The sequence below is a fragment of the Nocardia brevicatena NBRC 12119 genome (assembly GCF_000308495.1).
Lineage (GTDB): Bacteria > Actinomycetota > Actinomycetes > Mycobacteriales > Mycobacteriaceae > Nocardia > Nocardia brevicatena.
Genome location: NZ_BAFU01000076.1, coordinates 1 through 57,671, shown reverse-complemented (window position 1 = coordinate 57,671; position 57,671 = coordinate 1). Strand labels below are relative to the sequence as shown.

General features: G+C 67.8%; 51 protein-coding genes and 1 pseudogene (1 of these 52 running past the window's edge). 31 read left to right on the top strand and 21 right to left on the bottom strand.

The features are described from left to right. The 3 genes from ON20_RS22225 to ON20_RS22215 all read right to left on the bottom strand — a co-directional run. Nucleotides 1-264 carry the start of a glycoside hydrolase family 13 protein gene (locus tag ON20_RS22225; RefSeq protein ID WP_051163086.1) on the bottom strand. The gene continues 1,401 nt to the left of window position 1, outside the view, so the window shows 264 of its 1,665 coding nt (coding positions 1-264); it begins with the start codon at nt 262-264; its stop codon lies beyond the left edge, outside the window. A gap of 282 nt (nt 265-546) precedes the next feature. Next, nucleotides 547-1,161, bottom strand: a complete 615-nt coding sequence (locus tag ON20_RS33380) for a class I SAM-dependent methyltransferase (protein WP_051163084.1) — start codon at nt 1,159-1,161, stop codon at nt 547-549. Nucleotides 1,162-1,194: 33 nt separating this feature from the next. Next, nucleotides 1,195-2,280, bottom strand: coding sequence for an aldo/keto reductase (locus ON20_RS22215; RefSeq protein ID WP_040838256.1), 1,086 nt, complete (start codon nt 2,278-2,280; stop codon nt 1,195-1,197). Nucleotides 2,281-2,326: 46 nt separating this feature from the next. On the opposite strand from ON20_RS22215, the gene ON20_RS22210 reads away from it, so the two are divergent. The 9 genes from ON20_RS22210 (at nt 2,327) to ON20_RS22170 (ending at nt 20,879) form a co-directional block, all read left to right on the top strand. Next, entirely contained in the window at nt 2,327-6,271 is a 3,945-nt protein-coding gene (locus ON20_RS22210; RefSeq protein ID WP_086009049.1) for a non-ribosomal peptide synthetase, read from the top strand. After that, nucleotides 6,258-6,755: an OsmC family protein gene (locus ON20_RS22205; RefSeq protein ID WP_051163080.1), complete on the top strand. Its 498-nt coding sequence runs from the start codon at nt 6,258-6,260 to the stop codon at nt 6,753-6,755. The genes ON20_RS22210 and ON20_RS22205 overlap by 14 nt, the downstream gene beginning before the upstream one ends. After that, nucleotides 6,752-14,017: a type I polyketide synthase gene (locus ON20_RS33375; protein WP_051163078.1), complete on the top strand. Its 7,266-nt coding sequence runs from the start codon at nt 6,752-6,754 to the stop codon at nt 14,015-14,017. Before ON20_RS22205 ends, ON20_RS33375 begins: the two co-directional genes overlap by 4 nt. Further along, nucleotides 14,014-14,736, top strand: coding sequence for a class I SAM-dependent methyltransferase (locus ON20_RS22195; protein WP_051163075.1), 723 nt, complete (start codon nt 14,014-14,016; stop codon nt 14,734-14,736). Before ON20_RS33375 ends, ON20_RS22195 begins: the two co-directional genes overlap by 4 nt. Before the next feature lie 89 nt (nt 14,737-14,825). Further along, nucleotides 14,826-16,031: a 3-hydroxy-9,10-secoandrosta-1,3,5(10)-triene-9,17-dione monooxygenase oxygenase subunit gene (hsaA, locus tag ON20_RS22190; RefSeq protein WP_040838254.1), complete on the top strand. Its 1,206-nt coding sequence runs from the start codon at nt 14,826-14,828 to the stop codon at nt 16,029-16,031. Further along, nucleotides 16,028-17,371, top strand: a complete 1,344-nt coding sequence (locus ON20_RS22185; RefSeq protein WP_051163073.1) for a class I SAM-dependent methyltransferase — start codon at nt 16,028-16,030, stop codon at nt 17,369-17,371. The genes hsaA and ON20_RS22185 overlap by 4 nt, the downstream gene beginning before the upstream one ends. After that, nucleotides 17,368-18,759, top strand: a complete 1,392-nt coding sequence (locus tag ON20_RS22180; protein ID WP_040838252.1) for an FAD-binding oxidoreductase — start codon at nt 17,368-17,370, stop codon at nt 18,757-18,759. Before ON20_RS22185 ends, ON20_RS22180 begins: the two co-directional genes overlap by 4 nt. Beyond that, nucleotides 18,756-19,877: a class I SAM-dependent methyltransferase gene (locus tag ON20_RS22175; RefSeq protein ID WP_051163071.1), complete on the top strand. Its 1,122-nt coding sequence runs from the start codon at nt 18,756-18,758 to the stop codon at nt 19,875-19,877. Before ON20_RS22180 ends, ON20_RS22175 begins: the two co-directional genes overlap by 4 nt. A 15-nt stretch (nt 19,878-19,892) precedes the next feature. Beyond that, complete coding sequence (locus ON20_RS22170) at nt 19,893-20,879, top strand: fused (3R)-hydroxyacyl-ACP dehydratase subunits HadA/HadB (protein ID WP_040838250.1); 987 nt, start codon at nt 19,893-19,895, stop codon at nt 20,877-20,879. A 176-nt stretch (nt 20,880-21,055) separates the two neighbouring features. On the opposite strand, the pseudogene ON20_RS40645 reads toward ON20_RS22170, so the two are convergent. The 4 genes and pseudogenes from ON20_RS40645 to ON20_RS22160 all read right to left on the bottom strand — a co-directional run. Then, nucleotides 21,056-21,361: pseudogene (locus ON20_RS40645) on the bottom strand (hypothetical protein); the annotation flags it as partial. 402 nt (nt 21,362-21,763) lie between these two features. After that, complete coding sequence (locus tag ON20_RS39960; protein ID WP_308417392.1) at nt 21,764-21,961, bottom strand: nuclear transport factor 2 family protein; 198 nt, start codon at nt 21,959-21,961, stop codon at nt 21,764-21,766. A gap of 26 nt (nt 21,962-21,987) precedes the next feature. After that, nucleotides 21,988-22,188 carry a nuclear transport factor 2 family protein gene (locus tag ON20_RS39955; RefSeq protein WP_040838249.1) on the bottom strand — a complete coding sequence of 67 codons (201 nt, stop codon included), beginning with the start codon at nt 22,186-22,188 and terminating at the stop codon, nt 21,988-21,990. Further along, nucleotides 22,185-22,544 (bottom strand): antibiotic biosynthesis monooxygenase, encoded by a 360-nt coding sequence (locus tag ON20_RS22160; RefSeq protein ID WP_040838247.1) that lies wholly within the window; start codon nt 22,542-22,544, stop codon nt 22,185-22,187. The genes ON20_RS39955 and ON20_RS22160 overlap by 4 nt, the downstream gene beginning before the upstream one ends. A 221-nt stretch (nt 22,545-22,765) precedes the next feature. Between ON20_RS22160 and ON20_RS22155 the strand changes: the two genes are divergently transcribed. The 6 genes from ON20_RS22155 to ON20_RS22130 are packed head-to-tail and all read left to right on the top strand — an operon-like array spanning nt 22,766 to nt 28,555. Continuing rightward, complete coding sequence (locus tag ON20_RS22155; protein ID WP_040838245.1) at nt 22,766-24,055, top strand: cytochrome P450; 1,290 nt, start codon at nt 22,766-22,768, stop codon at nt 24,053-24,055. 26 nt (nt 24,056-24,081) lie between these two features. Continuing rightward, nucleotides 24,082-24,399 (top strand): 2Fe-2S iron-sulfur cluster-binding protein, encoded by a 318-nt coding sequence (locus tag ON20_RS22150; protein WP_040838244.1) that lies wholly within the window; start codon nt 24,082-24,084, stop codon nt 24,397-24,399. Continuing rightward, nucleotides 24,396-25,655, top strand: a complete 1,260-nt coding sequence (locus ON20_RS22145) for an NAD(P)/FAD-dependent oxidoreductase (protein WP_040838243.1) — start codon at nt 24,396-24,398, stop codon at nt 25,653-25,655. The genes ON20_RS22150 and ON20_RS22145 overlap by 4 nt, the downstream gene beginning before the upstream one ends. Nucleotides 25,656-25,664: 9 nt before the next feature. Further along, complete coding sequence (locus ON20_RS22140) at nt 25,665-27,215, top strand: aldehyde dehydrogenase (RefSeq protein WP_040838241.1); 1,551 nt, start codon at nt 25,665-25,667, stop codon at nt 27,213-27,215. Between the two features lie 46 nt (nt 27,216-27,261). After that, complete coding sequence (locus tag ON20_RS22135; protein WP_040838240.1) at nt 27,262-27,705, top strand: SRPBCC family protein; 444 nt, start codon at nt 27,262-27,264, stop codon at nt 27,703-27,705. Between the two features lie 55 nt (nt 27,706-27,760). Beyond that, entirely contained in the window at nt 27,761-28,555 is a 795-nt protein-coding gene (locus ON20_RS22130; protein ID WP_040838239.1) for an SDR family NAD(P)-dependent oxidoreductase, read from the top strand. 59 nt (nt 28,556-28,614) lie between these two features. Here the strand turns inward: ON20_RS22130 and ON20_RS22125 are convergent, their stop codons facing one another. After that, nucleotides 28,615-29,193, bottom strand: coding sequence for a YdcF family protein (locus ON20_RS22125; protein WP_040838290.1), 579 nt, complete (start codon nt 29,191-29,193; stop codon nt 28,615-28,617). 296 nt (nt 29,194-29,489) lie between these two features. Between ON20_RS22125 and ON20_RS22120 the strand changes: the two genes are divergently transcribed. Beyond that, a complete protein-coding gene (locus tag ON20_RS22120; RefSeq protein WP_083865128.1) occupies nt 29,490-30,956 on the top strand; it encodes an aminotransferase class V-fold PLP-dependent enzyme in 1,467 nt (488 codons plus the stop codon). 142 nt (nt 30,957-31,098) lie between these two features. Continuing rightward, complete coding sequence (locus ON20_RS22115; protein WP_040838238.1) at nt 31,099-31,392, top strand: hypothetical protein; 294 nt, start codon at nt 31,099-31,101, stop codon at nt 31,390-31,392. A 194-nt stretch (nt 31,393-31,586) separates the two neighbouring features. On the opposite strand, the gene ON20_RS22110 is transcribed toward ON20_RS22115, so the two are convergent. Continuing rightward, nucleotides 31,587-31,877, bottom strand: a complete 291-nt coding sequence (locus ON20_RS22110) for a hypothetical protein (RefSeq protein WP_040838237.1) — start codon at nt 31,875-31,877, stop codon at nt 31,587-31,589. Nucleotides 31,878-32,028: 151 nt separating this feature from the next. Next, nucleotides 32,029-32,901, bottom strand: coding sequence for a sterol desaturase family protein (locus ON20_RS22105; RefSeq protein ID WP_040838236.1), 873 nt, complete (start codon nt 32,899-32,901; stop codon nt 32,029-32,031). Nucleotides 32,902-32,979: 78 nt separating this feature from the next. Here ON20_RS22105 and ON20_RS22100 point away from each other — a divergent pair, with 78 nt between their 5' ends. Next, on the top strand, nt 32,980-33,603 hold the full coding sequence (locus ON20_RS22100; RefSeq protein WP_040838235.1) for a TetR/AcrR family transcriptional regulator: 624 nt from the start codon (nt 32,980-32,982) through the stop codon (nt 33,601-33,603). Between the two features lie 216 nt (nt 33,604-33,819). After that, entirely contained in the window at nt 33,820-34,917 is a 1,098-nt protein-coding gene (locus ON20_RS22095) for a glutamate--cysteine ligase 2 (protein ID WP_040838234.1), read from the top strand. Nucleotides 34,918-34,942: 25 nt separating this feature from the next. On the opposite strand, the gene ON20_RS22090 is transcribed toward ON20_RS22095, so the two are convergent. From ON20_RS22090 to ON20_RS22080, 3 genes are all read right to left on the bottom strand, one after another. Next, complete coding sequence (locus ON20_RS22090) at nt 34,943-35,965, bottom strand: magnesium and cobalt transport protein CorA (protein WP_040838232.1); 1,023 nt, start codon at nt 35,963-35,965, stop codon at nt 34,943-34,945. A 228-nt stretch (nt 35,966-36,193) separates the two neighbouring features. Next, nucleotides 36,194-36,733 (bottom strand): alkylhydroperoxidase, AhpD family, encoded by a 540-nt coding sequence (ahpD, locus tag ON20_RS22085; protein ID WP_040838230.1) that lies wholly within the window; start codon nt 36,731-36,733, stop codon nt 36,194-36,196. A gap of 17 nt (nt 36,734-36,750) precedes the next feature. Then, nucleotides 36,751-37,338, bottom strand: coding sequence for a peroxiredoxin (locus ON20_RS22080; protein ID WP_040838229.1), 588 nt, complete (start codon nt 37,336-37,338; stop codon nt 36,751-36,753). A gap of 130 nt (nt 37,339-37,468) precedes the next feature. On the opposite strand from ON20_RS22080, the gene ON20_RS22075 reads away from it, so the two are divergent. Continuing rightward, a complete protein-coding gene (locus ON20_RS22075; protein ID WP_040838228.1) occupies nt 37,469-38,377 on the top strand; it encodes a hydrogen peroxide-inducible genes activator in 909 nt (302 codons plus the stop codon). Nucleotides 38,378-38,388: 11 nt separating this feature from the next. Here ON20_RS22075 and ON20_RS22070 read toward each other — a convergent pair whose 3' ends face one another. Further along, nucleotides 38,389-39,810 (bottom strand): short-chain fatty acyl-CoA regulator family protein, encoded by a 1,422-nt coding sequence (locus ON20_RS22070; protein ID WP_040838226.1) that lies wholly within the window; start codon nt 39,808-39,810, stop codon nt 38,389-38,391. A 154-nt stretch (nt 39,811-39,964) separates the two neighbouring features. On the opposite strand from ON20_RS22070, the gene prpD reads away from it, so the two are divergent. From prpD to ON20_RS22050, 4 genes are read left to right on the top strand one after another with little or no spacing between them, the layout of a single operon-like run. After that, nucleotides 39,965-41,467, top strand: a complete 1,503-nt coding sequence (gene prpD, locus ON20_RS22065) for a 2-methylcitrate dehydratase PrpD (protein WP_040838224.1) — start codon at nt 39,965-39,967, stop codon at nt 41,465-41,467. Next, entirely contained in the window at nt 41,467-42,378 is a 912-nt protein-coding gene (gene prpB / locus ON20_RS22060) for a methylisocitrate lyase (protein ID WP_040838222.1), read from the top strand. Before prpD ends, prpB begins: the two co-directional genes overlap by 1 nt. Continuing rightward, a complete protein-coding gene (locus ON20_RS22055; RefSeq protein ID WP_040838220.1) occupies nt 42,378-43,502 on the top strand; it encodes a bifunctional 2-methylcitrate synthase/citrate synthase in 1,125 nt (374 codons plus the stop codon). The genes prpB and ON20_RS22055 overlap by 1 nt, the downstream gene beginning before the upstream one ends. A 60-nt stretch (nt 43,503-43,562) precedes the next feature. Continuing rightward, complete coding sequence (locus ON20_RS22050) at nt 43,563-44,534, top strand: ADP-ribosylglycohydrolase family protein (RefSeq protein ID WP_245547385.1); 972 nt, start codon at nt 43,563-43,565, stop codon at nt 44,532-44,534. A 37-nt stretch (nt 44,535-44,571) separates the two neighbouring features. Here ON20_RS22050 and ON20_RS22045 read toward each other — a convergent pair whose 3' ends face one another. Beyond that, entirely contained in the window at nt 44,572-44,841 is a 270-nt protein-coding gene (locus ON20_RS22045; protein WP_040838218.1) for a hypothetical protein, read from the bottom strand. 254 nt (nt 44,842-45,095) lie between these two features. After that, the gene (locus ON20_RS22040) at nt 45,096-45,983 is read right to left on the bottom strand and encodes an SDR family NAD(P)-dependent oxidoreductase (RefSeq protein WP_040838216.1); all 888 of its coding nucleotides are present in this window, start codon (nt 45,981-45,983) and stop codon (nt 45,096-45,098) included. A gap of 230 nt (nt 45,984-46,213) precedes the next feature. Between ON20_RS22040 and ON20_RS22035 the strand changes: the two genes are divergently transcribed. Then, entirely contained in the window at nt 46,214-46,738 is a 525-nt protein-coding gene (locus ON20_RS22035; protein WP_083865134.1) for an undecaprenyl-diphosphate phosphatase, read from the top strand. A gap of 162 nt (nt 46,739-46,900) precedes the next feature. Here ON20_RS22035 and ON20_RS22030 read toward each other — a convergent pair whose 3' ends face one another. The 4 genes from ON20_RS22030 to ON20_RS22015 all read right to left on the bottom strand — a co-directional run bounded on the left by ON20_RS22030 (nt 46,901) and on the right by ON20_RS22015 (nt 49,802). Continuing rightward, a complete protein-coding gene (locus tag ON20_RS22030; RefSeq protein ID WP_040838214.1) occupies nt 46,901-47,500 on the bottom strand; it encodes a recombinase family protein in 600 nt (199 codons plus the stop codon). Next, nucleotides 47,501-47,938, bottom strand: coding sequence for a hypothetical protein (locus ON20_RS22025; RefSeq protein WP_157228941.1), 438 nt, complete (start codon nt 47,936-47,938; stop codon nt 47,501-47,503). 332 nt (nt 47,939-48,270) lie between these two features. Continuing rightward, nucleotides 48,271-48,813: a TetR/AcrR family transcriptional regulator gene (locus tag ON20_RS22020; protein ID WP_040838210.1), complete on the bottom strand. Its 543-nt coding sequence runs from the start codon at nt 48,811-48,813 to the stop codon at nt 48,271-48,273. Next, a complete protein-coding gene (locus ON20_RS22015; protein WP_218002586.1) occupies nt 48,810-49,802 on the bottom strand; it encodes an NADP-dependent oxidoreductase in 993 nt (330 codons plus the stop codon). The genes ON20_RS22020 and ON20_RS22015 overlap by 4 nt, the downstream gene beginning before the upstream one ends. A gap of 309 nt (nt 49,803-50,111) precedes the next feature. On the opposite strand from ON20_RS22015, the gene ON20_RS22010 reads away from it, so the two are divergent. From ON20_RS22010 to ON20_RS21995, 4 genes are all read left to right on the top strand, one after another. Beyond that, nucleotides 50,112-50,669, top strand: a complete 558-nt coding sequence (locus ON20_RS22010; RefSeq protein ID WP_040838208.1) for a recombinase family protein — start codon at nt 50,112-50,114, stop codon at nt 50,667-50,669. A gap of 390 nt (nt 50,670-51,059) precedes the next feature. After that, on the top strand, nt 51,060-51,302 hold the full coding sequence (locus ON20_RS22005; RefSeq protein ID WP_040838206.1) for a hypothetical protein: 243 nt from the start codon (nt 51,060-51,062) through the stop codon (nt 51,300-51,302). After that, entirely contained in the window at nt 51,299-51,832 is a 534-nt protein-coding gene (locus tag ON20_RS22000; protein ID WP_040838205.1) for a hypothetical protein, read from the top strand. The genes ON20_RS22005 and ON20_RS22000 overlap by 4 nt, the downstream gene beginning before the upstream one ends. Nucleotides 51,833-51,943: 111 nt before the next feature. Then, nucleotides 51,944-54,865: a Tn3 family transposase gene (locus ON20_RS21995; protein ID WP_245547387.1), complete on the top strand. Its 2,922-nt coding sequence runs from the start codon at nt 51,944-51,946 to the stop codon at nt 54,863-54,865. Between the two features lie 73 nt (nt 54,866-54,938). Here ON20_RS21995 and ON20_RS35815 read toward each other — a convergent pair whose 3' ends face one another. Then, nucleotides 54,939-55,652: an SDR family oxidoreductase gene (locus tag ON20_RS35815; protein ID WP_040838201.1), complete on the bottom strand. Its 714-nt coding sequence runs from the start codon at nt 55,650-55,652 to the stop codon at nt 54,939-54,941. Between the two features lie 111 nt (nt 55,653-55,763). On the opposite strand from ON20_RS35815, the gene ON20_RS35810 reads away from it, so the two are divergent. Both ON20_RS35810 and ON20_RS21980 read left to right on the top strand, forming a co-directional pair. Next, entirely contained in the window at nt 55,764-56,591 is an 828-nt protein-coding gene (locus tag ON20_RS35810) for a helix-turn-helix domain-containing protein (protein WP_040838198.1), read from the top strand. Between the two features lie 177 nt (nt 56,592-56,768). Then, nucleotides 56,769-57,374: a recombinase family protein gene (locus tag ON20_RS21980; protein ID WP_051163063.1), complete on the top strand. Its 606-nt coding sequence runs from the start codon at nt 56,769-56,771 to the stop codon at nt 57,372-57,374. Nucleotides 57,375-57,671 lie beyond the last annotated feature (297 nt).

The window sequence follows — 57,671 nt, the reverse complement described above, 5'->3', positions numbered from 1 at the left end:
GATCAGCGCCTCCGCCTCGGCCAACGTACCGAAGCGCGGGTCGATATCGCGGTAGTCCGCCACGTCGTATCCGCCATCGGCCATAGGGGAGGGGTACCAGGGGGTTATCCACAGCGCGTCCACACCGAGTCCCCGTAGATACGGCAGCCGAGATCGGATTCCGCCGATATCGCCGATCCCGTCACCGTCGCCGTCGGCGAAACTGCGGATATAGATCTGATAGATCACCGCGTCGCGCCACCAGTGAGTATCGGCAGACACCATCCGCGTTCTCCTCTCGGACTCGCTCCATGGTGAATAGCCCGAACACCGCGGTCGTAATCGTCTCCGTGCCGCCGGACCGGCCGCATCGCGTCTGTCGCGGGGCGGTGCCGGGCGATCACCCGTCGCTCGGAAGCGCCCTCGGTACGGTGCGGCGGCGCCGAATCGCGGACATGGGGGGTTCTCGGTCCCGGAGACGGTCGCCCTCGCCCACGGGGAGGGACCGCTACGCCTCCGAGTGGGTACGCGCAGGCTGCGGCGCTATGGTTCCCGGTGGTGGTCCGGTCACACCGGACGGGACGCCGTTACGAGCTGGAAAGTGCCGCCCACACGCCGGGTGCCCGGTTCGTGGAAGCCCGCGGCCGCGAGCATCGAGACGAGTTCGGTGTCGGAATGGAAGCGCACCCGCTTGGCCACCGGCGGTGGCATGACCGCTCGTGGCGGTTCGGGCGCGACGGTGTGCAGGACCAGACGGCCGCCGGGAGCGAGGACGCGGTGCAGTTCGGCGAGCAGGGTGGGGACGTGGACGAAGAACAACACGTTCATCGCTGTCGCACAGGTGAAACGACCGTCCGGCAGCGGCAGCGATTCGGCGTCGGCCTCGAGCACCGCGAGCCGGCCTTCACGCACGGCGGTCTCGTTCGCCGACGTGGTGAGCGCCACCATATCGGCACTGTGGTCCACCGCGGTCATCCGGCAGCCGAGTTCGAGCGCCTGTGCGGCGAAGGTGCCTCCACCGCAGCCCACTTCGAGTAGATGGTCGTCGGCGGTGGGCCGCAGCTCCGCCAGTGTGTCGCGGAAGATGCCGTGGTGGGATTTCATGTCCCGCCACATCATCCGGGCCAGTGGGCCGCGCGGCCGGCGCAGCAGGCGGTCGGTGAACAGATCGAAAAGGGCCAAGGCTGTTTCCTGTCGTGGGTGTCGTTCTGCGGCTCAGTGGCGGGTGCGCGGTCGAATACGCATGTCTCCGAACATGCTTCGTCGCGCCAACGGACGTGTGAGCACGTTGTGCGGATATCCCGGGGTGATTGCGGAGACCTCCCGCAGGCGTTCGAGATGGTGTTCGTCGAAGTTCAGGGTCAGCGCGCCGAGGTTGTCCTCGAGCTGGGCGCGGGTGCGTGCGCCGAGGATCGGTGCGGTGACACCGGGTTGGCGCAGTGCCCAGGCGAGGGCGACCTGGGCCGGGGAACGGCCGAGCTGTTCGGCGACGCGACGCACGGTGTCGGCGATGGCCAGTGCCCGTTCGGTGAGTCCGTCGCCGGTGAGGATCAGGTCTTTCCGGGAGGTTCCCACCACCGGCCGCCGTGCATCCGACGGCAGGTCGGCACGGGTGTACTTGCCGGTGAGAACGCCGCCCGCCAGCGGTGACCAGCCGACGACCCCGAGCCCCAGTTCCCGTGCCATCGGCAGCATATCGTGCTCGGCGGTGCGCTCGACCAGGTTGTACTCGAGTTGGAGTGCGATCAGGGGTGTCCAACCGCGCAGGTCGGCCATGGTCTGCATCCGCGCGATCTGCCAGACGGGGGTGTTCGAAATGCCCGCGTACAGTATCTTGCCCGCGCGCACCAGATCGTCCATGCCGCGCAGGATCTCCTCGGGCGGGGTGTGATCGTCCCACATGTGCAGGTACAGCAGGTCGAGATGGTCGGTGCGCAGGCGGCGCAGGCTCGCCTCGACCGAGGCACGCATGTTCTTGCGGTGGTTGCCACCGGAATTCGGGTCGGTGAGCCGGCGCAGCACGGTGTACTTGGTTGCCAGTACCAGCGCGTCCCGATCGGCCGCGGCGAACTCGCCGAGCCATTCCTCGGCGGTGCCGTTGGTGTAGTTGCCGGCGGTGTCCAGGAAGTTGCCGCCGCGGGTGACGTAGGTGTCGAAGATGCGCCGAGCCTCTTGTTTGTCGGCCCCCCAGCCCCATGCGGTGCCAAAGGTCATGGTGCCCAAGGCCAGCGGTGATACCCGAAGGCCCGACCGTCCCAGCAGGCGGTAACAATCCAAAGCGTTGTTGAAAAGCGTTGTCATTATCGTTTACTGTAGGCCCGTTGAGTTTGCCGAGCAAGGGCTGGAGATGGCGACAATCGAAAAAGAAGTGCGAGGATGCGCCGCAACGGTTCTCGGAATCGATGCGGGCGAGATCGACGCCCGGCGTCCCTTGCAGGAACACGGGCTGGATTCCTTCCTCGCCGCCCGCCTGCACCTGCGGCTGGCCGAACGCACCGGGGTGCGCGTTCCCTTGGAGGCCTTCGTCGGAGCCACGCTCGACTCGTTGGTCGCCGAGGTCGGAAAACGTGCGATGGCCACCGAATCGACGCGCCCCGGCAACACCGCGCCCCCGGCATCCGTCGCCGCGCCCGAGGTTGTGGTCGAAGAGGAATTGACCCCCATCCAGGCGTCCTACTGGGTGGGTCGCGAGGCAGGGATGCCGCTCGGCGGGGTGGCCACCTTCTACTACTTCGAATTCGACCGCGATCCCGAACGGTTCGTGGCGGCCGACGCGCGGGCCGAGGTCGATGTGTTGGAAACGGCGTGGAACACGGTGGTCGCGCGCCACGACATGCTGCGGGCCGTGGTGACCGACGACGGCCGCCAACGGGTGCTGCCGCCGGGGCGTCGCTACCGCATCGGGATCACCGATCTGCGCGATCCCGCCGGCGATGCCGCCGCAGCCCTGGCCCGGCTACGGCACGAGAAGTCACATCAGGTGCTCGATACCGCGACCGGGCCGTTGTTCGACATCCACGTCGCGCTGCTGCCGTCCGGCGCGCTGCGGCTGTTCGTCGGGTTCGACATCATCGTGCTGGATATGACGAGCTGGATCCAGCTCATGCGGGAGTGGGGGCGGTGCGCCACCGATCCGGCCGCCGCCCTACCACCGCCGCCGCCGACGTCCTTCCTGAACATCCTGCGCGCCCGCCGTGCGGCCGAGACGGGCCGCCGGGACCGGGACCGGGCCTATTGGCAGGAGCGACTGGCCGGCCTGCCGTCCGGACCCCGGCTGCCGTACGCGGTCGCCCCCGAAACGGTTCGCACCGCCCGGTTCCGGCGCCACGAGGCACGGCTCGGGCCGGAGCATTGGACAGCCCTGGGTGCCCGCGCCGCGCGGCGCGGCCTCAGCCCCACCGCGGTGCTGCTGGCGGCCTTCGGACTCACCCTGTCCCGGTGGGGGGCCACCGATGCGTTCTGCCTCAATGCCACCCTGTTCGACCGGTCCGACGACAGCGGGGACAACGAGGGCGTGGTCGGGGACTTCAGTACCACAGCGCTGGTCGAGATGCCGGCCCCGAATCCCGGAGAGTGGCAGGGGTTCACCGAGTTCGCCCGCCGGGTCAATACGCGGTTCTGGGCCGACCTGGAACACCGTTCCTACAGCGGTGTCGAGGTGCAGCGCGAGCAGACCGCCGACCTCGCCCCCCGCTATCCGGTGGTGTTCACCAGCGGCGTCGGACTCGGACAGGCCGACGGTCCGGCCGCGGGCCTGCTGGGCGACGAGGTGTTCGGGGTATCGCAGACACCGCAGGTGACCCTCGACCACATCGTCTGGGACGAGGCGGGCGGCCTGCGACTGGCGTGGGATGCCGTCGAGGAGGTCTTCCCACCCGACTTCGTGGACCGGATGCTCACCGCCCACACTCGCCTGTTGCGACGGCTGGCCGAGGACGACAACACCTGGGACACCGCGGAACTGGGGTGGAACCCGTATTTCGAAACAGTGCAACCGCTGCCGGCCGGCCTCGGTGCCGGGCTGCTCACGGACCCGCAGCGCCATCGGAGGGCCGAGCGGCCGGAAGCCCCGGCCGTGCTCGCCATCCGGGGGTCGCTCACGCACGGCGAGGTGTCCGCGCGGGCGCGCAATATCGCCGGACGGCTGATCGCGGCCGGAGTCCGGCCGCGCGACCGGGTGGCGGTTTCCACTCCCAAATCGGCGGAACAGATCGTCGCCGTATACGGAGTGCTCTGGGCCGGAGCGACATTCGTGCCGATCGAGCCGGAATGGCCCGGCTCGCGCATCGCCTCGGTCTGTCGCCGCGCCGGGATCACCCACGCCCTCGCCGCACCTGGCGTCGAACTGCCCGAGAATGTCACCGCGCATCCGCTCGACGCCGCCGCCGGTGCCGTCACCGTCGACGCGCCGATCGCCACCGCCGACGATGAGTTGGCCTATGTCATCTTCACCTCGGGATCGACCGGCGAACCCAAGGGCGTGGCCGTCGAGCATCGCGCCGCCCGCACCACCATCGACGACATCAACGATCGCTTCGGCATCGGGCCGGACGATCGGGTGCTCGCACTGTCGGCGCTGAGTTTCGACCTGTCCGTGTACGACATCTTCGGCGTGCTCGGCGCGGGCGGGGCACTCGTGCTCCCGGACGCCGACCGGCTGCGCGATCCGGGCCACTGGTGCGAACTCGTCGCCGCCCACCGGGTGACGGTGTGGAACACGGCACCCGCGCTCGCGGAGATGCTCGTCGAATACGCCGAGGCCGACCCGGCGGCGGCCGCACGGCTGCGTTCGCTGCGCCTGCTGCTGCTGTCGGGTGACTGGATCCCGCTGTCGCTGCCCGACCGGCTGCGCGCGGTAATCGGCGAGCAGGTGCGGGTGATCGGCCTGGGCGGCGCGACCGAGGCCGCCATCTGGTCGATCTGCCATCCCGTCCGGCAGGTGCGGCCCGAGTGGACCAGCATCCCGTATGGCAGGGCGCTGCGCGAGCAGTTCTTCCTCGTGCTCGATGACGACGGCCTGCCCTGCCCGGTCGGCGTCCCGGGTGAGCTGCACATCGGAGGGGCCGGTCTGGCGCGCGGGTATGTCGGCGACGACGAGCAGACCGCCCACCGGTTCATCCGGCACGACCGGCTGGGGCAACGGCTGTACCGAACCGGTGACCTGGGCAAGTGGCGCCCCGACGGGACCATCGAATTCCTCGGCCGGGTCGACCGGCAGGTCAAGGTTCGCGGCCACCGCATCGAACTGGGGGAGATCGAGGCCGTACTCGACCGGCATCCGGCCGTACGCCGGTGTGTGGCGGCGGCGGTGCCGGGCGCGGACGACCGGCCACAACTCGTGGGCTATGTGGTGGCCGGCGAAACACCGGTGGCCACCGCGGAACTCGCCGACCACGCGGCACGTCACCTGCCGCGGTACATGGTGCCGTCCCGGTGGGTGTCGTTGGACACCCTGCCGCTGACCTCCAACGGCAAGGTCGATCATTCCCGGTTGCCGAACCCGTTCCGGCGCGACGGGAGCGGAACACAGACCGCACCGCCCGAATACGACCGGGTGGCCGGCGAGGCTCCGGCAGGAAGCGGCCGACCGACTCCCGGCCGGTCCGCCTCTCCGGCCGATTCCGCGGCCCCGGCCGGTGTCGCGGCGGTCGAGGATACGGTCGGAAGGCCCGCCGTCCTCGGTTATCTCGCCGACACACCGGCCCCGGCGGACGAGCCGGCGAGCACACCGGCCGACGACTGGCTGCTGCACGCGGCACGACAGGCCCAGGCGCTGGGACTGACGCTGACCCTACGCGCGCACCCTCTCGACGGCGCCGCCGCGGACAACGCCGACGCGTGGCTCGGCCGCCTACACACCGCGGCCACGACCCACGGGCTCATCGCCGAGGCGCGCTACGGCGCCGCGGCCGAACTCGTCCTCACCGTTGCGCCGCCGACCGCCACGGCGAACCGGGCGCGGATCGAGTCCGCGGTCGTCGGGGTCTTCACCGACCTACTCGGCCCCGAGATCGCGGCAACCACCCCGTTCCACGATCTCGGCGCGACCTCCCTGACCCTGGTCCGCGCCCATCGCAGGCTGCGCCACCTCACCCCGGCGCTCACCGTGCCGGATATCTTCCGGCTCGGCACCGCCCGGCGTCTGGCCGACTGGATCGTCGACCACACCGTCTCGGGACCGTCCACGGGCGAATCCGGCGCCATGTCGATCGATCTCACCGACGCCGTAGCGCGCGGCCGCCGCCGACGCGCTCACCGAACGAAAGCGAGGCTCGCCGATGTCGTTCGCTGACACCGTATTCCGGCTGCGCACCGCCTCGGGCCGCGCGGCCGACCGCAGACAGCGGTTCACCGTCCGTACCGAACACCAGGCGGGCACACCCACCGAGATGCGGGTGCATATCGGCCGGCACACCTTCGTGGTCGACGAACCCGTGGCCGCGGGCGGCGGTGACGCCGGTCCCGACCCGATCGGAATGGCATTGGCCTCGTTGGGGGCCTGCCAGGCGGTCACATACCGGTTCCACGCGGCACGGCTGGGCATCGGTATCCATTCACTGTCGGTGGATGTCGACGCCGACGTGGATCTCGGGCCCGTCTTCGGGCTCACCGGCCCGACGCAACCGGGCCGTATCCGGGTCCGGGCCCGGGTGGGCGGTCCGGACGAACCGGACCGGTATCGCGAACTGCATCGGCTCGTGGAGGCGTCGTGTCCGGTGCTGGCCATGATGCGCGGCGGGCTGACGGTGGACTCGGAATTGGAGATCGAAGCGTGAACGACGACAATGCCGTCGCCATCGTCGGGATGGCCGGTAGATTCCCGGGCGCACCGGATCTGGGCGCCTACTGGGACCTGATCGCCTCGGGTCGGGAAGGTCTGACCCGGTTCGACGATGCGGAGCTCGCCGCGCGCGGGGTGCCCACCGAACTGCGCGCACACCGCAACTATGTGCCGGTCGGGGCGGTTATCGCCGGACAGGACCGCTTCGATCCGGAGCATTTCGGCATCGTCGCGCGGGATGCCGCCCTGATGGATCCGCAGCTGCGGCTGCTGTTGGAATGCGCCTGGGACGCCCTCGGCGACGCCGGATACCGCGGTGGGGCCGGACTGGACGCGGTCGGCGTGTTCACCGGGGCCTCGCGCAGCGATTATCTGGAACACAATCTCGCCGCCTACCGGGCGGGCGCCGACCGGGATCCGCTCGGTCGGCTGCAGGCGGAAACAGGCACGCTCACCGACTATTTCCCACAGCAGATCGCCTACCGGCTCGACCTCACCGGCCCCGCGGTGGCCGTGCAGGCCACCTGCGCCACCTCGCTGGTCGCGGTGCACCTGGCCGCGCAGGCCCTCCTGTCGGAAGAATGCGACGCGGCACTCGCCGGCGGCGCGTCGCTGATCGTCCCGCAGGGACGCGGCTACCTGCACGTGCCCGAGGCGATCTTCTCCGCGGACGGGCATACGCGGGCGTTCGGGGCGGAGGCGACCGGCATGGTGCACAGCCAGGGCGTGGGCATGGTGGTATTGCGACGGCTCGCGGACGCGCTGGCCGACGGGGACCCCATCTACGCGGTGCTGCGCGGTAGTGCGCTGAACCACGACGGGGGCGGTAAGGCCGGTTTCACCGCACCCTCGGCGGCCGGGCAGGCGCGAGCGATCGGCGAGGCGCTCGCGGTGGCCGATATCGGCATCGACGCGGTGGACCTGATAGAGGCGCACGGCACGGCGACGGCACTGGGCGACCAGATCGAACTGTCGGCGCTGGCCACGGTGTTCGCCGACCGCGCGGCACCGACACCGATCGCATTGGGTTCGGTGAAGAGCAATATCGGCCACACCAACAGCGCGGCCGGAATCGCGTCGCTGATCAAAACGGCGCTCGCACTGTGGCATCGGCGTATTCCGGCGACCCTGCACGCACATCCCGCCCACCCCGATCTGGAACGCCATCGCGGACTGTTCGAGCTCGTCGAGCACACCCGGGACTGGCCGGAGCGCGACGGCACCCGGATCGCCGGGGTGAGCTCGTTCGGTATCGGCGGCGCCAACTGTCATGTGGTACTCGAGCAGGCGCCCGTACCCGGAGGCCCGAACGAGCCCGACCCCGATCCGCGCGCCCAGCTGCTGTTGGTGTCGGCCGCCACGGAATCCGGCTGCCGGGCCCAGCTCGCGCAGGCCGCGTCCGTCGTGACGGCCGATACCCGGGTCGACTACGCCTACACCGTCTCGCGTGGACGCCATCCGGACTCCGGATGGCGGGCCACCGCACTGTCGACCGACCGGGATCCAAGCCCGCGCCCGGTCGCCGTCGAACAGGTACCGGCCGGGCGATCCGATATCGTCTTCGCCTTCCCGGGCGCGGGTGCGCAGTATTCGGGAATGGGTGCCGGACTCTACAGAGACGAGCCGGTGTTCACCGCCTGTGTCGATGAGTGCGCCGAAGCGCTGAAGCCGCTGCTGGACTATGACATCCGCGATATCGTCACCGGCCGCGCTCCGCAACACGAGGTCGACGACGTGCGCTACGGGCAGCCCGCCCTGTTCGCGGTGTCGCTCGCCACTGCGGCTACCCTGCGCGGCTACGGTATCGAACCCGACGGTCTGCTCGGCCACAGCCTCGGTGAGTACACCGCCGCGGTGGTCGCGGGAATAGTGAGCCTGTCCGATGCCGCTCGCCTGGTGGCGATCCGATCGTCGGCACTGGCGGATACCGCGCCCGGCGCGATGGTGGCCGTACCGCTCGCCGAGGAGGACGTGCGCGCCGCGCTGACCCGGTATCCGGAAATAGTGTTGGCCGCCATCAACGGTCCGGATGCCTGTGTGGTCTCCGGACCGGTCACGGCCGTCGAGACGTTCGCGGGCGCTCTCGGTCGTGCCGGAATCCGCGCGAGCAGGTTGCGCGTCGACGCGGCCCTGCACTCGCCGGCCGTCGCCGCGGTGGTCCCGCCGCTGCGCGCCGCGGCGGCGACCGTGGTGAACTCGGCGGCCGCCCTGCCGCTCTACAGCACCCTCACCGGCCGCCGGACCCGATCCCTGGACGCCGATCACTGGGTGCGGCATCTGCGTGAACCGGTACTCTTCGCCTCCGCCGTGCGGGACGCGACGGCGGCGGGTCCCACCACCGTCGTCCAGGTGGGACCGGGCAGCGCCCTGGCCACACTCGCGCGCCGCAACGCACCCGAGGGCCTCACCGCCACGCTGAGCACCCTGCCGGACGCCGACGAGCGGACGGATGACGCCTCCGACCGTGCCGCGCTGCTCACCGCGGTCGGGCACCTGTGGTGCGGCGGTGCGGATATCGACGTGGAGGCCCTGCACCGCCGCCGGCGGCGCATCCGCCTGCCCGCCCACCCCTTCCAGCGTCGCGGTATCTGGATCGATCCGCCCACCGCCGCCCAGGTGTCACCGGCCGAACAGGACCGCATCGTATCCGCCGCCGCTCCGGAGACGAACGGAGCCGCGACCGTCCCCGAGCCGCGGATGCGAGTCGAGCTCGCGGCGGTGGTGGACGCACCGGCTCCGGCCCGCGAGCCGGCCGCGTCGCTCACCACCCCGCTGCCGGTGCCGTCGAACGGTGCGCCGCGTCCGGCGGCGTCGCACGGTGTGACAGAACCTGCCGAACCCCCGCGGTTCACGATCCCGGAACAGGAGATGATCGCCGCGCTGTGGACGGAGACGTTGGGGGAGAAGGTGGCCGACGCCGAGGCCGACTTCTTCGCGCTCGGCGGAACCTCCATGCTGGCGACGCGCATGCTGGACCTCCTCAACGAGCGGGAGAACACCGATATCCGCATGCGTGAGCTGCTGTCGAACCCGACCGTGGCCGCCTTCGCCGCACTGCTGCGGGACCGTCGCCCGCCGGCACCGCCCGTGGCCGCGCCGAATTCGCCCGAGCACCCCCCGACCGCCGTCGAGAACGCGAGTCGGAACGAGACCCCGGCCGTCGGCCCGGACCCTGTCACATTCCCGCTGACCCGGGTGCAGCACGCGTACTGGGTGGGCCGATCGGGCGCGTTCGGACTGAGCGACGTGTCCTGTCACATCTATCTCGAATACGACTGCGACACATTGGATCTGGAACGCTACGAACAGGCGTGGAACCAAGTGATCCAGCGGCACGAGATGCTGCGCGCCGTCATCACCGAGGACGGCCGCAACCGGATCCTCACCGAGGTGCCGGAGTTCCGGATCCGCCGCCACGACCTCACCGCCTCCGCCGGCGGGGCGCGCGAGGACACGCTCACCGAACTGCGGCGGCGGCTGTCGCATCGGGTGCACCGCCCCGACCGCTGGCCACTGTTCGATGTGCGTGCCGCGATACTGGACGGCACCACCACCCGGTTGTTCATCGGTATCGACGCCCTGATCTGCGACGCCGGGAGTTTCCTCGTCCTCGACCGCGATCTGCGGCTGCTCTACACCGACCCCGCGGCCGTCCTTCCGCCGCTGCCGACCCGATTCGCCGACTATGTGGCATACACCGAGTCCCGCTCGGAGTCCGCGGCCCGGCGGCGCGCGGTCGACTACTGGCACAGCCGGACAACAGAGCTCCCGGGCCCGCCCAACCTGCCCACCCACACCCGTACCCAGACCCGGCCGTGGTTCGGCCGCCGCGATGCCCGGCTCGCACCGGAGGAATGGGATGGGCTGCGGCGGTCGGCCGCCGAGCACGGTGTCACACCGTCGGCGGTACTGCTCACCGCGTACGCGGACGTGCTCGCCGCCTGGTCCGGCGACGATCGGTTCACCCTGTCGCTGACTCTGGTCGACCGGCCGGTGGCGCTGCCCGGAATCGACGCCGCGATCGGCGATTTCACCACCCTGCTGGCCCACGAGGTGGACCGCACCGGCGGCGGGTCCTTCGCGGAGCGGGCCGCCCGAACCCAACGACGGCTCTTCGACGATATCGACCACCGCGAGTACTCCGCCCTGGAGCTGCTCGCCGAACTGTCCACCCGCACCGGGCAGCGGCGGTTGCTGCCGGTGGTGTTCACCAGCGCTCTCGATGTCACCCACCTGGTCGGCGGCGCCCCAGACCTCGAATGGTCGGGGCGAATCGTGCACGGGGTGAGCCAGACCCCGCAGGTATGGCTCGACCATCAGGCATTCGTCCACGCGGGAGGTTTGCAACTGCAGTGGGATGTCCTCGAGACGGTCCTCGATTCCGCCGCCGCGGACACGGCGTTCACCTCCTACGTGGAGTGGCTGCGCCGCCTCGCCGCCGACCCGGAGGCCTGGACCGCCCCGGATGCCGGAACGAGCCGGGCCGGTCGAGACGAGGACGTGGCCGAGGCCGTGGCGGCCATCTGGTCGCAGGTGCTCGACCTCGAGGTCGGGAGTGTGCGTCCCGACTCCACATTCGTGGGTTTGGGCGGTGATTCGGTGTTGGCGGTACGCATGGCCACCATGGTGCGCACGCGGCTCGGTGTCGCGGTACCCGTGGCGGAGCTGGTCGGCGATCTCTCGTTCGCCGATCTCATCGCCCTGATCGACGAACGCCGCTCCGATATCCCGGCAACCGCCGTCGAATTCGCGCGGCAGGCCGACCCGACCGTGCCGTTCCCGCTCACCCCGTTGCAGCAGGCGTATTGGGTGGGGCAGCAGCACGGGTACGCGCTCAGTTACGACTCGGCGCACAACTATGTCGACTTCCGGCTCACCGGTGTCGATCCGACGGTCCTCGACACAGCGGTGCGGCGGCAGGTGGAACGTCAGCCCATGCTGCGGGCGGTCTTCCTGCCGGACGGCACCCAGCAGGTGCTGCCCGTCGACGACCCGCGGTTGGCGGTCCTCCCCATAACCCACCTGGACCTGCGGACCGCAGCGGTCGACGAGATCGATCGGCGGCTGGCCGCCACCCGCGCCGAACTGCAGCGCACCGGCCCGGGAATGGATCCGTGGCCGTTCACCGTCACCGTTGTCCGGCTGCCGGGTGACGCATTGAGCCTGCACATCGTGTGCAGCCTGCTCGTGGCCGACGGCTGGTCGGTCCAACTGATGTTCACCGAACTGTTCACCTACCTCGACGACCCGAATACGGTGCTGCCGGCGCTCACCGCCCACTTCGGCGACTATGTGGAGACCATCTCCCGTCAGCGTGGTGAACCCGAATGGCAGGCACAGCGCGACTGGTGGTGGGACCGGATCGACGATCTGCCACCCGCCCCGGCGCTGCCCCTGGCGGTACCGTTCGACCAGGTGCGCCCCGACACGCTGGAGCGACGCGAATTCCGGGTGTCCGGTGAGCGGATGGCGGTTCTGCGCGACCGTTGTGCCGAGTACAACATCACGCCGACCGCCGCGTTCGCCACCTGCTGGGCGTTGGCGCTGGCCCGGTTGGCCGGGCACCGTCGGTTCCTGCTGAACGTGCTCTACCTCAACCGGTTGCACCTGCCGCGCGATCTCGATCACGCCATCGGCCCCTACGCGGGCACCGTGCTGCTCGATATCGCCCTGCCCGCCCGGTCGACGTTCCTGACCGCTGCCCGGCATGTACAAGAGGCCACCGCCACCATGCTCGACCACGGCCAGGTCACCGGCGTGGAGGTGCTGCGGGAACTGGCTCGGCGCCGACGCGACACCGCCCCCCAGGCGCCGGTCGTCTTCCACAGCACCCTCGGGCTGCATCCGCCGGGCGGCACTCCCGACACGGTGGGGGTTCGCGACTTCTATCAACGCGTGCGCACCCCGCAGGTGGCCCTGGACATGCAGGTGTTCCAGTGGGATTGGGACGATTCGGTGGTCGTGAATCTGGACGCCGTCGCGGAACTGTTCCCGCCGGGGGTGCTCGACACCTTGTTCGCGCAGGTGTGCGATACCGTCACCGCGCTCACGGACCGTCCCGAGACCTGGACAGCGCCGGTCGACGTGCCCGACACCGAGAAACCCGATCTTACGGCCGACGCACCGGCCCCTACCCCGGTGACCGGCCCGCCCGCCACGGTCACCGAGCGCGCCATCGCCGAACTGTGGGAGCGGATGGTGGATGCCCCGCACGGTATCGACCGTGGCACCGACTTCTTCACCGCCGGGGGAGACTCCGTCCTCGCCATCCGGATGCTCAACCGCCTGCGCGGTGAACTCGGACTGGTGGTGACACCGCGGGAATTCCTCACCGACCCCACCCTGGCCGCGGTCGCCACCGCCGCGCGGCACGAGGCCGCGGAACCGTCGATCCCGCGCGACTGTCTGGTGCCGCTGCGCGACGGCACCGGCCGGCCGCTGTTCCTGATCCACCCGACCGGTGGCGACGTGCTCTGTTACGTCGATCTGGCCCGGATCCTCGATACCCGCGCACCGATCATCGGCATCCAGGACCCGGAACTCGTCGGTGCGCCCGGACCGGAGACGATCGCCGATCTGGCACGGGTATACGAAGGCCTGGTGCGCGCCCACCAGCCCACCGGGCCCTACCGGATCGGCGGCTGGTCGATGGGTGGGATCATCGCGCACGAAGTGGCCCGGCGACTGCGCGCGTCCGGTGCGACCGTGGAGGCGCTTGTCCTGCTCGACTCGAATATCGCCGACCGCATCCATCATGTCGACGGCCGCGAATTCTGGACGCGTTACCTCGGCTCACTGGCGGCGTTCCGAGGGCTGTCCCTCGATATCGACACGTTCGAATCCGATTTCGACCGGAAACCGGACGATCTGCAGCGTGCCGAGGTCCGGCGCCGACTCGCGGACGTGGGTCTCGGCGGACGCGGCGCCCCGGACGACCGGCGGCTCGAGGAGGACATCTTCCGGCGTCATCTGCGCGCCCTCGGCGCACACCACACCGGTGACCTCGAGGGGGAGGGGCTCGAGGTGCTGTTGGTGCGCGCCGAGCTGCCGGCGCCGCACAATTCGGGGGTCGGTATGGGAGTCGACGACTGCGGCGACCTCTCGGACCTCGGGTGGGCCGCACATACCGACGTCGTGATCGATACTCGGCCCGTCGCGGCGCACCACTATGCCCTGCTGCGACCACCGACGGTTGTCACGGTCGCTCATCTGGTGTCGGAACTGCTTGCGAGCCTGGATTGTTCGGAGCAGCCGTGACCGACGACTACGCCGCCGCCGCGGAGTTCTACGACCTCATGGCCACACCGTATGTGGCCGGCGTGGAACCGGTGCTGACGAAGCTGCTCGCCGGGGTCGACACCGTCGCCGGACCGGTCGCCGATATCGGGGCGGGCACGGGACTGTCCACCATGCTGGTCGCCGACGCCCTGCCCGACGCGCGGATCGTGGCGGTGGAGCCGGCCGCCGCCATGCGCGCCGTGCTGCTGTCGAGATTGGCGGCCCGCAAGGACCTGCGCGAGCGGATCACCGTACTACCCACGGGTTTCCTCGATACCGAACTGCCCACGCGGTGTGCGGCGGTGGTCGCCCTCGGCGTGATCGGGCACTTCGCCGCCGCCACCCGCCCCCGGGTGTGGTCCGCCATCGCGGACGCACTGGCACCGGGTGCCGATGCGGTGGTGGAAGTGCAGCGTCCCGGTCGAGTCGAACCCTCGCCGGAACGGCGCTACACCACCGCCCGCGCCGGTGACCTGCGGTACGAGGGCTGGAGCCGGGCCGACCCGGTGGACGCGGACTCCCTGATATGGCGAATGACCTACCGCACCTACCAGGGCGACCGACTGGTGCAGGAGGTGCGTACCGAACACCACGTCTGGCCGGCCGACGCCGACCGGCTCACGGCCGAGGCCCGCGCGGCCGGTCTCCGGCCGGCCGACGCCGACCCGGCGACCGGTCTGCTGCGCTTCACCCGCTGACGCCGCGCCGCGACCGCCGGCCCGAGCGGCAACGGACGCGTCCATCGAACCGTGCCCCCACCACCCGATCCACAACGGAGGACAACGCAATGACCGACGACGCCACGACCGCGGTGCTCGCCGCGGTCGGCGAACTGCTGCCGACGCTGAGCAAACGTGCCCCGGAGACCGAACAGGCCCGGCGGATCCCGGTGGAAACCCTCACCGAACTCACCGCCACCGGGTTCTTCGGCCTGCTGCGTCCACGGCGCTACGGCGGGTACGAGGCGCACCCGGCCGTCTTCTACACGGCGGTGGCCGAACTGGCCTCGGCGTGCGGCTCCACCGGGTGGGTCGCTTCCGTACTGGGCGTATCCCCCTGGAACGTGGCGCTCTTCGACGGTCGAGCCCAGGAGGAGGTGTGGGATTCCGGTACCGACACCCCCATCTGCTCCTCGTATGCCATGACCGGCACCGCCGTTCCCGTCGAGGGCGGCTATCGGCTCAGCGGCACCTGGGGTTTCGCCTCCGGCTGCGACCACGCCCGCTGGGCCTTGCTGGGCGCGCGGGTCGTCATGGACGGCGAACCGGCCGATTCGTGCACCTTCCTGGTACCCGCCGACGACTACACCGTCGTCGACGTGTGGCAGGCGGTCGGCCTGCGCGGCACCGGAAGCAACGATATTCACCTCGACGAAGTGTTCGTGCCCGCGCACCGGGTCCTCGGCTCCGACGCGGTAACCGCCTGCCGCACCCCCGGACAGCAGACCAACGACGGTGCGCTGTACCGGATTCCGTTCGGCTGCCTGCACACCGGCGCCATCACGGCGGCCATTGTCGGTATGGCACGCGGCGGCTACCGCGCGCACCTCGAACAGCAATGCGACCGCGTGCGCGCCGCACTGCCCGGCGACGCCCGCAAGGATACCGGCTACACCGGCGACGCGTTCCGCCACGACCCGGCCACTCTGGAGCGGATTGCCTTCGCCGCCACCGAGATCGATGCCGCCTGGCGTCAGCTCACGCACAATATCGATGAGTTGTACCTGTTGGCGGTGGCCGAGGAACCCATCGGGCCGCGCGAACGGTTGCGGCTGCGCCGCGACCAGGTTCGCGGCACCGAACGCGCCGTGACCGCCATGGACCGGCTGTTCGAGAACTCCGGTGGCCGCGCATTGCGGCCGGACAGTACCGTTCAGCGCTTCTGGCGTGACGTGCACGGCGGTCGCGCACATGCGGCCAACGATCCCGAACGCGTGTACCGCATGTTCGGTGCGGCGGAACTTGCGGCGGTATCGGAGGCGCGGAACCCGTGACCGATCGGCTGCTCTCCATGCTCGGCCGGCATCCGTGGGTGGACTCGGCCCGGCGGGACGGGCACCGCGATGTGATCGTGGTACGGCCCGCCGCCGCGGCCGTCGCGGTGCGACCTGTCCCCGGGGCGTTGCTCACCGAATATCTCGAACATTGGCGGCACGTGTACGAGTACGTGTACTCGTCGGACGAACTGCGCCACGGCGACGATCTCGACCTGTCCGGTTGGCGGGCCTCCGATACCGGTGCGGCATTCCCCCGCGAGCATATGCGGGAGTGGATCGACCACGCTGTCGGCCTGGTGCGACGCGGTCGCCCCGAAACCATTGTGGAGGTCGGCTGCGGCAGCGGTCTTCTCGTCCACCGCCTGCACTCGTCGACGCGTGACTACCTCGGGCTCGATCCGGCCGAACCCGTGGTGGAGAGGCTGCGCGCCCGACGACTTCCGGGAGTGTCGGTGCTGCGGGCCGCCGCGCACGAGCTCGCCGGCGACCGGGTGATGACGGCATTGCGTGCGCAGGCCGCGAGCGGACGACCGGACTGTGTGGTGTTGAACAGTGTGACGCAGTGCTTTCCGGACGAGCGCTATCTCACCGCCGTGCTCGACGACGCACTCGATATGGTCACACCCGGCGGCACCGTCGTCGTCGGAGATATCCGCAACCTCGCCAATGCGCAGGACTTCGCCCACTGGTTGGAACGGGCCCGCGATCCGGGGCCGAACGCCGACGACCTGGCCCGCCGGGCCGCCGCCCGGCTCGACACCGACGAAGAGCTCCTGTGCGATCCCCGGGTCTTCGCCCATATCGCCCGGCGGCATTCCCGGTCGGTGCGGGTCGCCTGTTACGCCAAGCCGATGCGGGCCGACACCGAGCTGACCCGCTACCGCTACGACGTGGTGCTGACCGTCGACGCGCCCTCGCCCGGCCTGAGCCGTATCGTCGCGTGGCGCGAGCTACCCGGCCGCCACACCACCGACCGGATCGCCGCCCTCGTCGATACCGTATGTCGGGACGCGACCGTGGTCGCCGGTATCCCGAACGCGCTGTTGGACCGCGACGCCGTGGACGCGGTCACACCGGCTCGGCTCGCCGCGGCGCTGCCGCCGGAGTGCGCGGTCCTGCTCGACTCGGCCGACGGCCGGTTCCTCGCGGCCGGCCGCCCCGAACACCAGACGGACCTGGCGGCCGTGCGCGCCGATCCACTGCCCATCACCTGCAACGACCCGTTCACCCGCTACCTGCGCCGCCGGATGCCGGAGGTCCTCACCGACTATCTGGAACTGCTGTCCGTCGCGGCGCATCCTCCCATCGTCGTCTCCGAGGAGTTCGTTGCCGTATGACCACCACACGACCTATCGCGGACTACCTTGCCGATCTGCGCGCAGCCTGTCGGGGCACCGTCCTGGCGTCGGGCGATCCGGGCTACGACCGGGCACGGCGGCGCTGGAATACCGCCGTCGACCAGCGTCCGGCGGCCGTCGTGCACTGCGCCCGGGTCCCCGATGTGCGGGCCGCGGTCACGACGGCGCGGCGGCACGGGCTCGCCGTATCGGTGCGCGGCGGCGGACATGACGTCGCGCGGCATCCGGCTGCCGACGGGTCCCTGCTGCTCGATCTGTCGGGGCTGCGGACGATCATCATCGACCCGATCGCCCGCCGCGCCACCGTGGGAGCGGGCGTCACCTGGGCCGAATTCGATCGTGCCTGTCACCGGCACGGTCTGGCCGTGACCGGAGCGGATGTGTCGACCGTCGGCGTGATCGGTTCCACGCTGTGCGGTGGCAGCGGTTGGTTGCAGCGAATGGCCGGATTCACCTGCGACAGTGTGCGCTCCGCGCAGGTCGTCCTGGCCGACGGCCGGCTGGTGCACACCGGCCCCGACAATCACCCCGATCTGCTGTGGGCACTGCGCGGTGGTGGCGGCAACTTAGGCATTGTGGTGGCCCTGGAGTTCGAACTGCATCCCATCGGCTCCCTGCACGCGGGCACCCTGCTGTTCCGGCTCGAGGAAGGGCGCGCGGTCTTCCGTGAGTTCCGCGAGCTCTGCGCCGAATCGCCGGACGAGCTGGCATTGCGTGCCACCCTGCTGCACTGGCCTCCCACCGCTCCCGAGGGACCGCCGATGGCGGCGGTCACCGTCGCCTACTTCGGACCGCTCGACCGGGCGCGGACGGAATTGGCGAGGCTGAAACGTCTGGGCGAGCCGGAGCTCGACCTCGTCCGCCCCCTGGAATACCCGGAACTGCAACGCAATACCGAGCAGGCCTTCCACGAAGGCCACGGCACCGCCACCGGTAGCGAATGGCTGCGTGCCTTCGACGACGACGCCATCGACGCACTCGTCGACTTCGCCGCCCGTATGCCCACCCCGTATTCGCTCGTCTCGGTCCACCAACTCGGCGGGGCGCTGCGGCGGGTGCCGGCGGACGCGACCGCGTTCGGCTACCACGACGCTGCCTATCACGCGGTCGTGTTCTCCGGTGGGCCCGTCGGAACGGACCTGGAACCCTCACGTCGGTGGATCGCCGAGATCGTCTCCGCCCTGCAGGGCTGTTCCGCGGGCGGACCCTATATCGGAATCCTCGACGACACCGCCTCCCCGGATCGGGTGCGCCGCGCCTACCATCCCGATTCCTATCCCCGACTACAACGGCTCAAGACCACCTACGATCCCGACAACGTATTCTGCTGCAACCACAACATCCCACCACTGAACGGTGCGCGATGACCACCGACCCGACGCTCGATATCGCCACGCGCGCCGCGGACGCGGTCGCGGATTTCGACGCGCGGCAGTGCCTGTCCGCGCGCGACGACTTCGACCTGTTCGGGTTGCGGGCCATGGCCGCGGTGCTGCGACCGGTCCTGTCCGACGGTGCGGCGCATACCGAGGACGAGCTCGCGGCCGTGCTCGAGGTCGCGCCACGACATCGCTGGCTGCTGCGTCGTTGGCTCGGCCTGCTCACTGCCCACAGACGGCTGAAATACGAAGTGGACCAGGGGTATTCGTACCTCTCGGAGGGGGCCGCGCCGGGCCGCGCCGATCTCGACCAGGTCTGTGCCGACCTCGGGTTCTCCGTACAGCTCGCGCGGTTCTTCACGGCCGCGAACCGGCATGCGCTCGATCTGTTACAGGACAGGGTGCTCGCTCAGGAGCTGCTGTTCCCGAACGGGGACCTGCTCACCGCCGAAGCCGCATACCGGAACAATCCGGTCAACCGGTACCTGAACGCCGCCGCCGGCGCGATCGTCACCCGCGTGGTGGACACGCTGGCCGCCGACCGTCACCCGGTGCGCATCCTGGAACTGGGCGCGGGTGTCGGCGGTACCACCGCCGACCTGCTCCCCGTGCTCGACGGTTTGCCCGTGGAATATCACTTCACCGATGTGTCGTCGTTCTTCCTCGACGCCGCCCGGAGCCGCTTCGCGCACCATCCCTGGCTGCGGTTCGATCTGCTCGATCTCAATGCCGAGTTGCCGCCGCCGCGCTCGTTCGACATCGTCCTGGCCGCGAATGTGCTGCACAATGCCCGCCACTGCGGTGTGGCGTTGCGACGGCTGCGTGACCTGCTGCGCCCCGGCGGCCATCTCGTCGTCATCGAGTCGTGTCGCGAACACTGCCAATTGCTCACCTCCATGCACTTTCTGATGTCCTCCCGCCCCGGCGGCGTCCGCCCTGGCCGCGACGATGTGCGCGCGGGGAGCGACCGCATCTTCTTGACCGAGTCCCAATGGCGCGCCGAGCTCATCTCGGCCGATCTGCCGCCCTGGTTGGTTCTTCCCGGCCCGGAGCTGCCCTTGGCCGCCCACGGGCAACGGATCTTCGCCGCCCACACGCCCCGGTGACCCGAGGAGTCCACCATGAACCCGCACCCGACCGTGGGCCGTCGTTACACCGACACCGATCACTACGAGGTCGGCCGTGAGAAGGTCCGGGACTTCGCCCGCGCCGTCCAGGATTTCCATCCCGCCCACTGGGACGACGCCGCTGCCCTCGAGCTCGGTCATCCGGGCCTGATCGCACCGGCCACCTTCGCCTCCGCGGTCGGCTCCCTCGCGCAACGGTCGCTGATGCGCGCCGCGCTCGACGGCTACGACCCGGCACGTCTACTCCATGTGGAACAGGACATCCACTGTCACCGCCCGGTGATCGCCGGAGACCGGCTGACCCACCAGGTCATCGTGGACTCCCGCCGGCCGACCGCATCCGGTGATCTCATCGCGGTCACCACCGTCATCCGCGATCAGGCCGCCGATGTAGTGCAGACCGTGCACACCACCCTCGCCGGTCGTGCTCACGACAGCTCGCCGACCGTACGGGGTCTCGCCATGCTGGACCTTCCCACCCGACCCCCGGCACCGGCCCGGCCGACGCCACCGGTCGCGGCCCCTCTCCCTTCCGCCGAACCCCCCGCCTCTCGCGCCACTGTTCCGAGACTCGCTGGAGGACAGTTTTTCCCGCCGCGGACATTTCGCCTTTCCCGCGGCGAACTCGTTCACTACGCGGGTGTCTCCGGTGATATCAATCCGATCCACTGGAACGACGACGCCGCCCGACAGGCGGGCCTGGACGCCGTGGCAGCGCACGGCATGTTGGTGATGGGGCTCGGCGCAACCTGTTTGACCGAATGGCTCGGCGCTCCCGGACTTGTTCTCGGCTACTACGTGCAATTCGCCAGACCGGTTCTCATCGGTACCCATGGTCCCGCCGAGATCACATTCGACGGGGTGGTCCGTTCCGTCGACCCCACTGCCGGGCGGGCAACCATATCTCTTACCGCCCACCGCGACGGTGCCGCCGTTTTCGGAATCGCCTCGGCGACCGTGCGGGCAACGGTTGTCGAGTGATCCCGTCCCGGACGGGTGCGACCCGGTGGATCAGGCGGCCGATCCGACCGTGCTATCACGCGCTCGGCGTGTCGGTTCCGGCGCGCGGACTTGCGCCCGGTTCTCCCCTGCGGCCGGGTCCGGTCGGTGCGGAAGAGGTTGATCGAGTACTCCATGGGTGTGCCGAACCGGTCCGATCCGAGATATTCCGCTCGCAGCGGGCCGGTCGACACCGGCCGCTCGAGGAGCGCCGCGGTCGCCGCGGTGGTACTCGACGACTCGATGGACTCCAGGGTGGTCGAGGTCGAGACACCGAGGTCACGCCGCAGCGTCGCGTAGACCGAGCGAAAATCGCTGTGCAGGGGCGGATTCCGTTGTTTCGGTCGGAAACCCGGACGGTTACGGGAAGGTCGAGCGTCACTTGACGAATGCGCCGATGTAGCCCGTAACGGTGCGCCGTATCGCGCTCCACCATGACCGCCACCGCAGCTCTGTAGGCCCATCGAAGTGAACCGCCCGGTGGATCCGCCGGTGTGTTGTCGCTGTCTCCGGCATCCATTCACCTCCCGTGCGGCGGGTGGATACCCGGCCGAACTTCGGTGAAACGAGATACATGGCCCGCCCCCCGTCGCGTCGGGTCTCGGGTGTCCGGAGGCGTATCGATGCCGATTTTTCTGGTTTCACCGGCTTCGCGTTTCATCTCCGGCCAACTCATCCCCGTCGACGGCGGCCGGGCTTCGGTGCGTCGAGCCGCGAACGGGGGGGGGTGTCCGGTGCCGTCGGCGCGAATCCGCCGTTCTCGTGAAGCCGGGTCGGCCGACCTTGTGGGATCGGCCGACCCGGCTTCACGGTTCGATGAGACGACATCCGGCTCGATACCGTCGGGGGCCGTTCATCCGGACGGCTCAGAGGCCGACCACGCTGCCGTCTCCCTGGGCCCAGACAATCGTTTGACGGCGGTGGGCGATCCGCCAACCGTCGGCGACTCGTCGCAGTGTGTCGGTATAGCTGCCGGCCACGATGTAGTGCTTCTGGTCCTTCACGTGCTGCGCCTGGAAATAGCATCGGCACGTCGGGTCCGGGCCCTCCGTGGCGACGACGATACTTCCGATCAGGTGTTGGCTCGCGTTCAGGCGCTCGAGGGCGTTCGCGCAGACCCCCTTCCTATTGCCTCCGGCCCCACAACCCGACCGATATGAGCGAACTCCATCTCGGCGTCCGGGGTGAAGACCTCGTCGAGATCACTCCAGCGGTGCGTGTCCAGCGCGTGGGCATAGAGACCGCACAGTTGGCCGGCCACGGCATACAGGTCCGCGATCGAGGCGTTCACGACTGTGCGCTATCGGCGAGTGTCTCGGCGAAGGTGATATCGCCGAAGCCCGCGACCAGTTGTTCGATACGGTCGGTCACCGGGCCGCACACGATCATCGACTCGATGGTCACCAGGGAGACGAGCTCCTGGGTGACCTTGGGGTCCATGCCGAGCAGGTGATCGAGCATGCCGGCGGCGTCGCGGTAGTGCTCGTTCACGAAGAGGATGTCACCGCTGCGCGAGACGGAGTACGTCATGCCGAGGACGCCTTTCTCGGAGGCCGCCTTCGTCGTCAACTTTTCCACCGCTGTTCGCAGTTGCTCTCTGTTCTCGGGTGCGAAACGCATGGTGACCAGCGCCCTAATCTGCGTCATGGGTTCTCCTCCGTTGGCGGTATGGGCTCAAGCTAGTTCATGAAGCGACTTCACTTCAAGGCTTTTCCCGGTTCGGCTCGCGCTGCTTGACGAATGTGATCCACGCCATTACTTTGAGCATGCGCATTGAACAGAAGTCAGTTCATTTACTCCGCTATGTGGCGAGTCATCGCCGGAGGGCATCGAGCGCGGCCATGGCGCCGGGGAAGGACACGCCGAGAATGACGACACTCGGTAACGAGGCAGAGCTGGGCTACGAACCCGTCTTCCAATTGGAGGATGAGGCGCTGAAGTGCCCCTATGACCATTTCCGCGCGGCTCGCAGCGAGTGCCCCGTCAGTTTCAGCAAGAAACTGGGGTTCTGGGTGGTCAGCGACCACGAGAACGTCCTGAAGGTATTGAAGGACACCGTGACGTTCTCGACCAAGGAGATGCTGGGCCCCCAGGTGGCCCAGGAATGGCAGATGCTGATCGACAAGGCCGCCGAATCTCCGGAGGCGAAGGCCGTCATCGGTCCGCACTACGGCGAGAGCCCCCGCAAGACCCTGCTGTTCGCCGACCCGCCGGCCCATACCCTGCACCGCAAGTTGATCACCAGCGCGCTGAGTCCGGCGGCGATCAAGTCGTGGGAACAGCGCATCACCGAGACCGCCGAGCACTACGTCGACACCCTGGCCGTCGGATCGCCCGTCGAGTTCGTCACCCACTTCGCGACGCCCTACACCATGGCGGTGATCGCCGATATCCTCGGCCTGGATCGCGAGCTGGTGCCGCAGCTGCTGAGCTGGGCCGAAGGCTTCAATTCGATGGTCGGCAACCCCAACCTCACCGAGGACGAACTGAACGCACTCGTGAACGTGCGGCTGAGCTTCGACCTCTTCTTCGCGAAGCTGGTCATCGAGCGGCGGGCGAACCCGGGCGAGGACCTGGTTTCCCGTGTCGTGGCCCTCAACGACGAGCTCGAGGAACCGCTGTCGACCGATGAGCTGTTGATGGTGCTGCAGTTGACCCTGGTCGGCGGTAGCGACACCTCGTCCACGGCACTGGCGAAGATGATCGAGTACCTGACCTCCCATCCCGATCAGTGGGACGCGATGCGCTCGGACCCGAAGGTCATCCAGCCGTTCATGGATGAGCTGTTACGTACCGAATCCCCCGTGCAGGGCATGTTCCGGGCCGTCACTCGTGACGTGGAACTCGACGGCAGGCAGATGCGGGCCGGGGACGTCGTGTGGCTGAGCCTCGGCGCGGCCAACCGTGATCCCAAGGTGTTCCCGGACCCCGACGACAAGGACCTTTCCCGCAAGGGCATCGCGGGACGATTCGTCGCCTTCGGTGGCGGGCCGCATGTGTGCCCGGGTAGCCCGCTGACGCGGATGGAACTGCGTATCGTCCTGGAGAAGCTGACCGGTCGGTTTTCGCGGGTGGAACTCGACGGTACCGCTCCGGCATCGAAGAAGAGCTTCTTGTTCTTCGGGCCGGCGCAACTACCGGTCACCTTCCACAGCTGACCGATCTCGACCAGGAGCACCCCACCATGGTGAAAGTTACGTTCCTCATCGACGGATCCCCGACAACTCTGGACGCCGACGACGGCGACTCGGTGATGATGACCTCGGTCCAGAACGGGCTCGACGGCATCATCGGCGAGTGTGGCGGTTCCCTGTCCTGCGCGACCTGCCACGTCTACGTCGGCAAGGCATGGGTCGACAAGGTCGGAGAGCCCACGGACGACGAGAACGAACTACTCGAAGGTGCGGTGTCCCCGCGCAGGTCGAGCAGCCGACTCTCGTGTCGGATCGAGCTCTGCGACGAGCTCGACGGCCTCACCGTCGAGGTGCCGCCGGAACAATGAGCGACACCGTGGGAACCCTTGTCGTGGGGGCCGGTCAAGCCGGTGCCCAGCTGGCGATCAGCCTCCGCGACCACGGCTACGACCGGCCCATCACCATCATCGGAAACGAACCCGTGCTTCCGTATCAGCGGCCACCGCTGTCGAAGGACTACCTGCTCGGCAAACTGCCGATCGCCAAACTGGCCCTGCGCAAGGAACAGTTCTACGCGAGCAAGGGGATCGATGTCATCACCGGCACCTCGGTGATCGAGGTCGAGATGGGCGACGATGGCGGCCGGGCACTCACCGATAACGGGCAACGGTTCGCCTTCGACCACCTCGCCCTCGCCACCGGTTCACAGCCACGCAGGCTACCCGAGCACGTCGGTTCCGCCGCCAACCTTCTCTATCTGCGAACCGTCGAAGACGCCGACCTGCTGCACGCGGCGTTGGGTCGGGCAACGCGTTTCATCGTGATCGGTGGCGGTTTCATCGGACTGGAAGCCGCCGCGGTGCTGCGGGCACACGACAAGCAGGTGGTCGTGGTCGAACTGGCCGATCGACTGGTGAAACGTGTCGCCAGTGCCGAACTCGGCGCGTTCTATCTCGCCGCCCATCGCAGACGCGGCGTCGAGTTCCGTCTCGGACGGTCCGTGGCCGCGCTGCGGACCGATGCGCAGGGCGAGGCGGTGGCCGTCACGCTCGACGACGGGGAGGTTCTGCCCTGCGACGCCATTGTCGCGGGCTTGGGTGTCACCCGGGATCCGGGCCTCGCCGAACAGCTCGGCCTGGCATGGGGCAACGGCATCGTCGTCGACCGGCATGCCCGGACCACCCATCCGCGTGTGGTCGCCGCGGGTGACTGCGCGGTCGGTCCCCATCCCATGGCAGCGGGCCCGGTCCGCCTCGAATCGGTGCAGAACGCGGTCGATCAGGCCAAAGTGGCCGCGGCCACGATCTGCGGAGTCGCAGCCCCCTACACGACCGTTCCCTGGTTCTGGTCCGACCAGGGAACCATGCGACTCCGGACAGCCGGCCTGTTCGCCGGCTCGACGCGCCGAATACTGCGGGGCGACCCGAACTCCGAGAGCTTCTCGGTGGTCTATCTGCGCGATAACGCCTTGTCGGCGGTGGAGACGATGAACCGGCCCGCGGACTTCGCAGCCGCCCGCAAACTCCTCGCCGCCGGGGCCGAACCGGTCGCCTCGGAATCCGCCGTCGCCGACCCCGACGTTCCCCTGGCCGACACATTCGGTGTGCCGGTCACAACCAACTGAGAGACAACGATGCTGCCCCGTAACTACACCGGCTTCTTCGTCAACGGCGAGTGGCAACCTGCCGGATCCACCGAGATCCACGAGGTGATATCGCCCTCTACCGGAAAAACGATCGGCACGGTCCCCAGCGCCTCGACCGCGGATATCGACGCGGCGGTGGAAGCCGCTCGCTACGCCTTCTACGAAACCGACTGGGCCACCCGCCCCGTCGCCGAGCGGGCCGAGATGTGCGAGGCGCTGGCCGCCGAAATCCACGAACACAAGGACGATTTCGTCGACCTCCTCATCGACGAGCTCGGCTGCACCAGGACCCTGGCCGAGGTCTACCAGGCCGTCGCCCCCGCGCTGCACTGGAACTACAATGCCGCCCTCGGCCGTACGTACCCGTTCACCGAAGTGCGTACCGCCGACCTCGGCCCCTTCGCCGGAGGCTCCTCCGGCGGAATGATCATGCCGTACAAGACCCAGAGCCTGGTCGTCAAAGAACCCGTCGGAGTCGTCGCCACGCTGGTCGCCTACAACTTCTCCCTGCCCGGGTCCGCCCAGAAGGTCGCTCCGGCGATCGTGGCGGGATGCACCGTCGTCATCAAGGTTCCCGAGCCCAACCCGCTCGCGATCTTCGCCCTCGGTGAGTTGGTGAAGAAAGCCGGTTTCCCGCCCGGCGTCATCAATATCGTCGCGGGTGGACCCGCGGCCTCCGAACACCTCGTGCAACACCCCGATGTCGATATGGTCAGCTTCACCGGTTCGACCGCGGTCGGCTCTCGGATCGGCGAGTCGTGCGGCAAACGGATCCGTCCCTCGGTGCTCGAACTCGGCGGGAAGTCGGCGGCCATCGTGCTATCCGATGCCGACCTGTCCACCACCGTCCCCGCCCTGCTGAACATCAGCGTCATCCCCAGCAGCGGACAAAGCTGCGTATGTCAGAGCCGGTTCCTCCTCCCGCGAAGCCTGCACGACCGAATCGTCGCACAGCTCGTCGAGCAGATGGCCGAGCTGAAGATCGGCGACCCACACGAACCCGATACGGTTATCGGTCCGCTCATTACCGAGAAGCACCGCGAACGCGTCCTGGCCATGATTCGGCGAGCGGTCGACGCCGGCGCCCATATCGCCTTCGGCGGTGGTATCCCCGCCGACCGGCCCGACGGTTGGTTCGTCGAGCCGACCCTGCTCACCGGCGTGACCCCCGATATGGAAATCGCGCAGGAAGAGGTCTTCGGACCGGTGGTCGCGGTTATCGCCTATGAGGACGAGGAAGACGCCATCCGCATCGCCAACGACAGCCGGTACGGCCTGGCCGGTTGCGTCTTCACCGCCGACGTCGCACACGGCTTCGAACTGGCGCGACGCATCCGGGTCGGAACGTTCTCGGTCAACAGTTTCTCCGCCGATTTCAACTCCCCGTTCGGCGGCTTCAAGGATTCCGGGATCGGCCGGGAACACGGCCGCACGGGTCTGGAAGGCTACCTGATCCCCAAAACCATCTCCGTCGACCCGAGTATCGAGATCCCCCGATCCATCGTGGACACCGCGGCGGTCGTCACCACCACGATCTGACCCCCGCCGCATTTCACCTATCACTGCGCACACGAGAAGGACCCCCATGGCTGTCATGTACTACTCCAAGAAGATCGCTGTCGACGCGGATACCGGCTGGGCCGTCGTCGAGAAGTACACCCGCGCGGAATCGCACCTGTTCAAGGCGGCGGCCGGTGCGCGCATGGAGACGGTGACCGAGGCGACTCCCGAACGGCCCGCGGGTACGTACCGCGTCGTCACGGTCAAGGAGACGGGAGACGAGATCTATGAGCTCGACGTTTCGGTGGACAACGAGCACCGGCGCCTGTCCTACACCGTTCCCGGCCTCTTCGGCGCCATCCACCATCACGCATCGATACAGATCAACCCGATAGACGACGCCACTTCCGAGATCGTGTACATCACCGATGTGCTCCCCGACTCTTTCGCCGAACAGTTCGCCGACTTCTACGAAGCCAACTTCCACGACCTGGCCGAGGCGGTCGAGCGCGGCCGGACAGCGTGGTGAAGCAGGCGAGGTCTCCGGCAGGCATGACCCGGACGGTCCGGGGTAGCCGCAAGGCATGACTGACACACGCCCACTCGCCCTGGTTACGGGTGCTTCGCGCGGAATCGGCTTCGAACTCGCCGGCGCCTTCGCCGAACGCGGCTACGACGTGGTGATGGCCGCCGAGGACACGGCCATCGAGGACGCCGCGGACTCGGTTCGCCGTCCCGGTATCGACGTGCGTGCCGTACAGGTGGACCTGCGCACTCCCGAGGGGGTGGAACAGCTGTACTCGGCCGCGACAGAGGACGAACGCCCGCTCGACGCCGTGGCGCTGAACGCCGGTGTGGGGCGCGGCGGCGCGTTCACCGAGACCGACCTCGACGACGAACTCGACATCATCGCGCTCAATGTGCGCTCCACGGTGCATCTGGCCAAACTGGTACTCGGCGATATGGTGCGCCGGGACACCGGCGGGCTGCTGTTCACCTCCTCGGTCGCCTCGATGGTGCCGGGCGCCGGACAGGCCATGTACCACGCGTCGAAATCGTTCGTGCAGTCCTTCGCCGAAGCCCTGCGTGCGGAGGTCCGCGAGACCGGGGTGAACGTGACCGTGTTGATGCCGGGCCCCACCGACACCGATTTCTTCCGCCGCGCCGGGATGTTGCACACCCCCATCGGTCGCGGGCCCAAGGAGGATCCCGCGCGGGTGGCCCGGCAGGGCGTCGAAGCGCTGCTGGAGGACAAGCAGAAGGTGGTGGGTGGATCGCTGGGCACCCGGGCGATGGCCACCGTGGCGCACGTGCTGCCGGACTCGGTGAAGGCCGGCGCGAGCCGGATGATGGCGGCCGCGCTTCCACACCGGTCCTGACGCTGTCGACTCCTCGTAACGCGCCTCGGCCGAACGGTCCCGGAGCGCGGCCCCGTGCCTCACGGACGGTTGCGAGCATCCTTCCACAACCCGTAGAGGGCGAGTAAGGGTTTCAGTGGTGTCCAGCCACCGAACCGGTACTCCGCGCCGGGGACCAGGCGAGATGCCAGGTCCGGGGCCTGCTGTGCCAGATAGCGCCGCCCCTTCTCGGTGTGGAAGGGAAGCGAGACGATCTTGATCCGGTCGACGTCGTCCAGATATGGGATCGCGAAGCGGATGTTCTCCCAGGTTGTCCGGCTCTCCTCTTCCAGGACGAGTTCGCCGCAGTATCCGCGGTCATCGATGGCATAGCGGGCCATCAGCGCCGCCTCGGTATGTGATCCCGCGCAGGCCCCTCCGCACAGGACGAGCCGGCTTGCGACCGCGGTCGGGTCGATGGACCGCAGTCCCGCACGCACACGCCACCTGTTCATGACGTTGGCACGGGTGCCGGTGTTGCGATATCCCAGAACCACGACGGCCTCGGAGGCACCCGTGGCGGTTCCCACGAGCCTGCGGGAGGCGCGCCAGTTCTCCCCCTCGCCCCACAGCATTACGAGCACGAGGCCGGTGCAGGCAAACCATGTCCGTTTCCGCACCGGTTCAGCCAAGCACACGCGTCAAATGACGTAGGGTAGTGATCGGCAGCTCGCTTTCCTTCGTACCGAAGTCGCGTGCGGGTTTCGCACGCCGATCGCACAGGCGCATGTCATTGCCATCGTCTTCTCCTGTTCGGTTGCCGGCGGCCCGATTTCACCCCCGTGGCGCTCATGGCGTTCCCAACTTTGGCGACGCGAACGGTGGCCGCCGCGAGGATCTCGAGCGATCCTGATGCTGCGCTCGCCGGCATCGGTGAGAGGCCCTCGACAGATGTCGCCGCAAACGGGAGGCCGGTATGAGCACGAGCCGCGAACAATCGGTTACCGGCCCGGGAGAATTCCTTGCCGCCTATCCCGGTTACGAGTCCACCGCCGCCCTCGATCGACTGCGGAGCACGGAGTACGCGTACCTGGACGACGGTGTGGTGTATCTCGACTACGCCGGCGCCGGGCTCGCCGCGACCGCACAGTTGCGGGCGCATCGAGACCGGCTGGCCGAACGCTGCTTCGGCAACCCGCATTCGGAGAACCCGACGTCCAAGGCAGCGACAGAGGTGGTGGAGCAGGCGCGCCGGGCGGTACTGGCGCATCTGAACGCCGACCCCGAGGAGTACTGCGCGATCTTCACCGCCAACGCCAGTGCGGCCTGCCGCATCGTCGGTGAGGCGTATCCGTTCGCCCGGGGCTCGCGGTTCGTCGTCTCCTCGGACAATCACAACTCGGTGATCGGGATGCGTGAGTTCGCCAGAGCGCGAGGTGCGCAGGTGGTGCATGTCCCGATCGACACACCGGAACTGCGCATCTCCGACAGCGCGGTGCACACGGCGTTGCGTCCCCGCCCAGGTCTGGGTCGGCCGGGCCACACCCGTCGTGGATTGTTCGCCTACCCGGCGCAGAGCAATTTCACCGGTGTACAGCATCCGCTGGAATGGGTGCGGATCGCCCACGAGAACGGCTACGACGTGCTTCTCGACGCGGCCGCGTATCTGCCCACCAACGAACTCGACCTGCGCGTCGTACAGCCGGATTTCGTCCCGATCAGCTGGTACAAGCTCTTCGGTTACCCCACCGGCGTCGGCTGCCTGGTCGCACGCAGGGCCGCGCTGGCCGGCCTGCGCAGGCCGTGGTTCGCCGGCGGCACCATCGCGGCGGTGAGCCTGCAGGGGGATTGGCATGTCATGACCGATGACGAGTCGGCTTTCGAGGACGGGACGTTGAACTTCCTGTCCATCCCCGATGTGGCCTTCGGTATCGGCTGGTTGCGCGAGATCGGCCTCGATATGGTTCATCGCCGCGTGGCCTGTCTCACCGGGTGGCTGCTGGATCGGCTGCGGTCGCTGGTCCACGACAACGGCGCTCCCATGGTGCGTATCTACGGCCCCGCGGATACCAGGCGCCGAGGCGGTACGGTCGCGTTCAACTTCCTCGACCCGGATGGAGTCGTGGTGGACGAGCGTCTGGTGGCGGCGGAATCGGCGGCGGCGGGCATTTCCCTGCGTACCGGTTGTTTCTGCAATCCGGGAGCGGGGGAGGGCGCCTTCGGAATCGAATTGCCGATTCTGCGCCGGCTGTTCCGCACTCGACTGGCCACCGTCGAGGAATATGTCACGGCGCTGGGGCTGCCCAGTGGCGGCGCCATCCGGGTTTCCCTGGGTTTGCCGTCCACCCTCGCCGATGTGGAGACGTTCCTACGATTCGCCGAAAGCGCCTACCGCAACCGGCCCGCGACCGTAGCGGGACTGCGACCTCGGGAACGCTGCTGAGACGACCACGTACGCCGGAGGGATCACCGGACTCGTCCGCCGCGGGAGATGTCGGGGATGGGGCCGAGGGTTTGAGCCCGCACCCTGGAGAGTGCTTCACGTTTCCGATCTCCGCCGCTGTGCGTATACATATACGGCAAGGGTGTTGGATCCCCTCGGCCTCGCGGTCGGTGCGGGCCTGGTCGGTGCCGGCTGGGTCTGTGGTCGGTTCGGGTATCGGCGGCGAGCCCGGGCGGGGGACAAACTTTCCGCGCGCTGCGGTTGCGGTCACGATCTGGCGTTGCACGACCGTGCCACGGGTACCTGCCACGCCGAGATCTCCCGTAAGGGCATACACGGCCTGCGGGAATGGGTTCGCTGCAACTGTCGCCGCTACACCGGCCCGACCCCGCTGGAGGAAGTGTTCGCGTCGCCGATACTCCCGCCGGAATCCTGAACGCACGAAAGACGTTTCACTGCCTCGCCGCCGACCGCACCGGGGGTCGCCGGCGCTGCGATTCCCGGCGGGGCCCACATCCCGCAACGGTCTTGTACGGACCGGCCCGACGGTCATGAGGATGCTCGGTAAGCGCACGCGGCAGGCCGATGGACGCGGCGCCGATCCGAACGCATATCGGGTGGGGTACGTGGTCAGTCCACGTGAGCCCGATACCTGGTCACCGCCTCCGCGACGTCGTCTTCGCCACCGTCACCGGAGTCGAGTGACTCCACCGCTCGGAGCACATTCGCGACTTTGTCCATCCGTCGCTCGACCTGGGTGCGATAGGAGTTGATCGCGGCGATGATCTCGTCGACTTCCGTCGCTACGTCGGCCGCGCCCAGTTCGGAGAGCCGATCGCGTATGGCGGTCAGGTCATCGCTGCGGCCGAGCAGTTCGTCTGGTTCTTGCCTGTACAGGTAGTGGTAGCGTCCACCGGTCATTCGGACCCCTTCTCGTTCGTTGTCGTGATGCGCGATTGCCCTGGCTCTGGTGTGGAGTCGGGGCAATCTGCTCGGCCGGCCGGTCCTATCCGCGGTATACCCACCCGTCGGGGCGTCACCCGCTACGGTCTCTGCCGCGATGCGCCTACGGTCATTCACCGACGGTCGTGGCCTGCGTCGCTCTGTCACCGGGTTGCCAGCCGGGAGGGCCGAAGGTGTAGCCGAGCCACTCGCGTACGCGGCGGGTCGAGCGGAGGTCACGCCACAGCGCGCCGAATTGGTAGTACTGGAGGGTGAGGATATCGGCGCTGTCGATGTTCTGGGTGAGTCCGTAGGTGGGGCGGAAGGTTTCGGCACGGAAAGTGCCGAGCATGCGGTCCCAGACGATGAGGATTCCGCCGTAGTTCTTGTCGAGGTATTCCGGGTCGCTGGCATGGTGCACGCGGTGGTGTGCGGGCGTGTTGAACACGAACTCGAACCAGCGTGGCAGTGTCCCGATGGTCTCGGTGTGCACCCAGAACTGGTAGATCAGGTTGAACGACCAGGCGGTGAAGACCATCCACGGTGGTACGCCCAGCAGGGGAAGAGGAGCCCAGAACAGCAGTTCGAACCAGGGATTCCACTTCTGCCGCAGCGCCGTCGCATAGTTGAAATACCGGCTGTTGTGGTGCACCTGATGCGCGGCCCAGACCAGCCGGACGCGATGTGAGACCCGGTGGTAGAGGTACCAGAGCAGGTCCACGCCCAGCATGACCGCGACCCACGACAACGGGTTGCGCGGATCTACCTGCCAGGGCGCGTGTACGTACAGCACTCCATAGGCGATGAGCGCCGCGAATTTCGCCGCGCCACTGATGAACACCGATACCGCGCCCATGATCAGGCTGTTGCGTGCGTCGATCTTCTCGTAGCCCGCTCGGTCGTCGTCGTGCCCGCGCAGCGCGGCGATCTCGAGCACCATCGCCAGGACGAAGAACGGGATGGCGTAGGTCACCGGTTGGTTGATCTGCTCCCACAGGGACATGGCCCGCGTACCTCTCCTACCCGTGATGTGACCCTACGGTCACTTCGGTGGAAGTGACCGTAGGGTAAGTTCAGGGCCATGTCAACGGCTGCGGGTCTGGGAACCAAGGGCATGCCCTCCGACGATCGCCGCCAAGAGATCCTGGTCGCGGCCTTGCGGGAGTTCGCCGAGTGCGGCTTCGCGGGAGTGTCCATGGTCTCCATCGCGGCCCGCGCGGGCATCTCCAAGGCGTTGGTGTACCAGCACTTCGCCTCGAAGGAGCAGCTGTACGCCGAATGCCTCGCCCTCGTGGGCGAGCCGCTGCTCGAGCGTCTGGATCGTGAGATGAGCAGCGACGCAGTGCCGTTCGCGGTACCGGCCAATGCGCTGCACGGCATCTTCGACACACTCGGCCCCGACCGCACCGCCTGGCGCGTCATCCACGACCCCACCGCCCCCGATACCGGCGGCGCGGGGGAACTGGCCCATACCTACCGCAAACGGATCGCGAACCACGCCCTGTCGGGCGTGCGCCGGTTCCTCCACGCCCTCGGTGATACCGACGAGCACGATATCGACGCACTCGCCCGGATCTGGACCGCGATCGTGGACGCGATCATGGCGTGGGCCCGCGAGCATCCGGAGGAGTCGGCCGAGGAACTCACCCGCCGGTTCACTCGGCTCATCGACACCGTGTTCTCCGTGGGCTCGTCCGGTCGGTGAACCGGTTCGAGCAACTCCCATATGGCCGGTCCGTCGGTCTCCGTGCTCCTGTTCTCGGGGCGAAGGCGGACGGCACCGTGCGGGTTTGCCGGCGCGAATCACGGGAATCTTCCGAGGTGAAGCGGCCGAACGCCGCGCTCGATGGCGGGCTCGCGGTATCTGCGGTCTCGGCCGTGGCGAGATGTTCGTCTCGGATCGAGGGAAGGAGTTCCGGTGATGGACGCGGCCGAGTTGACCGTGGGTGTGGAAGAGGAATTCCTGCTCGTCGATCCGGTCACCGGCGTCCCGGTGGCGAAGAACGTCGATGTGGCGCACACCGCTGAGCAGGCGGGTGTAGATCTGCAGCTGGAGCTGTCCGGCTGTCAGGTCGAGACCAGCACCGGCATCCATACCGAGTCCGCCACTTTGCTGGAGGAGGTGTACCGGCTGCGACGCACCGCGGCCTGTTGCGCGGCGAAGAACGACGCCCGCCTGCTGGCCGTGGCGATCCCACCCACCGTGCCCACTCGGCTCCCGATCACCGAAAGTCCTCGCTATCGGCGCATTGCCGACAACTTCGGCATACTCGCCCAGGAGCCGGGCTTGTGCGGGTGCCACGTCCACGTCGGAGTACCCGACCGGGAGACCGCCGTACAGGTCGGCAACTATCTACGGCCGTGGCTGCCGCTTCTGTTGGCGTTGACGGCGAACTCCTCGATCTACCGGGGGGCCGAAACCGGCTATGCGAGCTGGCGCAGCATCTTGTGGCGGCGGTGGCCCAGCGCGGGCCCGCCGCCGTATTTTGCTTGCGTCGCCGACTACGACGCCATGGTCGAGATGATGCTGTCCAGCGGCAGCATCCTGGACCGGGCCATGGTTTATTGGGATGTGCGCCCCTCGGCGTCGTTTCCCACCGTAGAGGTCCGGGTCAGCGACGTGCCCGCGACCGTCACCGAAACCGCGCTGCTGGCAACCATGGTGCGCGCCATCGTCATGACCGCGCGGCACTCCCTCGAGCGCGGGGACACCGCACCCGAGCTGTCCGCGGAAATACTGCGCGCCGCCTACTGGAGAGCCGCTCGCTCCGGCCTCGACGGCGATGGCCTCGACCCTCTCAGCGGTCGGGTCGCCCCGATGCGCGCTCTCGTGAGCCGCCTCATGGACCACATCATCCCCGCGCTCGAGGAACTCGGCGGGAAAGTGTTCGTCACCGACGGTCTCGCCCACCTCCTGGCCGAGGGCAACGGCGCCCATCGCCAGGCCGCCGCCCTGCGCCGCCGCGGCCGTCTCGGCGACGTCATCACGGCGCTGTCCGAGCTCACCACGGGCCGGTGACGAACCCGCCGCACCGGCCGGGAGTTCACAGCCAGCCGTTGCGGCGGAACAGGACGGCAAGCCCGCTGCAGGCCAGGACCATGACGAGCAGGGCGGTGGGATAGCCCCAGGGCTGTGCGAGTTCGGGCATGTGGTCGAAATTCATTCCGTAGATGCCGGCGATCAGGGTCGGCACCGCGGCGAGCGCGACGAGCGCGGAGATCTTGCGCATATCGGTGTTCTGGCGCACGGCGATGCGGGCCAGGGTAGCGCTGATCAGTGCGGACAGGGCCTCGTCGAAGTCGTGTACGCGTTCGGCCGCGCCGGTGTGGTGGTCGCTGACGTCGCGCAGGTAGCGGCGCACTTCCTTGTTCAGTCCGGACTCGGGGCGAATCAGCATCTGCAACGGCACGCCCAGCGGCGCCACCGAGCGTCGCAGTTCGACTACCTCACGCTTGAGTTGGTATATCGCTTCGATGGCGAGCGGCGAACGAGGTGTGAACACTTCCTGCTCCATCTCCTCGACGTCGGTCTCGATCTCCTGGGTCACGTCCAGGTAGGTGTCGACGACGTGGTCGGTGATGGCGTGAAGTACCGCGCCGGGGCCCAGGCGCAGCCGGTCCGGGTCGGCTTCGAGTTGGGCACGGACATCATGGAGTCCGGAGTGCTCGCCGTGGCGGACCGCGACCACGAAATCCGCGCCGAGGAATATCAGGATCTCCCCGGTCAGCACGATCTCGCTGACGCTGTGGATATCGTGTTCGACGTAGGCGACGGTGCGCATCCCGAAGACCAGGGTGTCGTCGTAGCGTTCCAGTTTCGGGCGCTGATCTCCGGCCACGGCATCTTCGACCGCCAGTGGGTGCAGCCCGAACACCTCGGCCACTTCCTGCATCTGCTCGGTGTCGGGTTCGCGCAGACCCAGCCATACGAACCCGCCCTCGCCGCCGCGCACCTGCTCCAGGGCGCGGGCCGGGGTGAACCTTCCCGGCAGTCGCTGCCCGTCGCGGTAGACAGCGCAGTCCACGATCGCCCGTTCCACCGGCACCGGGGCCTGTTCCGATGACACCTTCGCCGCACCCTCGCGCGAGGGTGTAACACCATTCGACACTCTCAGAGACTAGAAGCACCGACGCCGAGCCCGCAGCCCGATCCCCTCACGTGCGGCGGGTGTACCCGGATCGGGTCGGGAGAGCGGTCCTCGACGGTCACCGCGCGGTGGAAACCCCATGCCGGTTGCCCACCGCGCGGTATCACCGATCGCGCCCCGAGGACTTCGGGCGAAGATGGCCGAAGGTCAGACCGAAGCGGTTTCCAGCGCTTCGCTCGCCTGCACGGCCTGGCCGACCCCGGCCACGATCGCCGCCGCGCGCAGCGCCTCGAAGATCACCTCACGCGACACGCCCGCTTCCCGCAGTGTGTGCTCGTGCGCCTCCAGGCAGTGTTGGCAGCCGTTGATCGAGGAGACGGCGAGGGACCAGAGTTCGAAATCGACCTTGTCGACGCCGGGGGTACCGATGATCTGCATGCGCAGACCGGCCCGGAGGTCGTCATAGCGGCCGCCCAGGAACGCTTTGCCGCGGTAGAACACATTGTTCATGCCCATGATCGAGGCGGCGCCGAGGGCGGCATCGTATGCCTCGGCGGAGAGCGTGTCAGCGGCCTGCTCCGCGATCTCGCGCAGAGTGGTCGTGGAACGGGTCGCGGCGGCGGTGGCCAGCAGCGTGCCCCACAGCTGCTGCTCGTTCAGCACGGTGGTCCGGGTGATCGAGGAGAGGTTGAGTTTCAGATCCTTGGCGTACTCGGGTAGCGAGTTCTTCAAATTGTCGATGCTCACCGGTGTTACCTCCGTTCTCAGACGCTCGCGGCCAGCAACTCGCCGGCGTCGATGGTCGGGTCGCCCTTCTTCCAGTTGCAGGCGCACAGCTCATCGGACTGCAAGGCATCCAGTACTCGCAGCACCTCGTCGACATTGCGTCCGACGGAACCCGCGGTGACCGAAACGAACTGGATCTCGTTGTTGGGGTCGACGATGAAGGTGGCGCGGTCGGCGACACCGTCGGCATTGAGCACGCCGGTGGCGGCGGCCAGTTCCCGCTTCAGATCCGACAGCATCGGGAAGGGCAGGGTCTTCAGGTCGTCGTGCTGGGCCCGCCACTGGAAGTGGACGAACTCGTTGTCGACGGATACGCCGAGAACCTGGGCGTCGCGGTCGGCGAACTCATCGTTCAGCTTGCCGAACGCGGCGATCTCGGTCGGGCACACGAAGGTGAAGTCCTTCGGCCAGAAGAACACGATCCGCCACTTGCCCGCATGGTCGGCGCTGGTGACCCGAGTGAAATAGTCGTCCGGCTGCCGAGCGTCGACCTTCGACAGATCACCGCCGATCACCGCGGTGAGGTCGTAGGCGGGGAACTGGTCGCCGATGGTCAGCAGGGGCATGCCCAATCTCCTTCGTTGTATCGGTAGTGCCGGCGCGGCGATGGCCGGCCGGTGAGGTCGAAGCTCGCCTTAGATCTTGCCCAAGAAATGGCAAAAGGCAAAAATGATTAGCTGCACTAAACTGATAGGTATGCCCGATCAGTCTTATCAGCCGACCCTGTCACAGCTGCGTGCCTTCGCCGCCATCGCGGAATATCGGCACTTCGGCACGGCCGCGGCTCGCCTCGAGGTGAGCCAGCCCACACTGTCGCAGGCGCTGGCCGCCTTGGAGAACGGCCTCGGATTGCAGCTGATCGAACGCAGCACCCGGCGCGTGCTGGTGACCGCGGCGGGGGCGCGCCTGCTGCCCGAGGCGGTGGCGACGCTGGAAGCGGCAGACCGGTTTCTGGCCTCGGCGACCGGTGACACCCTCGGCGGCGTGCTCCGGATGGGTATCATTCCGACCGCCGCCCCGTACATCCTTCCCTCGCTGCTGCCCACCCTACATCGCAAGCTCCCCGCGCTGACCCCGCAGGTCATCGAGGACAAGACCGCCCGCCTGCTCGACGAGTTGCGCGCCGGAGTGCTCGATGTCGCGGTGCTCGCGTTACCCGCCGAGTCCTCGGGCCTGGTCGAGATCCCGCTGTACACCGAGGAATTCGTGCTGGTCGTCCCCGCCGGTCACGAGCTCGCGGGTCGCACCGATATCGAGCCGACCGCTCTGGACACGCTACCGATGCTGCTACTGGACGAGGGTCACTGCCTCCGCGACCAGACACTGGAACTGTGTCGCTCCGCGGACATCCACCCGGGCGCGGTCGGTGATACCCGCGCGGCATCGTTGCCGACCGTGGTGCAGTGTGTCGCCGGCGGACTCGGTATCACGCTGATCCCCGAGATGGCGGTCGCGGCCGAAACCGGCCGTGGAACCCTCGAAACCGCGCGTTTTGCCACTCCCGCGCCCGGACGTACCCTCGGTCTGGTGTTCCGCGCGTCCACCGCCCGTGCCGACGACTATGCCTACCTCGCCGAGGTCATCCGCACCCAGCGCCCGCTCTGAGCCGGTCCGTCCTATCGGGTGACGGGTGTGTAGGGAGTGAGGGCCGACCGGTTCGGATCCACCCGGACCGGTCGGCCGAGCTGGGGGAACGCGCGTTGCGCGCAGTCGGTGCGTTCGCAGACCTTGCAGCCGGCGCCGATGGGAACCGCGGAGGCGTGGTCGTCCAACGGCAGGCCGTGGGAGTACACCAGCTTGTCGGCGAAGGCGATATCGCAGCCGAGGCCGACGGCGAACTCGCGGGTGGGCGCGAGGTAGCCGGGAGTGCTCTCGTCGGTGGTGCGGGCCAGCCAGAGGTAGCGGCGGCCGTCGGGCATCTCGGCGATCTGGGTGCGGATACGGCCAGGGGTGGCGAAGGCATCGTGCACCACCCACAGTGGGCAGCTACCGCCGACACGGGAGAAATGGAAGGCGGTGGCGGACTGGCGTTTGGAGATATTGCCCGCCCGATCGGTGCGGACGAAGAAGAACGGAACCCCGCGCCGCCCGGGCCGTTGCAGGGTGGACAACCGGTGGCACACCGTTTCGAAGCCGCCCTCGAATTTCGCGGAGAGCAGGTCGATGTCGTAGCGCAGGCTCTCGGCCGCGTCGAGGAACCGCTGGTACGGCAGGATCAGCGCGCCGGCGAAATAGTTGGCCAGCCCGATCCGCAACAGACCGCGGGATTCGGTGGGTATCGAGCCGGCGTGCGCCAACAGGTCGTCCAGAACGCTGCCCTGGGTGAGGAAGGCGAGTTGGGTGGCGAGCTGGAACGCGCGCCGGCCGGGGGAGAGACGCCGGGCGAGGGTGATGATCCGATCGTCGGGTTCGTAGATCCGTTTGGGGCCGGGGCGATTCGGGTCGTCGGTGCGGATACGCACCGCGATACCGTGCTGTTCGCGCAGCAGCCGGGCCAATTGCAGATCGAGCCCGCCGAGGGTGAGGCCATTGCGGTCGAAAAGATTCTCGGCCGCGGTGTCCAGTTCCGGGATGTGGTTGCGGTGGTCGTAGAAATAGTCCCGCACATCCTCATACGGCATGGTGGCGCCGGCGTCGGTCGCGGGTGTCTCGATCTCGGCGGAGAAGCGTTCCAGTTGTTCGGTGGCGCCGCGTAGTCGCCGATGCAGCCCGACCAGGACGCGTGCGGCGGTGGGTACGCGGGAGACGAGCTCGTTGAGTTCGCCGGTGGTGAGGGCGGCGCCGTCGGGGGCCTCGGCGAAGACCTCCTGCAGGTCGGCGAGCAGACGGGCGTCGGTGTCGGCGGCGAAGAACCCCATGTCGAGGTCGAAGGCGGCGTTGAGGCGCAGCAGTACCGGGACGGTGAGAGGGCGCTGGTCGTGCTCCAGCTGGTTGACGTAGCTGACCGAGAGCCCGAGTGTTTTCGCCATGGCCGACTGGGAGAGCCCGCGTTGTTCACGCAGACCGCGCAGCCGCCCGCCGGCATACATCTTCCGCACATCCAGAATTTAGCACGCGCTATTTCCGCAACTTTCACAATTTTATCGATCGGCTTCCACAGAATTAGACAATTGCGAGGTATTCCGGCTGGTTCACATCGCAATTAATGTGCGAATAGAGCGAAATTCGAATCGACTGTCGGAGGACCAGAACGTGAAGAATCATCTCGTCCGAACCCATCGTTCGGCGGAGCATTTCCCTCGCGAGCATCATCTGGCGTGGCGGATCGCGGAGGTGGCGACCGACCCGGTCGAGGTTGTCCCGGAAACCGAGGAGATGGTAGTCAACCGGATCATCGACAACGCGGCCGTCGCCGCGGCGTCGCTGACCCGTCGCCCCGTCGCCAATGCCCGCGCCCAGGCGCTGGCCCATCCGTACCGGCCGGGTGCGACAGTCTTCGGCGTGGCCGGCAGGTTCTCCCCGGAGTGGGCGGCGTGGGCCAACGGGGTCGCGGTACGCGAACTGGACTTCCACGACACCTTCCTGGCGGCGGAGTACTCGCATCCGGGCGACAACATCCCGGCGATACTGGCGGTGGCCCAGCACACCGGTCGCAGCGGACGTGAGCTGATTCGGGGTCTGGCCACCGGCTACGAGATCCAGATCGATCTGGTGCGCGCGATCTGCCTGCACGAGCACAAGGTCGACCACGTCGCCCACCTCGGTCCCTCGGCCGCCGCCGGTATCGGCACCCTGCTCGGCCTCGACGCCGAGACCGTCTACCAGGCCATCGGCCAGGCGCTGCACACCACCACCGCGACCCGGCAGTCGCGCAAGGGCGAGATCTCCAGCTGGAAGGCCTACGCGCCGGCCTTCGCCGGGAAGATGGCGGTCGAGGCGGTGGACCGCGCGCTGCGTGGCGAGGGCGCCCCCGCGCCGATCTGGGAAGGTGAGGACGGCGTCATCGCCCGGCTGCTCGGCGGCCCCGACACGGAGTACTCGGTGCCGTTGCCCGGTCCGGGCGAGCCGAAGCGGGCGATCCTGGACTCCTACACAAAGGAACACTCGGCCGAATACCAGAGTCAGGCTCCGATCGATCTGGCCCGTCGCATGCACGAGCGTATCGGGGATCTGGAGCAGATCGCCTCGATCGTGCTGTACACCAGCCACCACACGCACGTGGTGATCGGTACCGGGTCCAACGATCCGCAGAAGTTCGATCCCACGGCCTCGCGCGAGACGCTGGACCACTCGGTCATGTACATCTTCGCCGTCGCCCTGCAGGACGGCGTCTGGCACCACGAGCGTTCCTACGCGCCGGAGCGGGCCCGGCGTCCGGACACGGTGGAGCTGTGGCACAAGATCTCCACCACCGAGGACCCGGAGTGGACCCGCCGATACCACTCCGCCGACCTGGACGAGAAGGCGTTCGGCGCGCGCGCCGAGATCACCCTGAAAAGCGGCGAGGTGATCGTCGATGAACTCGCGGTCGCCGACGCGCACCCGCTGGGTGCGCGTCCCTTCGGTCGGGAGCAGTACATCGCTAAGTTCCGCACCCTGGCCGAGGGGGTTGTCGATCCCGCCGAGCAGGACCGATTCCTCGAGGCCGCGCAGCGCACGGCCGACCTGTCGTCCGACGAGCTGTCGCAGCTGAGCTTCCCCGTCTCCGACGAGGTGCTCGCACGGGCGCCGAAGCTGCCGAAAGGCCTGTTCTGATGGCCGGGCTACTCGCCGCCGCCTCGGCGGCCGATAAGCGTGCCGCCTTCCGCGCCGGCCTAAGATCCGGTCGTATCCAGCGGTTCCCCGGGGCCTTCAACCCGTTGGTGGCGGAGCTGATCCAGGAGATCGGGTTCGAGGGCGTCTACGTCTCCGGCGCCGTGCTCTCCGCCGACCTGGGCCTGCCCGATATCGGCCTCACCACGCTGACCGAAGTCGCGAGCCGCGGGCAGCAGATCGCACGGGTCACCGATCTGCCGGCGCTCATCGATGCCGACACCGGTTTCGGTGAGCCGATGAGCGCGGCGCGTACGGTCTCGATACTCGAGGACGCGGGTATCGCGGGCTGCCACCTGGAGGACCAGGTGAACCCGAAGCGGTGCGGGCACCTGGACGGTAAGGCCGTGGTACCCACCGACGAGATGGTGCGCCGGCTGCGCGCGGCCGTCTCGGCGCGGCGCGACCCGAATTTCGTGATCTGCGCGCGCACCGATGCCGCCGGGATCGAAGGCCTCGACGCCGCGATCGCGCGGGCGAAGGCCTACGTCGACGCGGGCGCGGACCTGATCTTCACCGAGGCCCTGCACACGCCGCCCGATTTCGAGAAGTTCCGGGCGGCGACTGCGGTTCCGTTGCTGGCCAATATGACCGAGTTCGGTAAGTCGGAGCTGATCCCGGCGTCCACGCTGGAATCCATCGGCTACAACGCGGTCATCTACCCGGTCTCCACGCTGCGCTTGGCGATGTTCGCCGCGGAATCGGGTCTGCGCGAGATCTTCGAGCACGGCACCCAATCCGGGCTGCTGGATCGCATGCAGCACCGCAGCCGCCTCTACGAGCTGCTGCGGTACGAGCGATACAACGAATTCGATTCCGACATCTTCAATTTCACTCCGGGAAGGAACCAGTGATGACGGAGACCGCGACACCGACCATCTACAAGGGTCTGGCAGGCGTCGTCGTCGACACCACCGCGATCTCGAAGGTGGTGCCCGAAACCAACTCGCTCACCTACCGCGGGTACCCCGTCCAAGCTCTGGCCGCGCACTGCACCTTCGAACAGGTCTCCTACCTGCTCTGGTACGGCGAGCTACCCGGCGACGCCGAACTGGAACGCTTCTGCCAACAGGAACGCGCCCTCCGGCGGGCCGACCGGTCGCTATTGGCGCTGGTGGCGAAACTGCCCGAGAACTGCCACCCGATGGACGTGGTGCGCACCGCGATCAGCTACCTCGGTGCCGAGGACCCGGCCGAGGACGACAACTCACCGAAGGCCAACCGGGCCAAGGCGTTGCGCATGCTGGCGGTCCTGCCCACCATCGTGGCCGCCGACCACCGTCGCCGGCACGGCCTCGACCCTATCGCGCCGCATTCGCATCTGGGATACGCGCAGAACTTCTTGAACATGTGCTTCGGCACCATTCCGTCGCCGGAGCTGGTGAAGGCGTTCGAGGTGTCGCTGATCCTCTACGCCGAGCACAGCTTCAACGCCTCCACCTTCGCCGCCCGGGTGGTCGCCTCCACGCTGTCGGACATCTACAGCGCCGTCACCGCAGCCGTCGGCGCGCTCAAGGGCCCACTGCACGGTGGCGCGAACGAGGCGGTCATGCACGACATGCTCGAGGTCGGTGACCCGGCCCGGGCCGAGCGGTGGATGCGCGACAAACTGGCCAGGAAGGAAAAGATCATGGGCTTCGGCCACCGGGTCTACAAGAACGGTGATTCTCGGGTTCCGACCATGAAGAAGGCTTTTCTGGATATCGCCGCCGCTACCGACGGACAGAAGTGGGTGCGGATGTACGACATCCTGGAACGCACCATGGCCGAGGTCACCGGTATCGAGCCCAACCTCGACTTTCCCACCGGTCCCGCCTACTACCTGCTGGGTTTCGACATCGAGGCGTTCACCCCGATCTTCGTCATGAGCCGTATCACCGGTTGGACCGCCCATATCGTCGAACAGGGTGAATCCAACGCGCTGATCCGCCCGCTGAGCGAATATGTCGGCGTGCCACAGCGTCCGGTTGTGGTCTGACGCCCCGACCGGTGACCGGTCCGTTGGTGCCGCCGTTTCGGCACGGCTACCATCGGCGCGGTGCACGTCGACTTGATGCTCGATTCACTGGAGGGGCTGTCGGTGGGGGACGCGCTGGGTGCGGAATTCCCCGTCATGGGCCGGTCGATTCCCGACCTTCGGGCAGGCGACCTCCCGGCCGGGCCATGGGGATGGACCGATGACACCGAAATGGCCTGCGTCGTGGTCGCCGAACTCCACCGGCACGGTGGAATCGACCAGGATCGGCTCGCCGCCGCTTTCGCCAAACGGTTCGAGCCGCACCGAGACTACGGCTTCGCGACGGTGGCCACGTTGCGTCGAATCCGGGACGGTGTGCACTGGCGGGAGGCTGCCGGGGCCGCGTTCGATCGCCAGGGTTCCTGTGGCAACGGCGCGGCCATGCGGGTCGCCCCGCTGGGTGCCTTCTACGCCGGCGACCCGGAAAAAGCCGCCACCGAAGCGGTTCGCTCGGCCCAGGTGACGCATCTGCATCCCGAAGGGGTCATCGGCGCGGTCGCGGTGGCGCTCGCGGCCGGTCGGGCCGCGCATGCCCGACTGACCGGGACACGGCCCGCGCCAAAGGAATTCATCACCGCTGTCCTCGACCGCCTCGACGACGGTGATACGAGCCGACAGATCCGCCGTGCCCGTGACCTGCTCGGAGCCCCCGTCGAGGAGGCCGCGAACGAACTCGGTAACGGGTCTCTGGTGACCGCGCAGAACACGGTGCCGTTCACGATGTGGGTCGCGGCAACATATCTGGACGACTATCCGACCGCGATCGCCACGTGTATCGCGGCAGACGGAGATATCGACACCACCAGCGCCATTGTCGGCGGGATCGTCGCCGCCTACACCGGCGGCCACCCCGATCCGGTCGCCGGGGTGCCGCAGATGTGGCTTGCCGCGCGAGAACCGTTGCCCGACTGGTTCGACCGGGTCCGCCGAACACCACGGCACAAGAATTCCGGATTCGGCCGTATTCGAAGGTGGTTGTCCGGCGCGTCATGAGGGTGACCAACCGGTCGGGTCGGTGCGGGTCGGCGTGTCATATGGCCGCTTCGGCCGGTTCCTCGCCGCCGCCGACCCGTTCGCCGCATCCGCGAGTGCCGACCAGCGTCCGGTCCGGATCGGCGCGCAGGGTGGTCAACGAGTCGAGCATGTAGTTCTGCCGTATCCGCCAGGGCGCGCGCTCGCACTGCTGCGGGAAGGCGCCGATGGAGCGCTGGATGTATCCGGAGGCCAGGTCCAGCAGCGGTCGCGCGGCGAGGTCGGTGTCGGGGTGCGGCTGCACCGCGGTGTGGCCGCGGCGCTCCATCCAGGACAGGACCTTGCAGACCAGCCGATGAGGCGTTGGTGTAACCAATGCAGATCGCGAAGTTCGGCACTCCGGTGATCGTCACGCCGTTCCATACGAACTGGTCGGACAGGTCGTACGGCAGGGTGAAGGGGATGGTCGGCTTCGCCGAACAGTCGGGGCTGTCCCGCGCCGCCCGGCGGTGGTGGGACGCCTCGGCTCGCGAAGTGCGCATACGGCATTCCGCCGTCGACCGTCGGTCGCCGCCGCGTCCCTCAGTGCCCGGCCGAACCCCCGAGGGTCGAGTCCGACGCGGGAACCGCATGACGACGGGAGCGGCCCTGCAGGAGCCGTAGCACCCGCGGATAGCGGGCCGGCAGAAGTCGGACGACGAGGTCCGGCACGACGGCCGAGGCGGCGATGAGAACCCGGGGCCTGCGCTTGCGGACGCCTTCGAGGATCGCGGTGGCCGCCTTGTCGGCCGGGTAGGTCAGCAGCTTCTCGAACGCCTCCTTGCCCGCCTTCTCCTCCTCGGCCGAGATGCCGGCCGCCACCCGGGCCGTTTCGGCGATGCGGGTGCGGACACCGCCCGGGTGCACGACGGTCACACCGATCCCCTCGGGCGCGAGCTCCTGACGCAGCACCTCGCTGAAGCCGCGCAATGCGTACCTACTGGCCGAGTAGGCCGACTGCCCCGCCACGCCGATGAGGCCGTAGACGCTGGACACGTTGACGATATGGCTGCCGGGCGACTGCCGCAGCTCCGGCAGCAGTCCCCGGCACAGGGCGACCGGCGCCCTGAAGTTGACCGCCATCACCCAGTCGAACTCTTCGGCCGTGACATCGGAGAAACGACCACCCAGCGCGACGCCGGCATTGTTGATCAACAGGGCCGGCGACGGCGAGACGGCGAGTATCCGGTCGATCAGCGCCGGAATGAGCGAGACATCCGCCAGGTCGGCGACCTCGGTGTGTACCGCGAGAGCGGGCCGGCGCTCGCGGACTCTCCTCGCCACCGCTTCGAGCCGGGCGGCGTCACGGTCGATGAGCACCAGGTGGGTACCACGCTCGGCGAGCTGGTAGGCCATCTGCTCGCCCATGCCGCTCGCGGCACCGGTCAGCACCGCGTGGGCGCCGTCGAAACCGAAGGGGGTGAGAGCCATAGTGGGTTCCTTTCTGCATCCGGTCAGTGGTCCGGGGCAGGCTCTCCGTAGCTGTCTGCCCTGGAACGCGTTTCGCTGTCGACGACTCGGTGTTCGAGAGCCCGGTCATACACCCCTTGTCACGCACGATGCGGAGGAAGACCAGATCTCACCGGAATCGGTGATCCGTCGCTGTGGACGCCCTCGGCACCCCAGCGCGAGTGCGGGAGGCGCATGCGAGAATCGGCGCGATGCTCACCTATTTTCAAGCGACCGTGATCGGCGCGGTGCAGGGTGTCACCGAACTATTTCCCATCTCGAGCCTGGGCCACTCCGTGCTCATCGCCGGTTGGCTCGGAGGTAACTGGAGTACGCTGCTGGACCCGGAGGAATCCGCCACGGACAGCCCGTATCTGGCGTTCGTGGTCGCTTTGCACGTAGCGACGGCGGTGGCACTGCTCGGCCACTACCACCGTGACTGGTACGCGATCGTAACCGGTTTCGTCTCCACGCTGAGCACCGGGCGCCTCGACACCGTTCCCAAACGGCTCGCCTGGCTGATCGTGGTCGCCTCACTCCCGGTCGCGGTGTTCGGGCCACTGCTCTTCGATACCCTGCACGAACTGTTCGGCGCGCCCATCTACGCGGCGTCCTTCCTGACCCTCAACGGCATCGTGCTGATGGTCGGCGAGGGGCTGCGTCGGCGCAACGAGCCGTCATTGGCGGACTACGGACGGCGGTTCGCCCTGCGCCACTCCTACCGGGGGGGGCGATAACCACGGTCACGAACCCGCCGCGCCAATCCGACCGACCGTTGGGGGTTCCGGTAGTAATCGCCGAAAATCCAACGAAGTTCGGCATTTCGGCGATTACTACCGGAACCCCGTGACCTTGCCCAGCCAGTTCGGTTGGTGGCTGCCCAGGAAAAACCTCACGACCTACCCGTTCTGTGTCTCTGCCGTGTTCGTGTCGTCGCCCTGGGCGCGGTAGCGGTAGAGGGTCGCGCGTGACACCCCGAACGCCTCGGCCACCTCATCGACCGGTTGGCCGGCGTCCAGCGCCGCAGCGGCCGCGGTGAGCTGGGCCGCGGTGAGCTTGCGCGGCCGCCCGGGTTGCTTGCCGTGCGCGGCGGCGACTTCATGCGCGTGCGCGGCCCGCTCCCGCATAAAAACCCGTTCCATGTGCGCGAACAGGGCCAGCAGCGCCACGGCGAGCTCGGCCATGGGTGAGGTATCGGTGGTGTCGATCGGGATCGGGTCACGCAAGGTCTTGATTCCGATGCCCCGCTCGCGCAGTTCGTGCACGACGTTGAGGCATTCGCGCAGGTTGCGCCCGAGCCGGTCAAGAGTCAGCGTTACGATCGTGTCCCCGGGCCGGGCGTAGTCCAGCATCTCGGCGAACCGCGGCCGGTCGATGGTGGCGCCGGTCTTGCGATCGGCGTAGATCCGCTCCGAGGGAATCCCGTACTCGCCGAGGGCAACCAACTGTCGCTCGAGGTCCTGGTGGGTGGTGGAGACACGGGCATAGCCGAGATCCATCTATGCGCCTTTCTGCCCGGTGGGAGTCGGGGCGTACCCGCTGCCCAGTGCGCGCGCGAACAACAGCTCTTCCTTGTGCCGTACCGCCGTCGTGCGGCGGGCGGTACCGATCGGCCCGCGGCGACCGCGTACCAGCACGCTGGTCCGGCCGGGTTGCGCGTGCACGACCCAGGTATCGGCGAGGTCGAATGCGGTGAGCGTCAGCGTCGTCGGTTGCCGGGAGCCGGTGGCCACCCAGAGCCCGGCACCGTAGCCGGCCAGGGCGTCGAGGGCATCCGACGCCGCCGAGGGCGTGGTGGCGGGCGACACGAAGCCGACAATCGCCACCGCCGACCGGGGCGGTGGTGCGCCGAGGTCCTCGGTCCACGCCTCCCAGAGGGTGAGGGTGGAGCGGTCGAGCTCCGGCCCCTGCCCTTTGCTTACGCGCTCGTCCCACACGCACGGATCAACGGTGACGACCGGATACACCCCGAGTCACTGACCCTGGTTCTGGGCAGCACGACGCCGGGCCATCCGGCCGCACGGACGCCGTCGCGCACATGGTCGGGCACCGCTTCGCCGGTTCGCGTCGAACAGGTGTACCGCATATCGCCGCCTCACTCTCCTCACTCTGTCTCATTATTTTACATCGTAGCAAGATTATGCGACTGAGTTTTGAGCTTGACTTCTGAGACATTTCGACCTGCGAACTTCGGTCAGCCCGATGTCGATGTCTGAAGTTGTGTGCACAGATGTCGGAAGTCGCCTGCACGAACGGTGAGTGGGTTGTGTCAGGAGCCTGATCCAGTGCCGAGGGCCCGCAGCGCGGCGGCGCGGATCTCCCGCCGGGCCGCGTCGTCGAGTAGGCCCGCGTTCTCCTGCAGTGTGGGTATGACGGTCTGAGCGACGGCGAAGGCGGCCCGGGCGCGAACACGGTCGGCGGGCGTTGCGGTCGGGCCGGCGAGCAGATCGATGATCCGCCGGCACGCGGCATCGGCGGCGTGTTGCGGGATGAGGTCGACCACCGAAGGGTCGGTCGCGAATGCGACGAACAAGGCGCCGGTTTCGGCCGCGCCGTCGATGTAGTCGGCGAGGATCTGCGCTGGGCTCAGCCGCTGCGACTCGGCTCGCTCGATCAGCCGGGCTACGGCCGTGAACGGCGATTCCAGCAGTTCGGCGGTGATGCTCTCCTTCGTCTTGAAGTGGTAGAAGACCGCCGCCTTGCTGATGCCCACCGCCGCAGCGATGTCGGCGATCGAGGTCGCGGCGTATCCCTTGCGCAGGAACAGTTCCCGAGCTGCGGCCAGGATCTCGTCACGCCGGCCTGCGGTCACCGGGTGCTCGCCGGCATTGCCAGGACGATCTTGCCCTGGGCGTGCCCGCGTTCTGCGCGCTCGTGCGCACTGCGGGCGTCCTCCAGCGGGTAGACGCTGTCGATGGCGACCGTGAGCGTGCCGGCGTCGAACAGTTTGTTCAGTTCGCGCAGGTCCGCCCCGCTGGACTGCACCTGTCCGCCGACTCGCGCGATACCGCGCCGCGAAAGCTCTTCGGGCGGATAGAACCCCAGGGTGATGGGAACCAGACGGCCACCGTCGACGATGACCGACAGCCAGCGTGCGGAATCGACTCCCCCGACGCTGCCGACACAGTCGATCACGACATCCACCGTGCCGACGGCCCCGATCGGGTCTCCGGCGGTGTAGTCGACGAAAGTCTCGATCCCTAACTCGCGCAGGAACTTTTCGTGTCGACCCGACGCGACTGCGACAACCTCGGCACCGTGCAGCCGCGCCAGCTGCACTGCGAAATGACCGACCCCGCCCGCAGCGCCGACGACAAGCACACGCTCTCCCGGCGCAACCGCGCCGTGCCGGTGGATCTGCTGCCAGGCGGTCAGCGCCGCCATCGGCACGGCCGCCGCCTCGATGTGGCTGAGCCGGTGCGGTTTCGGCGCCAGGTCGGCGACCGGCACGTTCACATACTCCGCGTGTGTGCGGCCGGGGCCGCGACCGTCGAACGGCGGGAAGCGCACAAGACCATAGACCTGGTCCCCCACAGACAACTCGGCAACATCCGCGCCTACAGCAACGACTTGACCGGAGACGTCCGCGCCGGGAACTGACGGGCGCGCAATCGGAGGCCGGTACTGCGGCGGCAGGTCCGCGAACCCGCTCCGGCCGCGCAGGTCTGCGGGATTCACCCCGGCCGCATGCACCTCGAGCAACACCTCGCCGCTTCCCGGGGTCGGCCGGTCGATCTCTTCCACCCGCACCACCTCGGGACCGCCCGAGGTGAATACCACCACGGCCCGCATCGTCGTCATGCCAACCACAACCTTCCTACTCACGTCCTGACCGATCGGTCAGGAGTCTCATTGTGTAGCACCCTGACCGATCGGTCAAGCAGCCTCCGAGACGACCGTGTCCGGCGTGCCCTGCCCGTCTCGCGGAATCGTTTGGGGGCAAATGGGAATCGATTCGGGATGCGTGTCCATCTGGAGTACACCCCAAATAGACAACACCCGGCGAGACGAAACGCGTAAAAATAGAATCCCCTATCCGTTTGATTGACAGTTGTCCACTGGGTTTATAGAGTCCAGATTGACAATCCGTCGGCGGGAAGGGATTTCGGGATGCGGGTCGGCTATATCCGGGTGAGCACACTCGACCAGAACACCGTCCGACAGCTCGACGGCATCGACGTCGAAAAGACCTTCGTCGACAAGGCCTCCGGCAAAGACACCAGCCGGCCCAAACTCGACGAGCTGCTCGCGTTCGTCCGCGAGGGCGACGAGGTGATTGTGCACTCCATGGACCGGCTCGCCCGCAACCTCGACGACCTCCGCCGACTCGTCCGCATCCTGACCGGCAAGGGCGTGAAGGTGGTGTTCGTCAAGGAATCGCTGACCTTCACCGGCGAGGACTCCCCCATGGCTAACCTCCTGCTGTCGGTGATGGGCACGTTCGCCGAGTTCGAACGCGCCCTGATCCTGGAACGTCAACGCGAAGGCATCGCCGCCGCGAAAGCCCGCGGCACCTACACCGGCCGCGCGCCAGCGCTGACCACCGAGCAGATCACCCAACTGCGTGAGCGCGCCGCGGCCGGAGAGTCGAAGTCGGTGCTGGCCGCCGAGTTCGGCGTCACCCGCCAAACGGTCTACAACTACCTGCGCACTCCTGCGCCGCGGTGAATACGGTTTCGCCTCGCACCGCTGCGCTGGATCTGCGGGAGCCGGCCGTGTTCGAGATCGCGGCGTGAGCTCGCGATCCTGCTGGAAGCCGGTGCCGAGGGGACCGTCGAGTGTGTAGCAGGCCGCAAGAACCCTCCGATTGGGTGGTTCCTGCTCCATGCCGTTACGTAATTCGCGCAGCGCATTCGCGTAGCTACGGTCCTCGAATATGCCTCGCTATCTGCAAGGATGCCCGGCTTTGACATGACGCGCTCGGCGCGCCTATTCTCTTCTCACATCGGGCACACGTGTGTCCAGGAGAGCCCCAAACCCTTTCGGTTGGGGCTTTTTTCGTTTCACCAGGCCCTCGGCGACATGCCGGGGGCCTTTGTCGTTTCTGGAAGGGGCTTCATGTCGGTCAGTACTATCGCCACCGGATGGACGGTGTTCTGGGTGCAGCTGCCGGTGCTCGTCCTCGCCGTAGCGGTCATCATCGTGGCCACCACTGCCCTGCGCCGCGCCCGCCCGGAGGATGTGCCCAGAGTGTTCGAGGCCTTCGCGGCCGCGTTCGGACGCCGCACCAATCGCGCGCACCGCGCCCGCGGTCGGCGCAAGACCGAAGCGCAGCAGAACTCGAACCAGGAGATCCGATGACCCGGCGGCGCAGGCGAGGAGACTCGGTCGGCGACCACGTCTCCCACCAGCTCACCTGGGAAAAAGCCGACCAATTCTTCGCGGACATCTTCCACGGATTCTTCTACGACCTTCCCGGCCTGCTCGAAATCGCTGAGCAGAGCCACCGATCAAAGGTCGATACATCTATGTTGCGCTACGTGCTCAAGGCGCTACGGCAGCCCGAACTGCGCGGCATGTTCGCTGCAGACGAGTCGTCCCCGACTCGGGCGAAGTCATGTAAGGCGTGCGGCTGGCCCCTGCCACAACCAGGGCCCGGTACGCGTGGCCGCCGCCCCGAGCACTGCAATCCCGCGTGCAAGCAGCTCGCCTACCGGCGCCGGAAAGGACAGAAACCCCAGACGCCGGTCAGGCCCACCATCCCCCTGCTCTTCACGCTCTTCGAGCTGGAGGTCGAGCTACTCCGCGAATCCGCTCACCGGGCCGTCGAAGAGCGCCACCGTGACCATGCCGCCGGTTCGATGACCGGCGAGCAAGGTGAACGGCGATAACCCGTCGGCGTACCGCGAACCAGGGGTGCCAGTAAGAATCGTGTCACCAGGTACATGAAGACTCTCGATTCGTGGTTGCGGAGCGTTGGCGCGGTGTAGCTTTCGCGCGTGATGAGGGAGCTGGATCAGGACGAGTTGATCGACCGTTGGACGCTGGTGGGCGACGAATTGAAGTTGGTCGAGACCAAGCGAGGCGCGGCGAAACTCGGGTTTGCCTTGATGCTGCGGTACTACACCGAGCACGGCCGGTTCCCGCGCGCCCGCTCCGATATCCCCGATGACGCGGTCGAGTACGTCGCCCGCCAAGTTGCCGTGGCTCGCACGGAGATCGCGTTCTACGAGTTCGACGGGCGCACCAGCAAGGCGCACCGTGCCCAGGTCCGCAAGGAGCTGGGCTTTCGCGAGTGTTCGGTGGCTGACTCCGAGGCGTTGACCGACTGGCTGATCGAGCATGTCACGCAGTCGGAGCGCGCGGCCGACGCGGTGCGCGAGCAGTTCCTGGCCCAGTGCCGAGTGGAGAAGATCGAGCCGCCGACCTCCGGCCGCATCGACCGGGTGGTGGCCTCGGCACTGCATCGCGGCGAAGAGTTGCTGTTCAAGCTGGTCGATTCCCGCATCGACGAACAGGTCAAGGCGCGGATGCGGGCGCTGATCGCGGACACCGGCGAGGTACTGGCGTCTATCCGGTCCGATCCCGGCAACGTCAGCCTGAACACGATGCTGGCCGAGATCGAGAAGCTTGCGGCGGTGCGCGCGGTCGGGTTGCCGGACGACGTGTTCGCCGGCATCGCGCCGAAGATCGTGACCGCCTGGCGCGGCCGGGCGGCGGTGGAATCGCCGAGCCATCTGCGCGACCACGCCCCGGAGGTGACGCACACACTGCTGGCGGCGCTGCTGCACTGCCGCCATGGCGAGTTGACCGACACGTTGGTGGATTTGTTGTGCGCGACGGTGCATCGGATCAACGCCCGCGCCGAGGTGCGGGTGACCAACCAGCTGATCAAGGAGTTCGAGCGGGTCACCGGCAAGGAGAATCTGCTGTTCCGGCTGGCCGAGGCCACGGTGGATTCCGGGGAGAAGCTGGTGCGTGACGCGGTGTATCCGGTGGCGTCTCAGTCGACGCTGCGGGATCTGGTGGCGGAGTTCAAGTCGTCGGGGCCGACGTATCAGCGGACGGTGAAAGCGACGTTGAAGGGCTCCTACACCGGCCATTACCGGGCCGGGCTGATCAAGCTGCTGGACGTGTTGGGGTTCCGCTCCAACAACACCGCGCACCGCCCGGTGCTCGACGCGCTGGAGCTGGTGACCCGCTACGCCGGTGCGGCGAACCTGCGGTACTACCCGCCCGAGGAGAACCCGCCGAGTCACCGCGGTTTGAACGCGGACTGGCAGGAGTTGGCGTATCAGCCTGACAAGCACGGCAAACGCCGGGTCGTGCGGATGGTGTACGAGGTCGCCACGTTCCAGGCATTGCGGGATCAGTTGCGGTGCAAGGAGATATGGGTGGTCGGCGCGGACAAGTGGCGTAACCCGGCCGAGGATCTGCCGGTCGACTTCGAGGCCCGGCGCACCGAGCATTACGAGGCGTTGCGCAAGCCGCTGGACCCGACGGAGTTCATCGCCGATCTGCAAGCCGAGATGCGCGCCGATCTGGACGCGCTGCATGAGGCGCTGCCCAACTGCCCGTGGCTCGACATCCGCGAACGCCGTTCGGGGGCGATCAAATTGACGCCGATCCCGAAAGCGGCGGAGCCCCGAAACCTTCGGAAGCTGAAGAGGGCGGTGCGCACCCGGTGGGGCGTGGTGCCGTTGATCGACGTATTGAAGGAGGCGGTGCTACGCACCGGATGTCTGCGGGCGGTCACGTCGGTGGCCGACCGGGGCCACCTGCCTGAGGAGGTGCTGGCCGAGCGGATGCTGTTGGGGATCTACGCCTACGGCACCAACACCGGCATCCGTTCGGTGTCCGGCGGCGAGCACGGCCACAGCGAGGACGACATCCGCTACGTGCGGCGTCGCTACCTGAGCGTGGAGGCGGCGCGGCAGATCGCCATCGAGATCGCCAACGCCACCTTCCGGGTCCGTCGGGCCAGCGTGTGGGGCGAGGGCTCCACCGCAGTGGCCAGCGACTCGACGCATTTCGGGTCGTGGGACCAGAACATGTTCACCGAGTGGCACTCCCGCTACGGCGGGCGCGGGGTGCTGATCTACTGGTCGGTGGAGAAGGGCTCGGTCGTGGTCCACTCGCAGCTGCTCAACTGCACAGCCAGCGAGGTCCACGCGATGGTGGAGGGCACGATCCACCACGGCACCGAGATGCACGTGGCAGGCAACTACGTCGACTCGCACGGGCAGTCCGAGATCGGGTTCGGCATCACCCGGCTGCTCGGGTTCGACCTGCTGCCCCGGATCAAGCGGATCAACAAATGCAGGCTGTACCGGCCCGCCGCCGGCGAGACGGGGCTGTGGCCCGACCTGGGACCCGCGCTGACAAGGCCGATTCGTTGGGATCTGATCGCGCAGCAGTACGACCAGATGCTCAAATACGCCACCGCGATCCGCACCCGAACCGCCTCGACGGAGGCCATCCTGCGACGGTTCATGAAGGCCAACGCCAATCACCCCACGTATCAGGCGATGATCGAGCTGGGGCGGGTGCAGAAGACGATCTTCCTGTGCCGCTACCTGCGCAGCCGGGAGCTGCAACGCGAGATCGAGTCGGGCTTGAACGTGGTCGAGTCGTGGAACCGCGCCAACAAGGTGCTGTTCTACGGCAAGACCGGCGAGATGGCCAGCAACAGCCGCGACGAACAGGAACTCAGCGTGCTGTGCCTGAAGATCACCCAGGCCGCGCTTGTCTATGTCAACACTTTGATGATCCAAGACCTGCTCGATGACCCAGACTGCGCTGACATACTCGCGACCGACGCCGACCGCCGCGGCCTGACACCGCTGTTCTGGGAGCACATCCTGCCGTACGGGGAGGTCAAGCTGAACATGACAAACGGGCTCACCCTCAGCGGCGCAGGCTGATCAGCCCAGGCCCATCGCCCGCTCGATGTCGACCAGGCCCGCGTCGAACGCGGTGGGCTCGGTTGTGGTCTGATCAGGTGAGGCGGTGACCGCCGTCCACATGCAGCAAGGTCGCGGTGATGAACGGGTTGCGCATGACGGCCAGAAATGCCTGGGCGATGTCGTCGGGAGTGCCGATGCGGCGGGCAGGCAGTCGGCGGGCCAGGTCGGCGAACGCCGCTTGCTTGTCCATGCCGAGCGAGTCCCAGATGGGGGTGTCCACCCAGCCGGGTGATATCACGTTCACCCGCACCGGTGCCATTTCGATGGCCAGCCCGTACACGAGAGAGGCCAGCGCACCGTTGGCCGCGGCCATGATCGTGTTCGATCCATTCGGTCGATACGCGTTGATACCCGAGGTGAAGGTGAGCGATCCAGTCACTTTCCCGGTCGCGTGCTTGCCGACCAGCCATGCACCCAGCAGTTTGGTGTCCAGGACCGAACGGGCTGTGTCGGTGGAGACCTGGGTTGTCGGGCCGTACACGCCGGTGGCATCGGCCGCGGTCACAATCACGTGATCCACCTGCCGGTCGCCGACGAACAGTTCGGCCACCTCCTCCTCCCGACTGATGTCGGCTCGTCTCGTGTGCACCCCGCCGTCTCCGGCGTGCTCCAGTCCGGCGCGCGCCGCGGCGAGCCGGTCGGCGGATCGGCCGACGATGGTCACATCTTCGCCCTCTGCGACGAGGACACGAGCCAGGGCCAATCCCATCCCGGAAGCGCCACCGATGATCATTGTCTCAGTCATAGCCGCGAGATTGCGCCGCTGTCGGATGCCGGGGAAGGCCGCGCTGTTCCTGGGTGTGCTACGGCCAGGCAGCAGCGGCTGGGTGAGTGGCACACTCGATCTGTGAACGCAATGGCCGAGTTCCTTCGGGTCCGGCGTGGGTCGATCGGCCCCGCGGAGGTGGGCTTGCCGGTCGGACCGGGCAATCGGCGGACCCCTGGGCTGCGTCGTGAAGAGCTGGCTGCGCTTGCCGGGGTCAGCGTGGACTACTACACGCGAATCGAGCAAGGCCGGGAAACCGCGCCCAGCGACGCGGTCCTCGGCGCGTTGGCCAGGGCGTTGCGACTGACCGCCGACGAGCACGCTCACCTGCTCGCTCTCGCAGACCGAACCGCCGGTCGCTCGCCGCGACGGCGCCCCGCCGATCTCCGGCCGGTCCGGCCCGGCTTGCAATTGTTGCTGGAGTCGGTTCGGCCCAGCCCGGCCTACGTGCTCAACGATGTCAACGATGTGCTGGCGGCCAATCCGGAGGGTTTCGCGCTTATGCCTGGCCTCGACGACTGGCCCGCAGCGGCCCGCAACACGATTCGCTACACTTTTCTGCACCCCACCGCCAAGATGCTGTTCGCCGACTGGGACCGGGTGGCCCGCAACACTGTCGCACACCTGCGCTCGGTCGAACCCGCTTCCGCACAACCCGTTGCCGAGCTCGTCGATGAGTTGTCCGCGGCCAGCAGCGAATTCGCTGCTCTGTGGCGGCGGCACGAGGTGTGGGTCAAGCGCGGCGGTGAGACGGCATTCCGGCACCCGTTCATCGGTCAGGTCACCCTCGCCAACGAAATACTCCACCACACCAGCGACGAGCAACGAATGCTGCTCTACCAAGCCCCGCCAGGCACAGCAGAACACGACGCCCTGACACTGCTGTCCATGACCACCCAAAACGCCGGCGCCCCATAACGGAAACGAGGGCGCTCTCCGAGGCCGTTCCACATCCTTGGAAGTGGAACGACCGAACGGTGGGGACTCCCGTCGACCTCGACCAGGTACGACCGGGCCGAAATTCGTTCCGGAAGTCGTTCCGCCGAATCCGTTCCGAAAGGCCCGTACGGAGTCGAATTCCGGTACATTTCGGGCATGGCAAGCACGGCGGCGCATCCGTCCGGCGGACTCGAACTCGGCTACGCCCGAGTCTCCACCACCAAACAGAGCCTTGAACGCCAACTCGACGCCCTCGCCGCCTCCGGACTGCCCGACGAACGGATCTACGTCGACAAGAAGACCGGAGCCACCGTCGACCGACCCGGCCTGACCAAACTGCTCCAATACGCGCGCCCAGGCGACACCATCGTCGCCTACACCCTCGATCGCCTCGGCCGGAACCTGCGCGAGGTACTGAACCTCGTTCACGACCTGAACGACAAAGGGATCGGCGTGCGCACCCTAGCCGACCCGATCCCGATCAACACCGCCGACGAAGGCATGGCCCGCATCGCGTTCCTGCTGCTCGCGCTGTTCGCCGAAATGGAACGCACCTTCACCGCCGAACGCGCCGGCCACGCCCGCGCCGTCGCCGAAGCCAAAGGCCGCCACATCGGCCGACCCACCGCCTGGCCCGACGACAAAATCGACTACGCCCGCCTGCTGCGCGACCAAGGCAGCAGCCTCGGCGAAATCACTGCCAAAACCGGAATCCCGAAGACATCCCTGCACCGCTACCTCGGCGCTGCCGGCGGCGACTGAGCTGGCTTGGACACGAGGCCGGCTTCCGGAGAATCGGACCCGGAGCACCGACCATACTCGCCACCAACGACATTCGAGATCGTCAAGCGTCCGACCAGGGACAACCCCGTTGCATGTACCTGGTGACACGATTCTTACCGGCACCCCAACCAGGGCGAGACCATGCGGACTTGGTCAACCACCGAGCCGCCCTCCAACTACGGATCAGTGGCCACGCTCGGAGACACGATTGATGAACAGGCGTCTCACATCGAACGCGCTGGTGATTTCGGCCAGTAGCTCGTTGTCCATCAACCG

Bases quoted from the DNA above. Each gene is read 5' to 3' on its own strand.
- ON20_RS22215 (WP_040838256.1), bottom strand. From the start codon at position 2,280: ATGACAACGCTTTTCAACAACGCTTTGGATTGTTACCGCCTGCTGGGA.
- ON20_RS22210 (WP_086009049.1), top strand. From the start codon at position 2,327: ATGGCGACAATCGAAAAAGAAGTGCGAGGATGCGCCGCAACGGTTCTC.
- ON20_RS22205 (WP_051163080.1), top strand. From the start codon at position 6,258: ATGTCGTTCGCTGACACCGTATTCCGGCTGCGCACCGCCTCGGGCCGC.
- hsaA (WP_040838254.1), top strand. From the start codon at position 14,826: ATGACCGACGACGCCACGACCGCGGTGCTCGCCGCGGTCGGCGAACTG.
- ON20_RS22180 (WP_040838252.1), top strand. From the start codon at position 17,368: ATGACCACCACACGACCTATCGCGGACTACCTTGCCGATCTGCGCGCA.
- ON20_RS22175 (WP_051163071.1), top strand. From the start codon at position 18,756: ATGACCACCGACCCGACGCTCGATATCGCCACGCGCGCCGCGGACGCG.
- ON20_RS22170 (WP_040838250.1), top strand. From the start codon at position 19,893: ATGAACCCGCACCCGACCGTGGGCCGTCGTTACACCGACACCGATCAC.
- ON20_RS22160 (WP_040838247.1), bottom strand. From the start codon at position 22,544: ATGACGCAGATTAGGGCGCTGGTCACCATGCGTTTCGCACCCGAGAAC.
- ON20_RS22155 (WP_040838245.1), top strand. From the start codon at position 22,766: ATGACGACACTCGGTAACGAGGCAGAGCTGGGCTACGAACCCGTCTTC.
- ON20_RS22150 (WP_040838244.1), top strand. From the start codon at position 24,082: ATGGTGAAAGTTACGTTCCTCATCGACGGATCCCCGACAACTCTGGAC.
- ON20_RS22145 (WP_040838243.1), top strand. From the start codon at position 24,396: ATGAGCGACACCGTGGGAACCCTTGTCGTGGGGGCCGGTCAAGCCGGT.
- ON20_RS22140 (WP_040838241.1), top strand. From the start codon at position 25,665: ATGCTGCCCCGTAACTACACCGGCTTCTTCGTCAACGGCGAGTGGCAA.
- ON20_RS22135 (WP_040838240.1), top strand. From the start codon at position 27,262: ATGGCTGTCATGTACTACTCCAAGAAGATCGCTGTCGACGCGGATACC.
- ON20_RS22130 (WP_040838239.1), top strand. From the start codon at position 27,761: ATGACTGACACACGCCCACTCGCCCTGGTTACGGGTGCTTCGCGCGGA.
- ON20_RS22120 (WP_083865128.1), top strand. From the start codon at position 29,490: ATGAGCACGAGCCGCGAACAATCGGTTACCGGCCCGGGAGAATTCCTT.
- ON20_RS22110 (WP_040838237.1), bottom strand. From the start codon at position 31,877: ATGACCGGTGGACGCTACCACTACCTGTACAGGCAAGAACCAGACGAA.
- ON20_RS22105 (WP_040838236.1), bottom strand. From the start codon at position 32,901: ATGTCCCTGTGGGAGCAGATCAACCAACCGGTGACCTACGCCATCCCG.
- ON20_RS22100 (WP_040838235.1), top strand. From the start codon at position 32,980: ATGTCAACGGCTGCGGGTCTGGGAACCAAGGGCATGCCCTCCGACGAT.
- ON20_RS22095 (WP_040838234.1), top strand. From the start codon at position 33,820: ATGGACGCGGCCGAGTTGACCGTGGGTGTGGAAGAGGAATTCCTGCTC.
- ON20_RS22080 (WP_040838229.1), bottom strand. From the start codon at position 37,338: ATGCCCCTGCTGACCATCGGCGACCAGTTCCCCGCCTACGACCTCACC.
- ON20_RS22075 (WP_040838228.1), top strand. From the start codon at position 37,469: ATGCCCGATCAGTCTTATCAGCCGACCCTGTCACAGCTGCGTGCCTTC.
- prpB (WP_040838222.1), top strand. From the start codon at position 41,467: ATGGCCGGGCTACTCGCCGCCGCCTCGGCGGCCGATAAGCGTGCCGCC.
- ON20_RS22055 (WP_040838220.1), top strand. From the start codon at position 42,378: ATGACGGAGACCGCGACACCGACCATCTACAAGGGTCTGGCAGGCGTC.
- ON20_RS22045 (WP_040838218.1), bottom strand. From the start codon at position 44,841: ATGGAGCGCCGCGGCCACACCGCGGTGCAGCCGCACCCCGACACCGAC.
- ON20_RS22040 (WP_040838216.1), bottom strand. From the start codon at position 45,983: ATGGCTCTCACCCCCTTCGGTTTCGACGGCGCCCACGCGGTGCTGACC.
- ON20_RS22035 (WP_083865134.1), top strand. From the start codon at position 46,214: ATGCTCACCTATTTTCAAGCGACCGTGATCGGCGCGGTGCAGGGTGTC.
- ON20_RS22030 (WP_040838214.1), bottom strand. From the start codon at position 47,500: ATGGATCTCGGCTATGCCCGTGTCTCCACCACCCACCAGGACCTCGAG.
- ON20_RS22015 (WP_218002586.1), bottom strand. From the start codon at position 49,802: ATGACGACGATGCGGGCCGTGGTGGTATTCACCTCGGGCGGTCCCGAG.
- ON20_RS22010 (WP_040838208.1), top strand. From the start codon at position 50,112: ATGCGGGTCGGCTATATCCGGGTGAGCACACTCGACCAGAACACCGTC.
- ON20_RS22005 (WP_040838206.1), top strand. From the start codon at position 51,060: ATGTCGGTCAGTACTATCGCCACCGGATGGACGGTGTTCTGGGTGCAG.
- ON20_RS22000 (WP_040838205.1), top strand. From the start codon at position 51,299: ATGACCCGGCGGCGCAGGCGAGGAGACTCGGTCGGCGACCACGTCTCC.
- ON20_RS21995 (WP_245547387.1), top strand. From the start codon at position 51,944: ATGAGGGAGCTGGATCAGGACGAGTTGATCGACCGTTGGACGCTGGTG.
- ON20_RS35815 (WP_040838201.1), bottom strand. From the start codon at position 55,652: ATGACTGAGACAATGATCATCGGTGGCGCTTCCGGGATGGGATTGGCC.
- ON20_RS35810 (WP_040838198.1), top strand. From the start codon at position 55,764: ATGGCCGAGTTCCTTCGGGTCCGGCGTGGGTCGATCGGCCCCGCGGAG.
- ON20_RS21980 (WP_051163063.1), top strand. From the start codon at position 56,769: ATGGCAAGCACGGCGGCGCATCCGTCCGGCGGACTCGAACTCGGCTAC.